This window comes from Butyricimonas sp. RTP31003st1_G1_RTP31003_210430 (genome assembly GCF_040920905.1).
Classification (GTDB): Bacteria; Bacteroidota; Bacteroidia; order Bacteroidales; family Marinifilaceae; genus Butyricimonas; species Butyricimonas paravirosa.
In genome coordinates, this window is the sequence record NZ_JBCOSQ010000026.1 from 10,253 (window position 1) to 67,923 (window position 57,671).

Consider the following 57,671-nt stretch of genomic DNA (forward strand, 5'->3'; position numbering starts at 1 on the left):
GTGTTATCTCTGACAATACGGTATATTTCCGGATTCGCCCTAGTTCTTATCTTTTCATGGGTGAAGGCAGTAAGTTGTACTTCTATGATGTGAACACGAAGAGCGTAAAGCTATTCACGGATTATACAAGCGGTAATATCGTGGAAATATTGCAGGATGCAAATGCCGGAGAAATCGGTGTGGCACTGGATGATGGAAATTTCTATATCTATAAATTGAGCACGGAAGTGTTGGCGGATGCGAATCCGGGTGAGAAAGGGCTGTTATTCCATGTTTCCGGTTTGGGACGGATTGTAGATATTGAATGGAAATGGGGAGGCTCTTATAATTGGGCGTTCAAGCGTTACGAGTAAAAGTTTTCTTAGGCTTGAGTGTTATGTTTTCTTGAAAAGAGGCTGGCTGAAAAGTCCTTTTTTAAACTCCCTCCCCCCTTCGGGGTACTCCCTCTATAAACAGAGGGAGAGCTAAGTTACTCACCATCTTTGGGAAGAGTTACAGCTCCTCCTCTGTTTATAGAGGAGGTGGCCGAAGGCCGGAGGAGTTTTTAAACAACAAGTAGGATTTTGAGGATGTCCTCTTGGGAAAACCATGTCAAAAGTGAAGGGTGTGTAGCTATTATATGTAAATTAAAATGAGAAGATTATGAGAAGATTATCAGTGAGTTTTTTCTTCATCGTGCTGTTCCTATTTACCTGTGGCGTGCAGGACGGGTTCGCTCGGAAAAAGAAAAAAGGCGTGAAAGAGGTGGAAAAAGAGACACCTTATCAGAAATTATTCAAAGGCAAGACCTGCGAAACGGTAAAAGGATTACTGACTATTCATAAGATGGATGGGAAAGTATATTTTGAGATTCCCCGGAATCTGTTGGAGAAAGATATGTTATTAGGATCAACGATTTCCGAAACAACCAATAATTTGTTCGGGAGCGTGGGAGAGAAACCGACCGATCCCTTGTGCGTGCAGTTTACACAGACGGATTCGATCATTAGTCTGCGGCAAGTGAATCATGGTTACACGACGGAGTTGGCAAACGTGGCACAACGGATTCGGGAGAGTATGAAACCTGCCGTGATGTACAATAGCGGAATATTGGCCTATAACCCGGATAGCACGGCAGTAGTTGTTGAGATGACTGAATTCTTCTTGCGGGATGACGAGCAGTTGACTCCTTTTTCTGCATACGCTCCGGCAACTTGGGGCGGGAGATGGATCGTGAAAGAGTTTAAAAAGGATAATTCCCAGTTGGGTAGGATAAAAGCGTTTGAGGATAACGTGAGTGTACAGACGTCTTTGAGTTACGAGGTCAATCTGCGGGACGGGAGGTATTATTACATCTATAAACTTCCGTTCACCTCTTTGATGACACGCAGTTTTATCCTCTTGCCGGAGGAACCGATGCGTCCCCGGATGGCGGACCCCCGTATCGGGATATTTTATCAGGGAGTGGCGGATTTTCGGAATGGGGATTCCGGATTGAAGAATATATATTATGCTCAACGCTGGCGGTTGGAGCCGTCGGATGAAACGGCTTTTCGGATGGGGCGGCTTGTGGAACCCAAGAAACCGATTGTTTTTTACGTGGATAATGCTTTTCCGGAAAGCTGGAAAAAGTATATCAAGGCCGGGGTAGAGGAGTGGAAGGATGCGTTCGAGAAGATCGGTTTTAAGAAGGCAATCGTGGCACGGGATTTCCCGGTGGATGATCCGGAATTTGACCCGGATAACATGAAGTATTCTTGCGTGCGTTATTCTCCTTCACAGGTGGCGAATGCCATGGGGCCTTCGTGGACGGACCCGAGGACCGGGGAGATTCTGAATGCCTCTGTTTATTTGTATCACAATTTGATCCAGTTGGTGCATGATTGGCGCTTCCTGCAGACTTCTCCGGCAGACCCGGAGGCCCGTAAGGTAATTCTGGATGAGGACGTGTTGGGGGATTGTATCCGTTACGTGGTGTCCCATGAGGTGGGGCATTGTTTGGCGTTGATGCATAATATGTCCGGTTCCGCGGCGATCCCGACAGACTCGTTGCGTTCGCCTTCGTTTACTCAAAAATACGGGACGACGTATTCGATCATGGATTATGCCCGGAATAATTATGTCGCTCAACCGGGGGACAAGGAACGAGGAGTGAAACTGACCCCGCCTAAATTGGGTTTGTACGATTATTTCACGATTCAATGGCTATATACCCCTCTGTTAGATGCCAAAAGTTCGAAAGAGGAAGTTCCTACATTAAGTCGTTGGATTACGGAAAAGTCGGGAGATCCGGTTTATCGTTACGGGAAACAACAGATCTCGTCAAGACTGGACCCCAGTTCGGTAGAGGAAGATTTGGGTGACGATGCGGTTAAATCGGCTACTTACGGGGTGAAGAATTTAAAGTACGTGTTGGCGAATATGGGCGACTGGGTGGCACGGGATGATCCGGACTACACGTTCCAGCAGAATATGTACAATGAAATCGTGTTCCAGTACGTGCGTTACGTGAATCACGTGTTGCTGAATATCGGGGGAATATATTTGAACGAGCGGTATGATGGGGATGAATTGCCGAGTTACGCGGTAGTTCCGAAAGAGAGGCAGAGACAAGCAGTCGATTTCCTGTTGGGACAAATGAAAGACTTGGAATGGTTGAATGCTCCCGATATGCAGCAAAAATTGCCCCTGATGAGTAATATCTCGACCGAGTTGGAAGAGAAAATATTCGGGGCGTTATTATCCCGGAGATGGGCGGTAGCTTTGAGTGCGGTGAAGGATGATAATAAGGATACCTATTCCACGAGAGAGTTTTTGACACACGTGCAGGACTTCGCTTTTGCTCCTACCCGTCAGGGAAAGACGCTGACCACGCAAGATAAAAAGATGCAGATGGAGATTTTAAGGCAGATGCTACTCTTCACGGACTTGGGGAAAAAGGGGATGTCCGGGGATCCGTTGTCGCTGGCTGACGGGTGCAAGATGATCGAGGTGCCGGAGCAAGTGAAGTTGATGAGCCGGGAGCGGTATGGCGAGTTGCCGTTGGAAGTGCTGGGAGGTTTTTCGAACGTGGAGGCGGTACAGCCTTGCGCTGAGGCCCCCGTGACAAAGTTGCCATTGAATATGTCGGAAAGACAAGGTTTCGGCTATTGGGTGAACGTGAATTCCAATATGGTGGTCGAACCGTTGGATCATCTGTATTTCGATATGTTGAAACGGATTCAGGTGTTACTAAAGAGCAAGGCAAATACGGGATCAGAGGATACCCGCCAGCACTATCGGTTGTTGTTGTACAAGATAGAACAAGCATTGAAATAGGTTTGATTTTCTAATACGCGAAAGGATATGAGAAATATATTATATATCTGTTTTCTTTCTTTTTTCCTGTTCGGTTGGGGTGTACAAGGACAAGCGAAGAAAAAGGATAAGGAGAAGAAAGAGACATTGACAGCTTACCAGAAATTATTCAAGGGCAAGCAGGTGAAAACGGCTCATGGACTGATGACGGTTCACAAGATCGGGGATAAAGTGCTGGTTGAGTTCCCGATAAAGTTGTTGGGCAAAGATATGATGCTGACCTCTTCCATCGAGAATATCAGTGATAATGGGGAAGGAGTGGTCGGACAGTTTGCCGGATATGGCTTGCCGTTCTGTTTTACCCGTTTGGATTCGACCTTGCAGGCCCGGATATTCTTAATCGATAAACCTCTGAATAATAGTTTGGAGACAAATTGGAACGAGGCTATCGAGCGATCGAATGCCGGGGGAGTGTATGGCACGTTTAAAATAAAGGCTTATACCCCGGATAGCACGGCAGTTGTGGTGGATATGACTCCTTTATTCATGGAGTATTCCCCGTACACGACCCCGTTTACGGCTATCGGGGGAAATTCTTTCTTTGGACTGATTTCCCGGGAGCATGAATATAAAAAGGAGTGTTCAATGTTGAAAGACGTTGACGCTTTCGATAACAATATCATGGTGACGTGTGAGCTGGGATTTATCGAAAACCAGTATCTGTTCGGGGCTTTTAAGGTGATTCCCGGGGACGTGAAAGTTTCCGTGACGACGAATAAGATGTTGATGCTGTTACCGGAAGAACCCATGCGTCCCCGCTTGGCCGATCCCCGTTTGGGAGTCTCTTTCATGGAGGTTTCGCAGGTCGAGAATGACCGGAAGGGGTTGAAATCTACATTTTACACGAAACGTTGGCGGGTGGAACCGGTAGATGAGGCCGCTCATCGCCGGGGAGAAATGGTCGAGGTGAAGAAACCGATTGTGTTTTACATGGACACGCTGATGCCCAAGGAGTGGCAGCCTTACATTAAAGAGGGGATCGAGGCGTGGAATGAGGCTTTCGAGAAGATAGGTTTTAAGGATGTGGTACGGGTGATGGATTTCCCGAAAGATGATCCGGATTTTAATGCCAACAATATAAAGTATTCCACGATCAGGTATGCCCCGTTGTGGCTTGATATGCAGAATTCGATGCACGTGGACCCTCGTACGGGGGAGATCCTGAATGCCTCTCTTTATATTTATGACGGGTTGGTGTCCGGCTTGAAGACAAATCGGATGTTGACGACGATGGCGACTGATCCGAGTGTCCGGACAACTCGTTTCTCCGAGGAGATGATCGGGGAGCTGATCCGTGTGGAGATTATGCGGGAGGCGGGAATTAATCTGGGTCTGGTGTATAATGCGGGAGCGTCAGCCGTGTATCCGGTTGATTCGTTACGTTCTCCGTCTTTTACCCGGGAGCATGGTTTGAGTCCTTCCGTGATGGATTACGTACCGTGTAATTATATTGCCCAGCCGGGGGACGTGGAAAAGGGTGTAAGAATGGTTCCCGGGGGATTGGGAGAATACGATTATTACGTGATCAGATGGTTGTATGAACCGATTCCGACAGTCATTACGGCGAAGGATGAATTTGCGACCTTGGATCGTTGGATTCGGGAGGGACGGACAAATCCGAAGTATCGTTTCGGGAAAGTGCCTTATTACTACTATGATCCCCGTTGTTTTACCGGAGACTTGGGAGATGATCATTTGAAGGCTTTGGCGTATGCCGTGAATAATTTGAAGATAGCGGTTCGGAATTTCTATGACTGGTATGCCGAGGGGGATGAAGACCTGAGCTTGAGAAGTCAGTTGTATAACTCGTTACGTGGTCAGTTGCAAAAGCGGATCAACGATGTGTCGGTGAATCTGGGTGGTTTTTACCAGATGGAGGCTTTCTCCACGGAGGAGGAGCCGAGTTACGTGGTTGTACCCGGGGCGATACAGAAAGCGGCCGTGAAATGTATGATCGATATGGCGAAAGACCTTGCTTGGTTGGAAAACAAGGCGATTGAGAAGAAGTTGGAGATTCGAAACTCCAATGTGGACCAAATTCGGAGTTTTATCCTGGGGACTTTAACGTTCCGGTTGAAGTACGTGGCTCTTGGGGCTGAGAAGGGCGGGGATTATTCGTTAGTCGAGTATGTCGAGGATATTTACAGGAACGTGTGGGACGGGACGTTGAAAAATCGTCCTTTGGAGAAGTACGAGATGGATTTGCAGAAGGAGTTCTTGGGTAGCGTGGTGGCATCCTCCACGATCGCGACAACGGCGGGTAATTTTACTCCGAGAAGGGGGATTGCTATGGCTGGTCATGAAGGGGCGATTGTACCGGAGACGATTGATCGCAAGCAGTTAGATTTGATACGAGAACAACTTGCTGTTTTGCCGGAGAAAGGGATGAGTCCGGAAGAACGGAGTGGGTTTTATCCCACGATGCAGGTGGTGATGCCGGGTGATTATATCCCGGTGAATTACTATTTCGATATGTTGTTCAAGATTCAGGACTTGTTGAAAGGAGCAGTGACGAAGAGTTCCGGGGAAACAAAATTGCATTACGAGTATTTGCTGTATAAGATTAATAAGATGTTAGCTAACAAGTAAAAGAAGAGGGGGCTGAAAAGTTGTTTTTTAACTCCCTCCCCCCTTCGGGGTGCTCCCTCTATAAACAGAGGGAGAGCTAAAATACTCTCTATCTTCGGGAAGAGTCACCAGCTCCTCCTCTGTTTATAGAGGAGGTGGCCGAAGGCCGGAGGAGTTTTTTGAAATTAAATGACTTTCGGGCAGCCCCGTGGTTTGTGTGTATTGTATGAATTTAAAATAAATGTATGGAAGAATCTATTGTAAAAGTGGAGCATTTATCTCATCGTTACAGTATTCAATGGGCGATTCGGGATATTAATATTGAAATTACGCGAAATGGCATTTACGGGTTACTAGGCTCCAACGGGGCAGGAAAGTCAACCACGATGAACATTATTTGTGGCGTGTTGAAACAGACGGAGGGGGAGGTGTATATTAAGGGAATTAATTTACGGGAGAATCCGGTAGAGGCCAAAAAGCATTTGGGCTTTTTACCGCAGAAACCGCCCCTGCATATGGATTTGACGGTGGAGGAGTATTTGGTGCATTGTGCCAATATGCGGCTAATTCCCGCTCATGAGGTTCAAGGGGCCGTGAAAGACGTGATGGGGCGTTGTGGAATTTCCCATTTCAGTCGGCGATTGATCCGGAACTTGTCGGGAGGGTACCAGCAGCGATTGGGTATAGCGCAGGCCATCATTCATAATCCGGATTTCGTGGTGTTGGATGAGCCGACAAACGGGCTTGACCCGAATCAGATCGTGGAGATCCGGGAACTGATCCGGGAGATCGCGGTGGACCGAACCGTGATTCTATCCACGCATATCCTTTCTGAAGTGCAGGCGACTTGTGATTATATCCGGATGATCGAGGAAGGGCAAGTGGTCTTTGCCGGTACGGTGGATGAGTTTGATAATTATATTGTTCCCAATACGTTATTTGTGTCGTTAATAGCCGCACCACCGGTAGAGATGATCCGGGAAATTCCGGGTGTGGTTGCCGTGGAAGAACTGGGCGGATCGAAGTTCCGGATTCAGTTTTCGGATGCGCTGGAAGCAACGGAACGTTTGGTCGAGGCCAGCGTGACGAAAGGGTGGCGGTTAGTCGAAATCCGTCAGGAAAAGAGCTCCTTGGATGAGATTTTTGCTGAATTATCAAAGAAATAATGACTAAAAACAGATAACGAGATGAAGACAATATATAAAATAGCCCGCACGGAGTTACAAACCTTGTTTTACTCTCCGATTGCGTGGTTGATTCTGGTGATATTTACCTTTCAAGCGAGTATGGCGTTCACGAACGGCTTGGCGGGTAACGTGAGAAGTCAGGAATTGGGGTACGGGCTTTACAACGTGACGATGGGCGTCTTTGCCGGATGGCGGGGGATGTTTATTGCGATGCAGCAATACTTGTATCTTTATATTCCGTTGTTGACCATGGGGTTGATGAGCCGGGAATTGAGTAGCGGATCGATCAAGTTGCTGTACTCTTCCCCGGTTACCAATACGCAGATTATTTTGGGAAAATATCTTTCTATGATGATATACAACTTGGTGTTGATGTGTATTCTGGCCGTGTACCTTGTATTTGCCGCTATTACTATAAAATCGGCAGACGTTCCCTTGATTCTTTCCGGTATGCTCGGGCTTTACTTGCTCGTGTGCGCGTACGCCGCGATCGGGTTATTCATGTCGAGCATTACTTCCTATCAGGTCGTGGCAGCCATGGGAACCTTGGCGGTGTTGGCGGTGCTGAACTTCGTGGGGGATATGTGGCAGGATATTGATTTCGTGCGTGATATAACGTATTGGCTGGCGATTAACGGTAGGGCGCAGGAGTTTATTAACGGTTTGATTTGTAGCGAGGATGTACTCTACTTTGTGATCGTGGTGGCGTTGTTTCTTTTCCTTTCAATTATCCGCTTGCAGTCCCGGAGGCAGAAGACGACGTGGATGACGACCGTCGGGAAATACGGGAGTGTTATCGTGATTGCGATGTTGTTGGGATATATGACTTCCCGGCCGAAGCTGATGTGTTTTTATGACACGACAGCCACGAAACAACGGACGCTGACTCCTAATAGTCAGAGTATCGTGGCCCGGATGGATGGGGGATTGACGATGACAACTTTCGTGAATATATTGGAGGAGAACTATTGGGCCGGATTGCCCCGTAGCGTGAACGATGATCTGCGACGTTTCAAGATGTACACCCGGTTTAAGCCGGAAATCAAAATGAAATACGTCTATTATTACGATAAGGCGAAGAATCCGGAACTGGATAAGGCTTATCCCAATTTGTCCGACCGGGAGAGAATGTTGAAACGGGCTGAAATCTGGAATTTGGATTCCAATATGTTTATGCGCCCGGAAGAGGTGAGAAAGATCGCTGACCTCGGGCCGGAAGGGAATCGTTTCGTGCGGTTGCTGGAACGGGATAACGGGGAGAAGACATTTTTGCGAATATTCGATGATATTCAGCGTTTTCCCTTTGAGACGGAAATCTCTGCCGCCTTCAAGCGGTTGGTGATGGAATTGCCTCTTGTCGGTTTCGTGAAAGGGCACGGGGAAAGGGATTGTATTCGGGAAGGAGACCGGGACTACAATCGTTTCGCTCAAGATAAACCGTTCCGCTATTCTTTGGTTAATCAAGGTTTTGACTTTACAGAAGTGACATTGGATAAGCCGATCCCGGAACAGGTGGATATTATCGTGATCGCGGACATGAGAACCCCGATGACTGCGGATGAACAAGCAAATCTGGATGCTTATATCGCCCGCGGGGGGAATCTGTTGATCGCCGGGGAACCTCGTCGTCAGGAGTTTATGAACCCGTTGGTGGAATCTTTCGGTGTGCGGTTTATGCCGGGGCGCTTGGTGAAGAAGAGCGAGCATTTCCAGCCCGATTTTATTATCGCCACGCCGACCAAGGAGGCCGGAGAGTTTTCCTATATTTTCAACCAGATGATTCGCCGGGAATACGTGGTGACCATGCCGGGTACGACAGGATTGGAGTGCTTTGAGGATAAAGGATTTGCTATCACGCCTTTGTTCGTGAGTGACACGATCGACAGTTGGAATGAATTGGAAACGGTTGACTTTTTAGATGATACGGTTTCTCTTAATCCTTCGATTGGAGAAGTTGAGCGTTCGTATGTCACGGCTTTGGCGATGTCCCGTCCGATGGGAGGGAAAGAACAACGCATTATTATCTTGGGTGATGCGGATTGCCTGAGTAACGGGGAAATCAGTATCGGGCGTAAGGATGTTGCCGCGGCAAACTACTCTTTAATATCCGGTTCTTTCTTCTGGTTATCCAATGAAGAGGTGCCGATTGACGTGCGCCGTCCTACCCCGCCTGATAATAAAGTGTACGTGAGCATGGATTGGATGTATTTCTGGAAAGTGGTACTCATGGGTGTTTGGCCCGGCCTGTTAGCTTTCTGGGCGATCTTTATATGGATTAGGAGACGAGGGCGATAAATAGAAGTGAAAATTTAGTGGGGATGTCCAAAAAGTCATTTTTTAACTCCCTCCCCCCTTCGGGGTATTGAGCCTGCAAGCAGTCTCGAATCGGCTCTCGCTCGACAGACAACGAGTAAACTCTCTGTCTGTTCTCGCTTACTCGCCGATTTCCCTCTATAAACAGAGGGAGAGCTGAAATGCTCTCTGTATTCGAGGATAGTCACCAGCTCCTCCTCTGTTTATAGAGGAGGTGGCACGAAGTGACGGAGGAGTTTTTTGAAATAAAATGACTTTTTGGGCAACCCCGTGAGTTTTCCTGTTGTGTTGGGATATCCCGGTTCTTTCCGGGGTATCCCTTAATTTTTTACTATTAATTTTATGTCATAAATTGAGTCGGATCGTGAATAATTTGTAGGTTAATGGGCTTTAAAAACATCAATAAATGCTATATTTACGACCTCTATTTTGTGTAAAGTGTTTAAATTGTAAAAGTGTTTATTATGTTATTACGCGGATGTTTAGTTATTTTGTTGTTAGGCGTGCAATTCGCTTTTGGACAACAGAAACCCAATCCGGATTGGGTGAATCAGAAGTTTTCCATGTTTATTCACTGGGGATTGTATTCGGAGTTGGGGGGAGTTTGGAAGGGACAACCGGTTCGTGCCGGGTATAGCGAGCAGATACAGTCTTTTGCCAAGATCCCGAAGGCGGAGTACGAGGCGGTGGCGAAAGAATTTGATCCGGAGAAATGGAATGCCGATTCCGTGGTGGCTTTGGCAAAGGCGGCGGGGATGAAGTCCATCGTGTTCACGTCAAAGCATCATGACGGTTTTTGTATGTATCATTCCAAGTATACGAAGTATAATATCGTGGATGCAACTCCTTTCAAGCGGGACGTGATGAAAGAATTGTCGGATGCTTGCCGTCGGCAGGGGGTGAAGTTTGCGGTTTATTATTCATTGATTGATTGGAATTTCCCCGGAAATGGCATTACCCCTCATAATGCGGATGCTATCTCGAAGGAACACCATGCGTTCAGTATGCATCAAGTGGAAGAGATCATGACGAATTACGGTCCGATTTCTGAAATTTGGTTTGACATGGGGTCTTTGAGCGGGCAGCAGAGTAAAGAGTTGTATGACCTTGTGAGTCGTCTACAACCGCAGTGTATGGTGAGTGGGCGTTTGGGAAATGACCGGGGAGACTTTGCCGTGATGGCGGATAATGCTTACCCGGATTATAAAATTGGAGTGCCTTGGCAGACACCGGCCTCGTTTTTCGACGAGACATGGAGTTATCGCTCTTGGCAGGAACGGGGAAGTTTGGATAAAAAGATTGATGAGAAGTTACGTAGTTTAGTGAAAGTGGTAAGCCGTGGCGGTAATTTTTTATTGAACATTGGTCCGAGGGGGGATGGTTCCGTGGTAGAATTCGAACGGGATGCTTTATTAGCAATGGGGAAATGGATGAAACGTTACGGGGAAGGAATTTATAATACGACAGCTAATCCTTTTGATCATGCTGTTGAATGGGGGGATATTACTTGTAAGGGGAGTAATCTCTACTTGTTTGTTGAGAAGATCCCGGCTAACCGGGAGATTATTTTGAACGGGTTGATCGGGAAAGCGAAAAAAGCAAGTTTGTTAGTTGACGGGAAGGCCTTGAACTTGAAACAGGATGGGCAATCCGTGTCGGTAAATATTCCCGGGGATGTGAAACCGGATCGGGGCATGATCGTGGTGAAACTGGAATTTGCCGGAGCCTTCCGGGTTGTTCCCGACCAGATACTTGAAACGAGTGAATTGTCGGCTGTGAATGCAATTCCCGTGTATGCTTATTCCAGTATGGATTATTATTCCAGTTTCCGGAGTACGGTTGGGTTTAGCTGGCATTTCAGAAAATCCGGAAAGACCATTACCCCGATAATTGTTTACACGGCTGGAGAGCAGGGAAAAGAACTCCGTTTGGTCATTGACGGGAAAGAGCAGGATGTGACTTTGGTTGGCGGGGAGGTACAAAAGTTGAATAACCACCCGGAGGGGATCACGTGGGGTAAGGTGTATATGTTCGATCCTCAAGAGGAACGCTTTAATGGTACGATTCTTGATCCGAAAGTGAATGCGGCAGCTTGGCGTTTGTGGGATGATTTTAAACCGGGAAAAGCCTTAAATATCCCAATGCAGGAGAAACAGTCGGTGCATATATTACACGAATTAACGAGTGATCGGGAGCAGGATGTACTGGTTGAATTAGGGGTTGCCGACGGGGTGCAGGTAGCCTTGAATGGTAAGGATGTGTTGTTGCGTACGTATGTTGGCGGAGTACCCCGGACAAATGAGGTGATAAAACTACATTTGAAGAAGGGAAATAATCAGTTGGTCGTAAAGTTACACAATCGTTACGGGACAGAAGTAACCTATTTGATGAATCCGAACGTGAAACAAGAAGAGTATAAACTTCGTTTGAAATCAATGAAGCTTTACTCCGGGGAAATTCATGATTGCAGTCTTGGAATGGCTCATCCTGCCAACAAGAATAGCGATATGGGATTACGGGATATACGAGTAGAATTGGAATAATAAAATATAGATATGAAAAAGAGATTACGTAAGAAATTACATAGAGGAGAGTTCCGGGAACTGGGATTTTCTTTTGATGCCAAATTCAAGGCAGATACGGAAATGCAAGTGGTTGAAGCATGGTTGCAGGAGTTGGCAAGTTTGTTGAATTCTCATTCTTTGGAAATGGGGGGAGGTTGGAATTCCAATGTTTGTGGGGGATTCATTACCCGTGAACGGGGTAGTGTTACTCCGGAAGAACAGGACATCGTGCGGAAATGGTTTGATGAACACGGGCAGAATTTGGAATCCATTACTGTCGGAGAATTGAAAGATGCCTGGTACGGGTGGTAAAAAAACACCGATCAGTTTTCATTTCATTATAAAATATTATATTTTTGTCTGCGCTTGGGGCTGTAAATACAGCCCCAAGTTTGTAAGGTTCTCGTGGGTTGTTTATGCTCAACTTCTTTTCAGGGTTAACATGAATCGTGTATGTGATTTTATTGGTTGAAAGAACTTTACGGGTATTTTCCGTTATGGCGAGATGACTAGAAAACTGATTATATGAGAACAAAATTTTATTTACCTTTTATTGCTTTAGCATTGATAGCTACAAGTTGCAATAGTAAAAAAGAGGCGACCCAGGAAAGTGGAATCCGCCTTGCGAATCTGGATCAGACGATTAATCCGAGAAATGATTTTTACCAGTATGCCTGTGGAGGCTGGATGAAAGCTAACTCGCTCACGGATGAGTATTCAAGTTTCGGTTCATTCGATCAATTGGCCGAAAATAATCGTACCCAGATCAAAGGATTGATCGAGGAACTGGCTAAACAACAATCTCAGCCGGGCAGTATCACCCAGAAAATCGGGGATTTGTATAATATCGCCATGGATAGTGCTAAATTGAATGCGGACGGGGTTGCCCCGATTAAAGAATACTTGGATAAATTGGCGGCAATCAAAGATAGAAATGGTTTATCTCAGGAGATAGCAACTATGCACCGGGATGGTTTCGGACCTTTCTTCGGTTTGTACGTGGGGGCTGACGACATGAACAGTTCTATGAACATTGCCCAGTTGTATCAAGGAGGTTTAAGCTTGGGGGAACGTGAATATTATTTGGATGGTGATGACCATACGAAGGAAATTCGCACGAAGTTTGAAGAACACGTGGGCAAGATGTTCCAATTGGCCGGGTTTACCGCGGAAGAAGCCCAAAAAGCCGCAAAGAATGTGATGACAGTCGAGACTCGTTTGGCTGAAGCTTCTAAGTCTGCCGTGGAATTGCGTGACCCGTACGCGAATTACAATAAAATTACAGTGGCACAATTGAAGAAAGAAGTTCCGTCAATAGATTGGGATGCTTATTTCACGACGATCGGGTTGAAAGATTTGCAGGATGTGAACGTGGGACAAATGGATGAGATCAAAACGGTTGCCGACTTATTGAAAAAAGAAGATTTGGATGTATTGAAGGCTTATTTACAGTGGAATGTGATTAATACGGCATCTTCTTATTTGAGTGATAACTTTGTTGCACAGAACTTTGATTTTTATGGAAGAACTCTTTCCGGAACGAAAGAAATGCAACCTCGATGGAAACGTGCTGTTAGCGCTGTGAATGGTGTGCTGGGAGAGGCTGTCGGACAAATGTATACCGAAAAATATTTCCCTGCCGCGGCTAAAGAGCGTATGATTAAGTTGGTTGGAAACTTGCAGAAAGCTTTAGGAGAACGGATTCAAGGATTGGAATGGATGAGTGAAGAGACGAAAGCGAAAGCTTTGGAAAAATTGGCCGCATTTCATGTAAAAGTGGGTTATCCTGATAAATGGAGAGATTATTCCAATCTGGAAATAAAGAATGATTCTTACTGGGCGAATATTATTCGTTCCAATCATTTCGATCATGATAAAATGATTGCCAAGGCAGGTAAACCGGTTGATAAGGACGAATGGTTGATGACCCCGCAAACTGTAAATGCTTATTACAATCCGACGACGAACGAAATTTGTTTCCCGGCAGCTATTCTTCAATACCCGTTCTTTGACATGAATGCGGATGATGCTTGTAATTATGGTGCTATTGGAGTTGTTATCGGTCATGAAATGACTCATGGTTTTGATGATCAAGGGCGTCAATATGATAAGGATGGAAACTTGAAAGACTGGTGGACTCCGGAGGATGCCAAGAACTTCAAGGAAAGAGCCCAAGTGTTAGTAGACTATTTTGGAAATATAGAGGTGTTACCGGGCTTGAAAGCGAATGGAGAACTGACGTTAGGTGAGAATATCGCTGACCATGGTGGTTTACAAGTGTCATTCCTAGCATTACAGAAAGCGATGGCTGAAAAACCGCTTGGAAAAGACGAGCATGGTTTCACCCCGGAACAACGTTTCTTCTTGTCATACGCCAATGTTTGGGCAGAAAACACCCGTGATGAACAAATCCGTTTGCAAACGAAATCCGATCCTCACTCTTTGGGACGGTGGCGTGTGAATGCGGCGCTTCCTCACATCAGTATGTGGTATGATGCGTTTGGCGTGAAAGAGGGAGATGCATTGTATTTGCCGGTTGAGAAAAGAGCTTCTATTTGGTAATAGGTTAGTTTTTATGATATTGATTCCCCGGGTTGGCCATGCTGATCCGGGGAATGTTTTATAGGGGTATCTCGCCTGTATTACAGTATACTTGCGTCGGTGTCTCGTTAGTAGGTTAACGATAGGTTAACGAAAGGTCAACGATAGGTTAACGGTGTGGACTATCAATTTATGGGCGATATTTTCTTCATACATCATGTATATATACAGGAGACATCAAGGAGAGTACGGCGAGATTACTAAGCGTGTCTAAAGAAGGTATAAATCGGGAAGGGGCTAGGAACTAGGATTGTTACCTGCATAGATTTGTTTTTAACCAAAAAATAATTTATATTTGCTTGATACTAAAATTAAAAGGGTTATGGACATAGTTAAGCGAGATCAGTTTATTGCTCTTTGGAAGAAATATTTCAATGATGCGGAACTTCCTGTTGCATTTTATTATTCAAAGGAAAATAATAACGCCACGATCGTGAAGAAGGCGATGGGGCATACTTGTATCATAGCCCAGCTTGGGCGGGTTCGTAAAGGTGAATCGCTTTGTTTCTTACCGGATTCAGTGGGATGTGGCGGGGGAAAGTTTTACCTGGGATTCAGTAAAAGTATGAGGGAGGGATTCGAATATTTCCTGTCTCACGGGGAAAACACGCCTCACTGCGAGCGCTATAAACGAACCCCGGAACAGGTGAATGCTTTTTTGAAAACAGTCCATGAACTTCCGAGAAAAGGCGATTGCCTAGTGTTTAAACGTTGGGATCACTTGACGGAGCAAGACGAGCCGGAGGCTGTGTTTTTCTTTGCCCCGGCGGATGTTATCTCGGGGCTTTTCACGTTAGCCGGTTTTGACAGTTCGAAACAGGAGGCGGTAATCTCTCCTTTCGGGGCCGGCTGTACCTCTATTATTTACTATCCTTACCGGGAACAAATAGAGGGTACGAAAAGAGCGGTGCTTGGGATGTTCGACCCGTCGGCAAGGTTATGTACGGGTAGTAATCTATTGTCTTTTGCCGTGCCGATCTCGAAATTCATGGAGATGATTGACCAGATGGAGGAGAGTTTCCTGATCACGAATACGTGGAAGATGATGCAAAAACGGATGTGATGGACGTGAAACGGGGAGCCCGGTTATGCGTCTCGTTTTACGAGATGTTCGCGGCTTCCGCTCTTGCCGTGTCCTTTGCCTGCGGGCTGATTATGTTCATTTACCGGATGAAATCACCGGCCGTGGTGGCGGTGATCGTTGTGGCTACCTTTTGGTTCAAGGTAGCCACGATGGTATTCATCCGGTTTACTACAAAACGGAAATCAGGACGTTTTTTCTATTATTACAAGAACGTGGGGATGTCGATCCGGTGGCTTTGGGGTATGACTTTGGGGTTTGATTTCCTGACGTACGTGGTCTGTATGTTAATCGCTTATCAATTGTAATCATGCATACGCTTGATGTAAGTAATCTCCACCTGGAATACGGGTTTAAGCGTGTCCTGTGGGATACTTGCCTGCACTGTGAAACGGGGCAGGTCGTCGGTATCCTTGGCCGGAACGGGGGTGGAAAAAGTTGTCTGATGCAAGTTATTTACGGGGAGTTGAGGTTGAAGGATCAATATGTGGCTATCGACGGAAGGGCCTTGTTGACAAGAGAAAGGCGCCCGGAGGATATGCGTTATCTTTTGCAACAGAGTTTCGTGCTACCGGGGTTGTCTGTAAAACAGGTGTTTGATGATTTCGGGGTGGCGTTCGAGAGTTTCGTGGAGGACTTTCCCGATTTTGTAGGGACAGCCCGAAAGCGGATGAAGACTTTTTCCACGGGGGAGCGAAGGATGATTGAGGTGTACGCGGTTCTGGCCTCGGATTCGAAATTTTGTTTGTTGGATGAGCCGTTCTCTTTTATGATGCCCCTGCACGTGCAGAAAATGAAAGAGGTGATCCGGCGGGAAAAGAAACGGAAAGGGATTGTAATTACCGATCACTATTTCGATGACGTGATAGATATTAGTGACGAGTTATTTATATTGAGAAGTGGTAAGACCTGGCGGGTCAATGGACGTGAGGATCTCGAATTGTTAGGATATATAAGGAATACAGATGGAATTCAAGATAGATGAACAGACGTTGAACGATCTGGAGTTGTTCAATCAGGCTTTGGACGGGAAAAGTATTTTCTCTTGTTTCAATACCGCTTGCTCTGACGGGGGTAAGGCTTGTATAAGAAAGATGTTAGAAAGGCCGTTGACAGATGTCAATAAAATTCGGGGTCGAGTAGAGGCGATTCGCTATCTGGGGCAATTGCCGTTCTTTTTGGATATTCGTCGGGAAGAATTGAGTTTTATCGAGGTTTACCTGCAACAGGAGGATGTGCCTCAACGCAATATGTATCATTTAACGAGTCGGGCGGTGAAAGGATGGTTGAAACCGGATAACGATTGTTATCTGCGCCAACGTGCAGTCCCGTATCTTGGGCGGCTTATCCGTGAGTTGGGGACTTTTATGGACGAGTTGCCAGCGGGGAGAGTGCCGGAGATGGTAAGGGATATGCAACAGAGGGTGAAAGAAACGCTTGCCCGTGAAGGGATGCAATACTTGGTGAACCAGAAAAAAGATTCTTTTTGGACACGAGAAAGCTTGGATCTTTATTTTCGGGGGAAAGAACTTGATGGGGTTCGTGTTGTGCTGGATACCTTGTATATGCTGGATGCTTTACGATCGTTGGGGATTATGACTAAAGGGGAGGAGTTGACGTTTCCGATTTTCACGGAAAGTGGGAGAGCGGTGAGGATCGAGGGATTGTATCACTTGTTTTTGAAAAATCCGGTGAAGAATGATGTTTTGCTTGACGAATGGCAGCATCTATGTTTCCTGACAGGGCCGAACATGGCGGGAAAATCAACTTGCATGAAGGCTTTCGGGGTGGCGGTTTATCTGGCTCATTGCGGCTTTCCCGTACCGGCAGGTCGGATGGAATTGTCCGTGTTTAAAGGGTTATTTACCACGATTAATTTGTCGGATAATCTGTCATTGGGATACAGTCATTATTATAATGAGGTTGCCCGGGTAAAATATATCGTGGAACAGGTGCGGGATTTACAGGAAGTGGTGGTGGTTTTTGATGAACTATTCCGGGGAACTAACGTGAAGGATGCGTATGATGCCTCTTGTGCGGTAATTGGTGGATTGGCCCGGTTGGAATATGGGGTGTTTATGATTTCCACGCATATTGTCGAGGTGGCGGAATTTTTGAAACCGTTTCCTTCGGTATGTTTCCGTTTCTTTGAAATAGACATGACAACGGAAGAACCCCGTTACACCTATCGTTTGCGGGAAGGAGTTTCCGACGAACGGATCGGGATGTATATTTTGAAGAAAGCGGGGGTGGTGGATTTGATAGAATCATTATGAACAAGTGAATACAGAAAAAAATCATGAATTATTCTTTACTTGTTTGTTATCATTAGAATTATTTCTATTTTTGCGTTTGTAAAATGTTTCTTCGGGGCAGGGTGCAACTCCCTACCGGCGGTTATAGTCCGCGACTCCCTTTCGAGGGACTGATTCAGTGAAATTCTGAAACCGACGGTTAAAGTCCGGATGATAGAGGAGATATTTAGTTGTAATTGATATTATATTAATACAATATAAATCTATGCCCCGAATGTGTATGCATTCGGGGCATTTTTGTTTAAAGGAGGTTTTGAACATGGTGAGACAGGAAGACATTGAATATATGCGACGGGCGATAGAGCTTGCCGAACGGGGAGTAGGATTCACGAATCCGAATCCGATGGTGGGAGCCGTGATCGTGAAGGGAGGAAAGGTGATCGGGGAAGGATGGCACGAGAGATGCGGAGAATGGCACGCGGAGAGGAACGCTTTCAAGAATTGTACGTTTCCCGCGGAGGGTGCCACGATGTACGTGACGTTGGAACCTTGTTGCCATTATGGAAAGACCCCGCCTTGCACGGAGGCCATTATTGAACATGGGATTGCCCGGGTGGTGGTCGGGATGGAAGATCCGAACCCGTTGGTGGCTGGGAAAGGTATTGCCTTGTTAAGAGAGGCTGGGATAGAGGTGGTTTGCGGGGTCGAGGAAGAGGCTTTGCGGGAACAGAATCGAGTATTTTTGAAATATATATCGACAAAGTTGCCTTGGGTGGCAATGAAGACTGCGATGACGTTGGACGGGAAGATCGCGACCCGGACGGGAGATTCGAAATGGATCACGGGAGCGGAAGCGCGAGCTTACGTGCATGAATTGCGGCATCGTTTTATGGCTATATTAGTGGGAATCGGGACGGCCGTGGCGGACGATCCTTTATTGAATTGCCGGATTGAGGGGCGTGGTGTCAGACAGCCGATACGAGTGGTGGTAGATAGTAATGCCCGTTTGTCTTTGGATAGCCAGCTCGTGAAAACGGCCGGAGAGTATCGTACCATCGTGGCTCATACCCGTTTTGCTCCGGAAGAGAGAGTGAAAGCTTTGCGAGAGACGGGTGTGGAGATGTTACTTTGCAAGGAGAAGGAAGGACTTGTGGATGTCAGGAACTTGTTGGAATTGTTGGGGCAGTCCGGAATTGATTCCATTTTGTTAGAAGGAGGAGGAAGTTTGAATTACACGTTTTTGTCGGAGGGGCTTGCGGATGAATTGTATGCTTTTATTGCCCCGAAGATCGTGGGGGGAATGAATGCCAAGACTCCGGTAGAAGGTGCAGGGATGGAGAAAATGGCTGACGCTATTAACCTTGAATTGGAAAACGTACTGAACATCGGTCATGATGTCCTTTTAAAACTAAAAGTTAAAAACTAAAAGATAATAGATTTCGTGATTAAAAAAGTGAGGGCATTGAGCGAGGAAATCTAAAATCATAAATTGTAAATCTAAAATTAAGATGTTTACAGGTATAATCGAAGAAATAGGAACCATACGGGGTATCAAGCGGGGAAACCGGAGCGTGGTGCTGGAAGTGCAGGCAAAGAAGGTGTTGGAGGATTTGCACGTGGGGGATAGTATTGCCACGAACGGGGTTTGCCTGACCGTGATCTCTTTTGCTAACGGGAGTTTCTGTGCGGATGTGATGCCGGAGACGATGCAGCGTAGCAATTTAGGAGAGCTGCACGTTGGGGACCGGGTGAATCTGGAGAGGGCGTTGACGTTGAACGGGCGCTTGGGTGGACATATCGTGTCGGGTCATGTTGACGGGCTGGGGAAGATTGTTGGGAGAGAGAAAGACGAGAATGCCATTTGGATCATGATTTCAGCCCCGGCAGAGCTGTTGCGTTATATCGTGGATAAAGGTTCTATCACGATTGACGGGATAAGCCTAACGGTCGTGGCCGTGACGGATACGGGGTTTACGGTTTCTATTATTCCGCACACGCAGGATGAAACGACGTTAGTGAAGAAAAAGATTGGTGACGTGGTGAACCTTGAAAATGACGTGATTGCCAAATACGTGGAGAAGTTAATGCGTCCGACAGCCCCGGCAGAGCCGAAAGGCGGGTTGACGTTGGATTTTTTGCTGGCGAATGGATTTTAGAAAGTTAAAAGATAAAAACTAAAAGATAAAAGTTTAAGGAGATAAATTTAGGAGTATTGAGATATGGAAGAATTTAAATTTAGTACGATTGAAGAGGCTGTTGCAGATTTGAGAGCCGGAAAGATGATTATCGCCGTGGATGACCCGGATCGGGAGAACGAGGGAGATTTGATTTGTGCGGCCGAGTTTGCCACGTTGGAGAACGTGAACTTCATGGCTTCTTATGCTAAAGGATTGATTTGTATGCCGATGAGCAAGGCTTTGACCACGAAGTTAGGGTTGGAACAGATGGTTGCCACGAACACGGATAACCATTGCACGGCGTTTACGGTGTCAATCGATCACGTGGACACGACCACGGGTATTTCCGCGTTGGAGCGTTCCGTGACCGCGATGAAAGCGGTAGAGGATAATGCGAAACCGGAAGATTTCCGTCGTCCGGGACATATGTTCCCGTTGGAGGCAAAGAAGGGGGGCGTGCTGGAGCGTATGGGACACACGGAGGCCACGGTGGACTTGATGCGAATTGCCGGGTTGAAAGAGTGTGGCTTGTGTTGCGAGATTATGCGGGAGGATGGAACGATGATGCGTACACCGGAGTTGAAGGAGTTTGCTAAAGCGCATGGAATGAAAATGATCACGGTGGCCGATTTGATCACCTATCGTCGGAAAACAGAGATATTGATCGAACGGGTAACCGAGGCTGATATGCCAACAAAATACGGGGACTTCAAAGCCTACGGGTATGTGAACAAGATTAACGGGGAACATCATATCGCTTTAGTGAAAGGTGACGTGACAGACGGGGAACCTGTATTGTGCCGGGTACATTCGGAGTGTTTGACGGGAGACGTGTTCGGTTCTTTGCGTTGTGATTGTGGAGACCAGCTGGCCGAAGCCATGCGTCGGATCGGAGAGAGAGGTCGGGGAGTGTTGTTGTATATGCGTCAGGAAGGCCGGGGTATCGGTTTGATTAATAAATTGAAGGCTTATCACCTGCAAGACGAGGGAATGGATACCGTGGAGGCGAATATCGCTCTTGGGTTTAAGGCCGACTTGCGTGAATACGGTACTGGGGCAGAGATTTTGGCAGATCTGGGTGTGAAGAAAATGATATTGATGACGAATAACCCGTTAAAAATTAATGGTTTGACCGGATACGGTATTGAAATCGTGGGACGTGAGCCGATTGAAATGACTTGTAACGAGAAGAACGAGTTTTATATGTACACGAAGTACAAGAAGATGGGACACATGATCCACGTGCGTCAACGGGAAGAGATCGAGAAATTGAAAGAAGGATTAGAAAACAAATAAATATAAAGACTATGAATTTACTGGAAGGGAAATTATTGGCAGAAGGCCAACGAATTGGTATCGTTGCGGGACGTTTTAACGAGTTTATCACGAGTAAATTGTTGGGTGGAGCGTTGGATGCTTTCAAACGTCATGGCGGAGATGAGGCAAATATTGACTTGGCTTGGGTTCCGGGTGCTTTTGAAATTCCGTTAGTGGCTAAGAAGATGGCCGAGACGAAAAAGTATGATGCCGTTGTTTGCTTGGGTGCCGTGATTCGTGGGGCAACTCCTCATTTCGATATGGTGGCTAACGAGGCAACCAAAGGGATTGCTAATGTCGGGCTGCAAACGGGAACCCCGATTATCTTCGGTGTCCTGACTACCGACACGATCGAACAAGCTGTTGAAAGAGCCGGAACAAAAGCCGGAAATAAAGGTTTCGAGGCGGTAACTACGGCTATCGAAATGATTAATTTGTTGAAACAGATTTGATTTTTATAAATTGGAAAGATGTTACCGTCTCGGATTTAATCCGAGACGGTTTTTAGTTTATTTCAATGATGATCTATCAAACTTCTAATATATATAGATGTTTTGTGAGAATGATAATGAGTTTATATACATGCAAAAATAGAATATATTACTTAATATAGATTTGGTGATATGAGAATGTTTTTTTAGTTTTGTATCAATAGAAGCTGATCATGAGTGGTGAAAAAGATCGTAGATATAGATGATTTGTTAAAAAAAATTAATAGACGAGATGTCGTTGCATTCGGGGAAGTATACTTGATATTTTACGATGATTTGTTTTATTATGCATTGAAATTATATGAGAATACTTCGGTTGAACCGCAGGATGCAGTACATGATGCGTTCTTGAAATTATGGCAAATGCCTAATGCTAAATTTGATAGTTTAGTCGATTTGAAAGCTTATCTTTTTGTGGTCATTCGTAATGATTTTAATCAGTTTGTTCGGCATTCTCATTATGTGGAAGAGCATAGAAAGTATGAATTAGAGAATACGAGAACGTTTGAGTTTGACATTTTGGAAAGTGAGTTAAGGGGAAGTTGTGAACATATTTTAGAACTACTGCCTCAAGAATGTGCTGAAATTTTTCGACTTTTTTTTGAGGGACTAAATACAGATGAGATTGCTTTGAAATTAGGCAAGACAAAGCAAACAATCTATAACAAGAAGCATGAGGCTATTGCTATTCTTAAAAAGAAAATATCCAGAGAAGATATTTTTTTCCTAATACTATTTCTTGGCTAAAATCGGATAATATATTTCGTTTATTTTATTTTTTTAGAAAAAAACTTGAAAAAGGAAGTAGAAATTTCAAGTTTGTGCATTTTATTGTCAAAGCGTATAGTATAAAATGGAAGAATTAAATAAAAATCGTTACAAGTGCGCACATGAAATCGTGGAAGAGATTCTTCAAGCAATAAAGAATCAGCGGGATATTAGTACTTGTAAAAAACTACTTGATTTTTTGCAGGATGATGTGCCGGATAACGAATTTTTGGATCGAATAGTTTCGGAAGAATTATTCCTTCAATATTATGGCAAACTTCGAAAACGAGATAAGGAGTCTGACGCAAGGAGGCTTGTCGATGAGTTAAATGTCAGAAAAATGAAGAAATTGCGTTTGCGTAAGTTGCGTATCACAATTTCGTCAATAGCGGCTTCTGTAGTTATGATTGTTTGCTGTATGTGGCAATTTGTTACTGTTAATACGGAAAAAATTCCAGAAGGTCGTTTGCCTGAGCAAGAATTTTCTTGTGATAAGCCGACTTTGATTTTGAGTAATGGTTTAAAGTTAGAACTTCAAGGGGAGGCTAATCAATTACCTGACGGCTTGGATGGGATTAGAAACATAGATCAAAATAGAGTTACTTATGAGGGGAGAGATAGTGTTCAGGAATTGATATATAATACATTAATCGTTCCGGCTGGGTATACTTATAACGTAGAGCTTATAGATGGGTCTGAAGTCATTTTAAATGCAGGAAGTCGCTTAAGGTATCCGGTGGCCGGAAATGGAGAGATAAGAGAGGTTGAATTGAACGGAGAAGCCTATTTTAAGGTCACAAAATCGTCCCTGCCTTTTATTGTAAAAATGAGTGATTCTTTTGTTAAAGTTTACGGAACGGAATTTAATGCTAATAATGATGGGGAAGGTGATATTGAGGTTGTATTAGTGAAAGGACGTGTCGGATTTAAGCCTGGATGCGGGGATGAGGTTATGTTAAAGCCGAATCAAAAATGTGATTATAATTCAGAAAATAGAGAGGCAAGTGTGAGTGATGTGGATATTCGAGAATATGTTGCGTGGATAAATGATGAATTTGACTATGAACAGGTTCCGTTGGATTATTTTTTGAAGAAGGTATCTGCTTGGTATGGAGTACATTTTAGTTATGACAAGTCAAAGATTGAAATGATAAAATTTTACGTGTCTACGAAACGAGATATTGCATTGTCTGATTTACTTTTGTTAATAGAGAAAAGTACAAACTTGGAATTTGTACGAGAATCGGAGTTTAAATATACAATTAAATGATAATAAGTTATGAAGTGGATATAGGGAATATAAAAAAGTAAGAAGTATCCAAGGGATACTCCTTACATCTGTATCAATGTGTATTAGGATTGGCGTCGCAATACACGGATACTTTTAGACAATAGTTGTTAGATACAACTAGTATATAAATTAAATTACTAAATTATGAATAAAAATTTGCAACACAAAGGATGTGCATTAAAAAAAGGAGTCGGTTTCGTGTTTTTGCTGATTTCCGTTCTTTTAACGGTTCCCTTGGTAGCTAATAATCATGACGGATTACTACAACAGGTTAATGAAAAAAGAGTTACTATTAATAAAGATAATGTCTTGGTTAAGGAGATATTGGAAGAGATCCAACGCCAGACTGGTTTTGATTTTGTAGTGAATGCTAATATTATCACAGAGCTTGGAAAAAGGTCACTGAAAGTAAATAATGTGACAGTAAACCAAGCTCTTAATCAACTTCTTCAAAATTCAAGATATGAATACGAAGTGATAGGTACTCGTATTACTTTTGTTTTGAAAAATGTGTCAAAACAAGAAGAGAGGAAAAAAGTTGGCATGATTACGGTGAAAGGTAAAGTGGCGGATGCTGAGTCAAAAGAGCCTATTCCGGGGGCAACTATTTTGATTGCTGGTACAACGAAAGGAGCGGCGACGGATAATAATGGAATTTTTACGATTCTTGTGAATGAGGGAGACGAGTTAGAGTTTTCATTTATAGGGATGAAAACTGAAAAACGGAAAATAGCTAAGAATACCACAGAATTGACAATCTATTTACAGCCGGACATAACAGAGATAGAAGAGGTTGTGGTTACAGGTATCGTGGATCGGAAAGCGGAAAGTTTTACCGGATCTGCATTGACGATTAAAGGAGAGGAATTGAAACGAGTGGGAAACCAGAATATTTTTCAAAGTTTAAAGAATTTGGATCCTACGATTTATGTTATGGATAATTTAGAAATGGGATCAGATCCGAATACGTTGCCCGATATGATGATGAGAGGACGGACAGGGGTGGAACAGACGGCAACCGTGTCCAATCTAAAGGGAAATTATGACAATAAGCCTAATCAACCTTTGTTTATTTTGGATGGTTTTGAGGCTAGTGCCGAACGTATTTTCGATTTGGATATGAATACGGTGGAGTCTTTAACGATATTAAAGGATGCTTCGGCTAAAGCTCTTTATGGTTCTAAGGCAGCTAATGGAGTGGTGGTTATTGAAACTAAAAAACTAAATAGTACTAAACCTCGTGTGACATATACTGGAAGTTTGGATTTAAATATGCCTGATTTGTCAAGTTATGATTTGTGTAATGCTTTGGAGAAACTGGAGTTGGAGTATAATTCGGGCGTTTTTGATGATACAAATTATGATGATATCGAGCGATATTCGCAGTTGAGAAAAGAGATCGCTGAAGGATTGGATACTTATTGGTTATCCAAGCCTGTACGTTTTGGGTATGGACATAAACATTCGCTGAACGTGGAGTTGGGAAAAGACGAGCTTCGTACATCACTTAATTTTGCCTATAATGAGACAAAAGGCGTGATGAAGGGATCTGATCGAAAAAATATATCCGGTCAAATCAATGTTGCTTATAATTTAAAGAGTAAATTCCGTTTCCAGAATAATTTTAGCTTAAACAGTAACCGGGCTTCTGATTCGCCTTATGGGACTTTTTCTCAATATGCCAAGTTAAATCCCTATGAGAATCCTTATGAGAAAGATGGTACCTTAAAGAAAAAGCTGAGTGATGGGACGTTTAATCCATTAAATGACGGAGAATCGAAGACTAAATTGTTGTCAAATTATATTTCGTTTACGAACAATTTTAACATGGAATGGATGGTTTTGGATGGTTTACGGATACGGGGACGTTTTGGATTAACCCACAAGACGAATGAGGCTGATCGGTATTATCCTACCACTCACTCGAAATTTGCTGATGTCGAAGATATTACAAAAAGAGGATCATATGAGGTGAATAATGGTAAAGAGACCGTGTTGTCGGGAGATATCAACTTGAATTATGCGCATTCCTTTAACGAAAAGCATAATATCTTTTTTAATGCAGGATACACGATTTCTGAGACAAAATCGCGGGAAGTGATACATTACATGACAGGTTTTCCTTCGGATAAGATGGAGGATATAATGTTTGCTCTTGGATATACGGAGATGTCAAAACCACAAGGGCAGACAAGAACAACTCGTGATCTCGGAATTTTAGGTATGTTCTCGTATACTTATTCGGATCGTTATTTGTTTGATGCGACTTATCGGGCAAATGCTGCTTCTATGTTTGGAAAAGATAATCGTTGGGGATCCTTTTGGAGTTTAGGTTTTGGGTGGAATGTGCATAAAGAAGCTTTTGCTCAAGAGCTTTCTTGGTTGAAGTCATTTAAAATTAGAGGGTCTTTAGGCTTAACTGGCAACCAGAATTTCAGAAATAATAATTCTATTGCTATATATCAATATAATTTGAATCATTTCTATAATAATTTGGTTGGTAGTGAACTGAAAAACATGGAGAACCCGAATTTGAAGTGGGAGAAAAAGATGGATTACAACTTGGGGCTTGATGCAGAGGTCTTTGGCCTTTCTGTACGTTTGGATTGGTATAATTCCCTTTCGGAAAATAGGGTCTCCTCTATGCAAATATCACCTTCCACGGGATTTTCTTCTGTTTTTACGAATTTAGGTAGTGTACGGAATACAGGTGTCGAGTTGTATTTGGCTTATACTTTATGGAATTCAAAAGACGGTTATTTCCGGGTGAATGGTTCTGTCGTGCATAATAAGAATAAGTTGGAAACTTTATCGGAAGATATGAAAGGGTTGGATTCCGACTATGTGGAAGGTGAGGATATGAGTGCGATTAAAGCAGTATATTCTTATGGGATTGATCCGGCAACAGGACTTGAAATGTTCAGGAAATTGGATGGAAGAAGAACTTTGGTTTGGGATAGTGATGATAAGATTGTTGTGGGTGTTGAAGATCCAAAATATCGGGGGGTATTCGGGTTTTCCGGTGAATATAAAGGTTTTGGTTTGAGTATGAGTTGTCGTTTCTTGGGAGGCGGACAAATGATTAATCAGACACTGATAGATAAAGTGGATGCAGCTCCGATTAAATATAACGTGGACCGACGGGTTTTGTCTGAAAGCTGGATGGTGGCAGGTGATCACGTGCATTTCGTCAGAAGAATTCCGGGAACGCCTTATCATACATCATCTTCGGAGTATATTCCGGTTGGAGGAGGAGCCGCTCCTAGTTCTACACCGGCAACATCTCGTTTCGTGCAAGACCGCAAGGAGTTAGATATATCATCTATTTCAGTTTATTATGATGTAAACCAAGGATGGATTAAGAGAGTTGGAATGGAAAGAATGCGCTTTACAGTATATATGAATGATGTGTATAAATGGTCCTCGATGGGGGTGGAACGAGGAACGGATTATCCATTTGCTCGTGCCTTGTCCTTCCTGTTATCACTCACTTTTTAATGAATAATTCTAAGAAAAAAGATATGAGATCAAAAATATTAATCATCGTTTCCTTCTGTTGGTTTATACTAGTATCCTGTGAGGATTGGCTTACGGTTGCCTCGGATACGGAAATTGCAAACGAACAGCAATTCCAGGATCAACAAGGTTTTCAAGATGCTGTCATTGGGGTATATCTCCAGCTTACGGGAGCATCTCTTTATGGACAAGATTTGACTTGGGGATATTTGGAGTTGCTGGCACAGAATTATGAATTGGTGGCTTCTTCTTCTTATAAGGCTTATTTCGAGTATGATTATGAAGAGGCTTCTGTGGCTGGGACAATTAATTCCATTTGGGCTGCAGCGTATAATACGATCGCTAATATAAATAATATTTTGAAATGGGAAACTATTAATGGAGGATGTATGAACCCGGCGATAGATTCGTTGGTAAAAGGAGAAATGTTGGCTGTACGAGCATTATTACATTTTGATTTGGTACGGATGCATGGAAAAGGTAATTTGGAAAAGCATCCAGAATATTTGGATGAATTAAGTATTCCGTATTCCACGGAGTTTAAAAAGGAGACTCCTCCTCGCTATTCTTACGGGAAAACATTGGAATTGATCATTGCGGATTTGTATCAAGCTATTGCTTATTTGGAAATGGATCCTGTATGTGGTCAAAGAGAAGAGAGTTTCTATGACAAACTTTATTTTGGCGGTTTTGTGAGTAAGGAGGCTAAAGGGCGAGATGATCGAATGAACTATTATGCGACAAAGGCTTTGTTAGCTCGGGTTTTGATGTGGCGAGGAAGAGAAGAGGATAAGCAGGAAGCTTATGCGTTAGCAAAGGATATTTGTAAAGAAAAAGATAATGGATTGGCCTTTTTGATGTACGATAATTATGTTGGTGATCCTCTGTGGTATAAGCGAGATGTTGATATGTATATGGAGTGGTTGTTTGCTCCCCGGGTGGATGGCTTGCGCTCTCTGATAGGTAACACTTTCTCTGCCGAAAAGATCATTAGTACGACGTTTTATTGGTCTAAGGCATCTGTATGGGAACGATTTGAGTTACCGGATTTGGATGTTGATTACCGGTTCCGTAGTTGTCTTTTGGCAGAAGGTCCTGCTCTGAATAACTATTCTATTTTGAAAAACAGGAAAGCCACGGAAGAAGAGATGCCGACAGTTCGGGAAAGAACTTCTGTGATTCGGTTACCAGAATTGTATTATATCATGGCAGAATGTTGTATGACCTCCTCTGAATTGTATAATAGAGAAGAGGCTGTTGAATTATTGAATGAAATTCGGACTGCGAGAAGTATTCCGGCATCTAAGATGTTAGATGCAAACTCCTTATCGGATGCGGAAATTATAAATGAAATTTCTAAAGAGTACAGGAAAGAGTTTGTGGGAGAAGGAGTTCAATTTTATTATTATAAACGATTGGGTATAGAGAATATATCTGGTTATGGAGAGTTAATGACTAATTTGCAATATGTTATTCCTTTACCCAAATCAGAGGATAACTATTTGAAATAAACGAATGTTGAATTTAAATGATTTATATATATGTTTACTAGAAAATATACGATTAGGGGGCTTTTGATACTTGCAACCCTTACCTTGTTTTCCTGTCAAAAGGAAGGTCTTGTGGAATATCATGGGGGAGATTGTATTAGTTTCCAAAAACATTCTTCGTTTTTGTCTTTTCTGGGATATACCTCAGAGGTGGTATTGAAGGATACTTTGGCTGTAGATCTGGCCGTTGCGGGAGATAAAGCGGATTATGATCGCTATGTTTCAGCTATTGCGATTGAAGATGAGGCTGGTACAAAAGATAGTGACCGGAAAACAACAGCGAAACCTGATGAGTATCGTATTTTAGGAGGAGTTGTGAAAGCGGGTGAGATTTATGGTAAATTCGAGATAGAATTTTTAAATAGTGAGCGTTTGGCAACTGAAGATTTAAAATTGCGAATTGCGTTGCAACCTTCCGAAGATTTTGAATTAGGTTTAGCAGAAAATACGGAAATAGATTTGAGCTGGACTCGTAAATTATTACAACCGAAGACTTGGTATACTATGGCAAAATATTTTTGCTCAACGTACAGTACACGAGTTTACCAGACGATTATTACGGTTACGGGGTTGGATGAAATTCCGGATGATATGTCTCGAGAGGAGTTGCGGGTGTGGGGACGAAAATTCGGTGACTACGTGAGAAAATATGAAGAGGATAATGGGAAACCGATGCTACATGATGATGGTGTTGGAGCAGGAACAATTATTATTCCTTTATTATAGGTCTAAAATGAATGTAAGTTATGAAGAAAATTAATTGTATATATAGTTGGGCTATCTTTATGCTCGGGATTATATTTTCCTGTTCATATGATGATAAAAGTATTTCAATAGGAGAAGAGTTACCGCAAATTATTATTGATACCACCGGGGTGTCAGATGGGGGAGAAAGATTGTATGTAGTACGTGATTCAATTCTATCTATACACCCGAAGATTGTGTATGAAGGGGCTACGGATGATGATTTCGAGTATGAATGGCGTTTAGGTGTAGAATTGAGTAGTGGAAATGGAACAGGAGATTATATTGTACTTTCAACAGAAAAAGATTTAGATTGGAAAGTCGATATTTACGCAACACCAGCTTATCAGTATTATCAATTGTGGTTTCGGGTGAAGCATAAGGAAACGGGGGTTATTGCTGGGGTGCATTGGAGTCTTGGGGTGAGTGTAAACGTGTTGAAAGGGTTCCTTGTGATAGATACGGATGATGATCGGACGTGTGATTTTACGGTTATTCAGGATAGTATGTTTAATGCTATGTTGTGTCATTGGTTTACAGCAGATGGGGTAGGTGTACCTACTAAATATGACCGGAATGTTTATTCTAAAAATCATGGGTATAAATTTGATGGGATTATTAAGAATATATTTCACCAAAAGCTGTATAAAGGAACAACTCTCGTTGACTATATGCATGGTTATTCGGATAATAACCGGATTTTCAGGATGGAAACGAGTAACTTTAATATTGTTGCCGAGGGGAAAGATTTATTTTATGATCCAAGTGTGGAGTTAAATATTGATAATTATTTGGATTTTGGCCCATGGAGTAACGTGAAGGGTATTTTGATCAACGATGGGAAATTGTATCGTAGGGAAAATGAAGAGAGTGGGGCTATTGACATTCGCAGATTTGGAAATTCACAGAAACAGATTTGCCGTATTCCGGCGCAGGTATGTGGAAATGACGATATGGTCTTTTTTAGTGAGGAGGATGGAAAATTTTATTGGACGAGTGTTGTGGATTTTAATGATGAACAAGCTCCGCGGCCTTGTTATACCGTATCTGGAGCTTTATTTGATCCGAATGATATGAAGGGATATAAAAATGTGCTTGCACGGGAGTATTTCCTTTCAGAATTCCGTTTTATCCTGGAAAAGAATGGCAAGTATGTCTTTTGCACCATTAATCAATGGCAAGAACCGGGTCTGTTTTTTGACCTGTCTGATGCACCGGATATCGATAAAGCTATTTCTTTTGAGATTGCCACGTATAATAAAATTATATTTTATGCTACACCAGATAAAGTTTATGCGATTACCTATGCTAGTGATTTGCAGTATCATGAATTCTATGATCCAGTAGAACCTATTCAAGCGATCTATTTGAATCGAGGTTCGTATGATTCGTCAATGGCGAACAGGCATTATTCTTTGTTTGTTAACACGTATGATGGATCAGAAGGGAAATTGCATTTTATGCGATTTACACCATCTGGTGAAATAGATTATACCTATTATTATGCTGCTGGAATTCGTGTGTACGATGGATTCAAGAAAATTGTATGTATCGGTGGGCTCTTTTAATGAATGGTACGATATATGATGAAAGGGATTATATTTATAATATTTATAGTATTACCATACATCCTTTGTGGGCAGGGTATTCATTTTCAAGAGCTGGCCTTTAATGAAGCGATCGTAAAAGCTCGTCAAGAAAATAAATTTGTTTTATTGGATTGTTACACGAGTTGGTGTGGTCCGTGTAAGAAAATGGCCACAGAAGTCTTTACACTTAAAAAGGCGGGAGATTATTTTAATGATCGTTTCGTGTCAATTAAAGTCGACATGGAAAAAGGGGAAGGACCGGAGATTGCAAAAAGGTTTCAAGTAGGAACTTATCCAACATTTATTATTTTTAAAAGTGATGGTTCTATTGTCTCTCGTTTTTCCGGTTCGTGTGATATTGATGGTTTTATTGCTTTTGCAGAAGCTGGAATTAATAGTAAAGTTTCATATGATGAGCTGGCCAAAAAGTACGAGAGTGGTAAAATGAAGGACAACGAGATATTTACTTATATCAGAGCGTTGAGTGCTGGAGGAGAGTATAAATTAGCTGTTGAGATTGCTAATCGGCTACTTGTTTCGGCTAAAGAAAGAAGGAAGATAAGTAAAGACTACTGGTTTTTGTATGAGGACAGGGTGATTACACCTATGGAATCGGAGCATTTTGATTTTATTATACAGAATAAGAGTAAGTTTGATAAATTGATTGGGAAAGAACGGGTAGAACAGAAAATTTTTACCATTTATCGTAATTATTTGTATAACATTTCTGCTGGAAATGTTATTGGAACGAAAGTTTATGACGAGAAAGTTGTTCAGAAAATAGAAAAGGATGCTTTGCTGTTGGAAAAGAGTGTACAAACATCTCTTTTGGCTTGGTGTTCTTTTGCTCGTGCCCGGAAGAATCAAGATCCGGACCGGATGTTGGATGAGTTGGCAAAGTTTGTAGATGAGCTGCGGGCGGAAGACCTGTGGGGAATAACTTCGGCTTTTAGGGGAGGATTACATTCTGTACAAAATAAGGAAAAATTGAGAGAAGTAGGAAAAAAGGTTTTAGTTAAGGCTGCAGAAAAAGATAAACAAACTTATATTAGTAGCTATGAACTTGCCGAGGGGAATTTATAGTATGTTGTATTAAAGTAAGGGAACGGTTCAAGCGGAAAATTTCTGGTTGGACCGTTTTTTCATTCTCTACTTGTGGTCTCAGATGTTAAAATTGAGATTTGTACTTTTAAACTTTGCCGGGGCGCTCGTGTCTATTGGTCGATAAATACGACTTTTTTAAATTTTCTTTTCTGTATTTATCCCTTTTCTATGGGCATTCTAACGGATGAATATCCCAGTTCTCTGTTGGTTGGCAGACTGTTAGGCGACAGTTAGGCGCTATCGCCCGATTGTCGCCCGATTATCGCCCGCATATAGCCGCCATTTTAACAGGATATAAGTAAAAATAACATTGTCGGGACTCGGATAATGGAAAGCAATCGGGTGGCAACAGGGGAGCAACGATAAATTTTCGTGGCTACGTTGCCATAGGAATTTCCATAGATTAGGGTATATAGTTACATTTTTGATGAATTTATTCTCATGTTGCTGTTTGCTTTGTTTAAAAATGTTGTATATTTGTGACGCATATCATATTCGAGGGAGCAGTAAACCTGCTTCAATTTCAGTGGCAGGCATTTTTTTGTCTGCTGCTGTTGCCGATATTCGGTTCCGTACCCCCGTGGGGAGCATTAATGTGTCCCCAGCTTCCTCGAAGTGATATGCAACGGGTCAGGCGGGACCGTTCTTTTTGGAATACCCGTCTAAATTAATACATATTATTATGGAAGAAGATGTAAACCGTGTGTCTGCGGTAGACATGGAAGCACCCGGGCGGGTAGCCAATCAGTTATCAATTGAGGAGAAACAAAAATTGATGGAGTATTATTCGAAACAACTCGAAATGATGTATCCGATTGCGTCACCGGGAATGACGGATAAAGCGGGGCTTGTGACTCTCCAGAAAAGAAACACGAGATTGATTGAAATGTTGACATTATTCGATCGTTCGTGGGCAGATGAAATTTCGGTGATTCAAAAAGCTGTTCTGCAATATTTGGCTACCGAGGGTATTTCTAAAAAGGAGCGGTTACGGATTGTAGAAGTATGGGGCGATTGGACTACTTTTTTGTTAGATAATTCTCGCTTTCGGGTGTTGCTTGGTCGATTTTTACAATATCATCAGCGTCAAGCGTGTGAATTGAATGAGTTATTGAAAACGGAGAATATGGCGTTGAACGTGGACGGACAATCAATTAATAATCAGGATTATGGAGAATAGTGATTTTATCCCAGCATCGAATGTGTCGGAAAAATTTACAGGTGATGAATGTCTTTCCGATTCCTTAACCGAGAATCGTTTTTACCGACAAATGGTCGAGGATCTTAAAAAATGTAACGTGGATTTGGTTTCTGAAGATCCGTTGGAAACGATCTATAATTGTATTTGTCATCTCAATAATTTTTTCCGGGTACTTCGTCGTCCATGGAGTTTCGAGTGTGGAAAAATACAAAAAGCTTGTGCCTATTATGTCGCTAACGCTAAACAGTCAAAGCAAGAGAATGAGGCTGTTATTGATGCGTCAAATGGCTTTATATCTTCGATCTGTTATTTCACGGAATGGTATGATTTTATCTGTCAGATGCAACAATTCCTTTGTCATCAGGAAAAAGAACTGAAGTGGATGTTTAAGCAACAGAAGCAAAAAGTTGTCAGTAATGATAAACCTGTCATGGAAGCCACGACTTATTGTATGACCGTGGGGAATAGTGAAATCTATGGTGTGACGTACGAGCAACTCGAAGAACTTTACAAGACGGTCGGTTTATTCATCAAGCGAGAAAAAGCTCCTTTTGATTGTAATATTAAAGGGTATAACAGATATCCGATTAGTATTGATAAGAGTATAAATTTTGATGCACGTAAGGAAGTGTTTTTTGTTGAATATGGTCTTGACACGTTTGAATCCAGTTTGAATTGTATGTCGGCAGATCAATTGAAAAGGGTGGCGGATATTATTTATGAATTCTTGAAAATGTATGGAGAAAATGGAGATCGGAAGGTTTGTTGGGATGTTGCGGATTATTCTCCTGTCGTGTCTGGTCGGGAAATTTATTTTAGAGTGAATGAAGATTCCCGAGCTTCACATTTCATGACACCGCCTTATGTTCGAAAGCGTATTGATAAGGTGGAAGATCGGGGAGTAGAGATCAGTTACGATATTAATGTGAACGAATTGGAATCTGTAAATTTGTCTTTTGAAGAATTCATATCGTTTTATCGACAATTGGGGAGTTTTTTGAATTAGTGGGTTATAAAACGAGGGAGTCCAAAAAGTCATTTTTCAAACTCCCTCCCGGCTTCGCCGTACTCCCTCTATAAACAGAGGGAGAGTTGAAATACTCTCTTTTTTCGGGAAGAGTCACCAGCTCCTCCTCTGTTTATAGAGGAGGTGGCACGAAGTGACGGAGGAGTTTTTTGAATTAGTGAGTTATAAAACGAGGGAGTGATTATATTTAATCACTCCCCCGTTAATGTTATTTGTAGTACCTTATTTCTTTTTCGGCATTTGTTTCATCCGTTGTTCCTGCATCCGTTGCATATCTTCCAATTTCTGTTGGAATTTGGATTTCTTCACGGGTTTTGTTTTGGCGAGTTCTATTTGTTTCAATAATTTCTCGTCGTTTACGAATTTCCGGATAGCCCAAGTCTGAACAATCGTGATCAACGTGGCGATGAAGTAGTAGTAACTCAAACCGGATGAATAACTGTTGAAGATGAACAGGAACATGATCGGCATGATGTACATCATCGTTTGCATTCCTTTCATCTGGTCATTCTGCGGTTGGTTCTTACTATTGTACCACATGTACAAGATGTTCGTGATTGTCATTAACAAACAGAACAAGCTGACATGGTTTCCGTAGAACGGGATGGTGAAGGGCAGCGTGGCGATGGAATCGTATGATGCCAAGTCGGTGGCCCACAGGAAACTCTTCTGGCGCAGTTCGATGGCTCCGGGGAAGAAGTAGAAGAGGGCGATCAAGATCGGCATCTGCAAAAGCATCGGTAAACATCCTCCCATGGGGTTCACTCCTGCCTTTTTGTACAATTTCATGACAGCTTGCTGGCGTTCCATGGCCTTATCGGCAGGGATTTTCTTGTTGATCTCGTCAATTTGCGGTTTCAAAACTCGCATCTTGGCCTGTGACATATACGATTTGTAAGTCAGCGGGAAAAGAACAAGTTTAATGATCAGGGTTAATAGTAAAATGATAAGACCGTAGTTCAAGGTCACGTGCGATTCCAAGAAGTTGAAGATTGGAATTACGACGTAACGGTTAAACCAAGCGATCCATTTCCAACCCAAGTTAATCAACTGGGGAAGTTCAATATCTTTGCCGTATTCTCTCAAGACCGGATAGGAGTTCGGACCGAAAAAGAAACGCATATCGTATTTTTCAATGGCTTTCCCGGAGTAAGGTAGTGAAATTTCAGCATCTGCCGTTTTCAAAAAGCCCGGGTTCGTGTTGTTGGCCGTGGAGACCAACACGTTCGGGAATGACTCTTTTGCGATAAGTACGGAGGAAAAGAACTGTTGTTTGTAAGCCACCCATTTCACGCTCGTAGGCAAGTCTACTTTCTCGTCTCCAGTCAGGGAAAGATGTTCTACATCATTGTTTGAGAAGTTGTAGTACACCCCGGTATAGCGGCTTTCAAAGTCTCTACTTTTTTCAAGTTGAGGCATATCCACTCCCCAGTATAGCGTGAGAAAGTTCGTGTTCGAGGCAATAACGTCATTCAGATTGTACGTGTTGATGTTGAAATCAACCATGTAAGAATCCGGGGCTAATTTGTACTCGAATTCTAGGTATTTATTTTCGTCCACGTAAGCACGCATCGTAAGCACTTGTTCGGCCGCCTCGGCATTCAGTTCTTTTTGACTCGTGTTTGGAACGAAAACCAGATCTGCCGTGTTGATTTGCTTGTTCCGGGCGTAGAAGTTCAGGCCCATGGAACTTTTGTGGTCTTTCCACAGAATCAGCGGGAGAGAGTCGTGTGTGCGGTATCCTTTTAGATCAACATAGTCAATGCATCCCCCTTTGGTGTTGATGTGTAATTTAATTTTATTATTTTCCAGGGTGTATTGTTCTACCGGCAGAGAATCTTGTTTGAAAATGGCCTCTGTTCCGGCTTGCAGTGCTTCTGTATTTTGTTGTTGTGCTGCAAAATCTGCCTGACGTTCTTTCTCCAATGCAGCGGCCCGTTGGGCTTCAACCCGTGCAATGGAGTCCCGGACATGCATGGCTTTCAGTTCCTCTTTGGAAGGACTCATGAAATAAGAGTAGCCGATTAGTATGAGCGCAATGACTACTAAACCGGTTATTGTATTTCTATCCATATTTTAGTTTTAGGTTTTTAATTTTTAACTGTTATCTTTTAGTTTTTATCTTTTAACTTTTATGATAGACAGGCTTTCACAAACGCCACGAATAGAGGGTGCGGGTTTGTTACCGTACTCTTGTATTCGGGGTGGAACTGTGTACCCACGAACCATTTATGGGTCGGGATTTCCACGATCTCAGTTAATCCCGTGTCCGGATTAACTCCTGTCGTGATCATACCGGCTTGTTCGAATTGTTCGGTGTATTTGCCGTTGAATTCATAACGATGGCGGTGTCTTTCCTCAATATCTTTTGTCCCGTAGGCCTCAATAGCTTTAGACCCTTCTTTCAACACACATTTGTATGCTCCCAGACGCATGGTTCCCCCTTTGTCTGTAACTTCTTTCTGAGACTCCATCAAGTCGATGACCGGGTATTTGGTTTTCGGGGCCATTTCCGTGGAATCGGCTCCGTCCAAGTGCAGCACGTTACGAGCATATTCGATAACGGCCATTTGCATTCCTAGGCATATTCCCAGGAAAGGGATATTGTTGGTACGGGCATATTCGATAGCAAGAAGTTTTCCTTCAATTCCTCGTTGTCCGAATCCGGGAGCCACGAGAATACCGTCAACATCTTTGAATATGTCACACACGTTTTCCACGTTGATGTCGTGCGCACTGTGTACCCATTTAATATTTACCTTACAATCGTTAGCCGCTCCGGCGTGGATAAATGATTCCACGATAGATTTATAGGCATCGTGTAACTCTACGTATTTCCCGACGAGGGCGATGGTGACTTTGCGATTATAGTTTTTGAATTTGTACAGGAAACGTTCCCATGATTCCAAGTCCGGTTCGTGTTTTAAAGGTAATCCAAGCTGGGAAAGAACGATTTCATCCAGTTTTTCTTCCCGCATTTTGATCGGTACCTTGTAAATCGTGTCAACGTCTATGGATTGGATAACGGCTTTCGGGTCAACATTACAGAAAAGAGCAACTTTTCTTCTCAGATCAGAACCCAGTTCATGTTCGGTGCGCAACACGATGATGTCCGGCTGTACCCCGTTTTCGAGAAGGGCTTTAACCGAGTGCTGCGTGGGTTTGGTTTTCAACTCGCCTGAGGCACTCAGGTAGGGAACCAAAGTCAAATGGATGAACACGGATTTTTCGCCCAGCTCCCAGCGTAACTGGCGAACGGCCTCGATGAACGGTAAGGATTCAATGTCTCCTACCGTACCCCCGATTTCCGTGATTACCACGTCGTAATCCCCTTTTGCCCCGAGGAGTTTTATATTTCGTTTGATTTCATCCGTGATATGCGGGATGATTTGTACTGTTTTGCCTAGATAATCACCGCGACGTTCTTTCGTGATCACGTTTTGATAGATACGCCCTGTCGTGATGTTGTTCGCCTGGGACGTCGGGATATTCGTGAACCTTTCATAGTGTCCCAAGTCCAGATCGGTTTCTGCCCCGTCATTGGTCACGTAACATTCGCCGTGTTCATAAGGATTCAAGGTTCCGGGATCGACATTGATATACGGGTCCAATTTCTGGTTTGCAACTTTATAACCTCTTGATTGAAGCAGTTTTGCTAATGAGGAAGCAATAATTCCTTTTCCTAAAGAAGAAGCAACTCCACCCGTAACGAAAACATATTTTGTTGACACGATATAAATATTTTATAGTTATTTCTATATTATACATCCAACGGTTTGAAAATACTTGAACTTTTTGTTATTCAATGAATAACAATCAAATGGAACAAGTATGTTGAAACTTAACGACAAAAGTAAGAAAAAATATCATACAAACATAAAAAGAGGCACTTTTGAAATGCCTCTTTTTGTGTTTGATGGTCTCAACTTAAATCATGCCATCGATGAGTCTCAGTTTTTCTTGCATCAATGCCAGTTTGTGGCGAGCGCTCTCGATCTTGTTGGAAAATTCTTTGACCAGACTCTCGGAATTACTTGATTTGGAGAAGAATCCAATATTGTTTTCCCAAGCGTGAAGGTCTGTTTCCAGTTGCTTGATCTTGTTGACTAATTTTTCTCTTTCTTGAATGATCTTGCTGTCCTTGTCATCACTGTTGTCGAACGTGTTGATTTTGGACTTGAATCGTTCGATGTTTTTCTCGAATTCGTCGATGTCAAGCTGATCAAAGTGATCGTTGATTAGTTTACGGAATTCGTTTTGAACGGTTTCTTTTTCTTTGATCGGAACAAATCCGATTTCAGCCCAGCGGGTTTGGAAGGCTTTCAATGCTTCGATGTCATCATCGTTATTACCGGTCAATTTGAAATTGCGTACTTCTTCGATCAGTTCTCGTTTCAGTTCAAGATTCTTTTCCTGATCGGAAGAGACATGTTTGAATTGAGCTGATTTTCGATCAAAGAAATGGTCACAGGCAGACCGGAAACGGTTCCATATCTTGTTGGATACTTTTTTGGATACGGGGCCGATTGTTTTCCATTCTTTTTGGTACTCGATGATTTTCTTCGTGGTCGTAGCCCAATCCGTACTATCCTTTAACGCTTCGACTTTCTCGCAAAGTTCTATTTTCTTGGTCAGGTTTTTATTCTGCAAGGTCTGTATTTCCTGGAAGTATTGACGTTTTCTCTCGAAGAAAGCATCGCAAGCAGCCCGGTAACGTTTATACAGGCGATTACGCTCCTTGATCGGAATTGTCCCGGCATGTTTCCATTCGGTTTGCAGGGCAAGAACGGTATCCGTGGCCACGTTCCATTCGGAGAGTTTTTCGAAGGAAACAGATGCGTAATTTTCCAGTTTCACGCAAATCTCTTCTTTGATTTTCAAGTTGTTGTCCTGTTCTTCCCGGAGGTTATCGAAGAAACGGTGGTAAGCGCTGTTGATCTTGTCCGTCACTTCTTTGAATCGGTTCCAGGTTTCTTCTTGAACTTCTTTGGCAACCGGTCCGATCTCTTTCCATTGCGAATGGAGTGATTGCAGTTGTCGAAAGGCATTCCCGATGTTATTGTCTTCGAGTAAAGCGTTGGCTTGTTCAATCAAGGCATTCTTGGCATCTAGGTTTTTTTTCAGATCAAGATCCCGCAACTCCTTGTTAATTTTGATATAATTGAAGAAGTTCTCCACGTGATGGTGATATGTTTCCAGCAAATCACTTGCTTGAGCTTGCGGAACCATACCCGTGTTTCTCCATCTGTCTTGCAAATTTCTGAAATCTTGGTATGTTTTGTTCAGTGATTCCTCGTGTTGAATCAGATCTTTTAACTCCTCGATAATCTGGAGTTTTTCTTTCAAGTTCTGTTCTTTCTCGCCTTCCAGCTTTTTGTAATATTCCGATTTTTTCTCCCGGTAGGTTCTATACACGCTATAAAAGCGTTCCTTGGAATTGTCCTGATAGTCGAATGTCTCGGCCGGACTCCCGTCTTTGGTAAAATCGGCTAATGCTTTATCGTATTCTTTTTGGTACTGGGCCTCGAAAACTTGGGGTAGGGAATCCAGCACCTTCAGGCGTTGCACGGGGAAATCGTCGATTAAAGACTTCATGTGAGAAATAATCTCGTCCGTGTTAAAACTGGAGAAATCCCATGCCGGAACTTCCTTTTCGGGGGCTTTCTCTATCGGTGTAGGTTGACCCTGAACTGAAACCTCTTCTTGTGTTTCATCATTTAAAGTATCCGGAGAAATTGGCTCGTTGTTATTCAACTCTTCGGCTTGTTGTAAGTTTTCTTGCTCCATAACTGTTCGTATTTTTACGCATTCAACTCACGAAATTAATGATTAATTCTGATAATGCCAATTTATAATGAGTAAAAAAAGCGAGAGGAAGTTCTTTTTGGATTTCAATTGTAAAGCACGTATCTTTGACATTTATAATTGATGCTTATGTTTTCGTATATTCTGTATGGTTTTGTATGGTTGATTAGTTTTCTTCCGTTCCGGGTCCTCTATCTGGTGGCGGATTTGAACTATTTGTTGCTTTACTACGTGATTCATTATCGGCGTAAGGTTGTGAGGACGAATTTATGTAATTCTTTCCCGGAGAAAAGCTTGCGGGAGATCAAGGCGATTGAACGGAAATATTACAAGCATTTGGCTGATTTGTCTATCGAATTATATAAACTGTGGCATATGTCCGAGGGTTCGATCCGGAAACGTTGTGTGTTTAAAAACACGGAGTTACCGCAGTCGTATTTTGACGAGGGAAAGAGCGTGATCGGGGTGTTAGGGCATTATGGTAACTGGGAGTGGATGTCTTCATACAGTTTGTGGGAAACAGGTGCGGATTTTCTGGCCTTGTATAAACCGATTCGTGATAAAGTGACGGATCGCATGATGAAACAAATCCGTTCAAGGTTCGGGGCGGTACTCGTGGCAAAGGATGACACGTTAAGGGTTATCGCTCGTTACCGTTCGGAGAGTCGTTTGTTTCTGGCTGGTTTTATCGGTGATCAGACTCCTAACGGGCGTAATTTGAATTTCTGGACGCGCTTTTTAAATCAAGATACCCCGGTTCTACTCGGTACGGAACGGATAGCCCGGAAGTATAATATTCCGGTGGTTTCGGTGCGTATGCGTAAGGTGAAACGTGGGTATTACGAGGTCGAGTTCGTGGATGTGTGTGCCAACCCGTCCGAGTTACCCCAAGGGAAGTTGACGGAAATGCATACTCGATTGTTGGAATCTTTTATACAAGAAGAGCCGGAGTTTTGGTTGTGGTCGCATAAAAGATGGAAACATAAGAGAGTTGAAAACTAAAAGCTAAAAGTTAAAAACTAAAGGAAATTTAAAGTAGGGAATCAAAAAGCGTTGTCCTTGTGCGATGGAAATCTAAAATCATAAATCTAAAATTAGAATGGCGAAACGGGTAGCTGTTATTATATTGAATTGGAACGGGGAGAAGTTATTACGGGAGTTTTTACCTTCGGTCGTGAAGAACACGAATACAGATTTGGGGCGTGTCGTCGTGGTGGATAACCATTCGACGGATGGTTCCTGGATATGTCTGGAACAAGAGTTTCCGGACGTGGAACGGGTGCTGTTCGAGGATAATTTCGGATTCGCCGGGGGATATAACCGGGCAATCGAGATGATCGAGGCGGAATACGTGGTTCTTTTAAATAGTGACGTGGAGGTCGCTCCCGGTTGGTTGGAACCGTTGGTCGCCGTGTTGGACCGGGACGAGAGGGTGGCGGCCGTGCAGCCGAAGATATTAGCGTACCGGGATAAAAAGAAGTTCGAGTACGCCGGAGCAGCCGGGGGATATATTGATTATTTAGGATTCCCGTTTTGCCGCGGGCGTGTGATGGATACCACGGAGCAGGATGATGGGCAGTATGATGATGAGGTCGATGTTTTTTGGGCAACGGGGGCCTCTCTATGTATTCGGCGGGACGTGTACCGTGCGACCGGAGGGTTGGACGAGGCTTTTTTCGCGCACATGGAAGAGATTGATCTTTGCTGGCGATTGAAAAATGGAGGGTATACTTTAAAGGTGGTTCCTTCTTCTGTCGTCTACCATTTGGGGGGAGGCTCGTTGCCGATGAATCATCCGAAAAAATTGTTTTTGAATTACCGGAATAATTTATTGATGTTGCATAAGAATCTGTGTGCTAAACAGCGTAAGAAAATCTTTTTTGCACGAGTTTTGCTGGACACGATGGCGGGAGGGCTTTTCCTGCTGAAAGGTCAATGGTCCAACACCCGTTCGGTAATCCGGGCATACAAGGCTTTCCGGGAGATGAGAAAAGCCTATCCGGTTCCTGAAAGTTCCATGAGTCTTTCGGGAATATATCCCCGGAGTATCGTGTTGGATTATTTCTTGCGGGGTAAAAAGAAGTTCTCGGATTTAAATTTTAAATGATGGTAAATAAACCTTTGACATAAAATGTTGTCATAGGGGTGTAGGCTTTAACGATATGATTAGAAAGCATGAACGAGATAAGTGATGAAGATATTGTAAGAATGTTTCATTCCGGAAATGGAGAGGAAAAAGCTTTTCGGTTACTTGTAGGAAAGTATAGCGAGAGGCTTTACTGGCATATCCGTAAAATCGTGATAGGGCATGAAGATAGCGACGATGTGTTGCAGAATACCTTTATCAAGATTTGGAAGGGGTTGAGGGAGTTTCGTTACGAGGCGAAATTGTTTACATGGATGTACCGGGTGGCGACGAATGAGGCGATTAATTTTTTGAGCGAAAAACGTCGGAAGACTTATGGAAACTCGCAGGAGATTACTCCCATGCTGGAAAATCAGTTGGAAAGTGATCGTTTTTTCTGTGGGGATTCGATCCAGCGGGAATTGCAGAAAGCCGTGTTGAAATTGCCGGAGCGTCAACGTCTGGTATTTAATATGAAGTATTTTGATGACATGAAATATGAGGATATTGCCGAGGTACTGGATGTCGCCGTGGGAACGCTGAAGGCAACTTATCACAATGCGGTAAAGAAAATAGAGGAAAGTTTGAAGATTTCGGATACTTTACCCTCGTTCGAATAGTTATTGGATAATAGAAAATGGAAGGTTATGGATAATTTGGATGAGAAATATAAATCAAAGAACCCGTTCTCGGTGCCTGATCGTTATTTTGACACGTTGGGCGACCGGGTGATGGACCGGATAAAGGATGAGGAAGGGAAGACACGGGAAACGAGTTCGTTTCAGACGTTAAAACCTTATCTCGGTTTAGCGGGATTATTCGCTTTCGCAATGATCGTCATACAGTTGCTGGTCCCTAATCTGGTGGATGAAAATCGGATGTTGTCAAAAAATGGAGAGCAGGCGAACATGACGGCACAAGCAGAGGATGAGAATATTTTCGATGCGGATTTTAACCCATCTCGTGAAGAGATCATCGAGTATCTGTCACAAGAGACTGATCCGATTGAGTTTTTATACGCGGAGCGTAGGTAGAATTGAATGTACAAGCAAGATATATGAAAAAGATAAGTTTGATTATATTGATGGTCGGGTTTGGTTTTTCTTTATTTGCCCAAAGCGGGAAATTGAGTGAAGACAAACGGAAAGAGTTCGAGGCTCAAAAAGTAGCCTTTTTTACTCAAGAGATGGATTTGACCCCGGAAGAGGCCACTAAGTTCTGGCCTTTATATAACGAGATGCAGCAGAAAATTCGTGTCGAGAATGATAAAATACGAGATTTGACCTGTCGGAAAGATAAAAAAGAGGTCCCGGAAGTGACGGAACAACAAGCTTTGAAGAATTTGGAGATCATGTTATCTGCCGAACAGGCTGTACGAGATATTAAGAAAGAATATATCGAGAAGTTGACTAAGGCTCTGTCCGCCAAGAAAGTGTGGATGATGATTGAGGCCGAGCAGAAATTCCATCATCAATTGTGGAAGAAGATGGGGAAATATCCTGCACCCGCGCAGAAATAGTCGATCAAGTGGGGAAATTCGTGGCTGAACGTGAAAAAAAAGAAAAAAATCACGCCAAAAGCTTGCAAGAACAATAAAAAGCACTACTTTTGTCAGCGCAATTGGAGAGATGGGTGAGTGGCTGAAACCAACAGTTTGCTAAACTGTCGTACGGGATACTGTACCGGGGGTTCGAATCCCCCTCTCTCCGCCACCAATTTTGAAGCTCATTTTCGGGGCGTAGCGCAGTCCGGTAGCGCATCTGCTTTGGGAGCAGAGGGTCGCAGGTTCGAATCCTGTCACCCCGACAGATAGACAGCCACGAGAGTGACTGTTTTTTTATGTCTTTAATTCTTGTTTTCCTGTATTTTCCTTAGTTCTATTATGTCGTACAAGTCTTTTGGACGTCCAGCCTTGATCTTGCTATTAATTAAATCATTAAATGCGATTACCTCGTAAGAGAAGGTTTGACCGTTTATCGTGTTTGTTGCCGTGAGTCTTTGCTCGTAACATTCGGAGAAACTTCTGCCAGGATTAAAGGATGTGATCAATTCAATGTCGATGACTGGACTGATCTTGATAGATATGTTCTGTTGGCCTCGTTTCACGTCCTCTGGGAAATCATCAAATTCGTAACCAAGTTCATTCAAGGCCTCTCGTAAGGCCACGAGGTTTGAAGGTGTCGTGTCTATCCAAAAATCCACATCAGCCGAATGGCGTTGATAACCGTAAAAGTTTACAGCACCCCCACCGACCATTAACATCTCCACGTTGTGCTTTTGGGCTAGGGATATGAACATCCATACATCTTCATCGAAATCGAGACTCATACCTTGCGTTCTAGGATAAAGTTATTACTATGCTTTTCTCGCTTGGTTTGAAACTTGTTAATCTCCACCATTAAACGCAAGAAGAACAGGAACCTCTCGTTAGGGGTTCTCTCCCTAGCTTCTTTGTCTCGTCTAGCTTGGCTTTCAGCCTTTGTTTCAAACCGTATTTCCATGCTTCTCGTGTTGATTGATATACAAAGTTACAAAATATTCTGGTTCGTGGTGATCATCATGTTTGAAAATGTACCTTATTTCTATAAACACACACTCTACTTTCTATTCTCTGTCAATAGACAGCCACGAGAGTGACTGTTTTTTTATTTGAATAAAATACCTATCTTTGTCCTTATAAATTTAATACTTACACGAATGAAGATGTCTAAATAAACAAGTCGGTTGTAAAACCGGTAAAGTCTCCAAAGTCTACGTGATAGGAGCAGCGGGTTTTATTAATTGTTTTATGTGCAGCATACAATTGTCTTGAAGTTGTAGTGTGCCGACTTTTAATTTAGGAATCATGTGTACCATCCAAAGTATTCATTTGTTATTCCGAACAGGTTACGTGAAAACAAGTTTTTAAAAGAACTTGTGAGAGATTCGTGTACATGTTTCCGCCCGAAATAAGTCAATCCGGTATTCATTTTTTTTATTTGAAGTTTTATGAGTGAGATTATAGTGAAACAGGTTATGTATAGCCATGCAGATAAGGAACTTTTGTTTCAGAATATTAGTTTTCGGGTTCCGGACGGGAGTAAGGTTGCATTGATCGGGAATAATGGTTCGGGGAAGTCAACGCTGTTGCGGATGATTGCGGGTGATTTGCAACCCGTATCGGGAGAGATCATTGTCTCGGAGAAGCCTTATTATATCCCGCAGCACATGGGACAATTCGATTCGTGGACCGTGGCTGAGGCATTGCAGGTGGAGCGGAAAATAGAAGCATTGCACGCGATACTTGGCGGGAGTGTTGATGTAGAGTCTTTCACGATTCTAGGAGATGACTGGGATATAGAGGAGCGGAGTCGTTCGGCGTTGGAGTATTGGGGATTACTGAACGTGAAACTTGATCAAAAGATGTCTTCGCTGAGTGGGGGAGAGAAAACGAAGGTTTTTCTGGCAGGGATTCAAGTACATTCACCGGGGGTGATTTTGTTGGACGAACCGACGAATCATTTGGATAGAGGGAGTCGAGAGAAATTGTATGATTTGATTTGTCGGGGAAGTGCAACCGTACTCGTGGTGAGTCATGACCGGATATTGTTGAATTTACTGTCGACGATGTTGGAGTTGGAACGTAAAGGGATAGTGCTTTATGGTGGAAATTATGATTTTTATAAAGAGCAGAAAGAGATACATTTGAATGCACTGCGTGAGCAGGTCGAGGAGAAACAGAAAGAGCTACGGCTGGCTAAAAAGATTGCCAAGGATGCGGCAGAACGACAGCAGAAACGGGAAGTTCGGGGAGAAAAGCAAAGTTTGAAGAAAGGAATTCCCCGGATTATGATGAATACGTTAAAGAATAAGGCGGAAAAGAGTACTTCCCATTTGAGAGATGTGCATGAGGGAAAAATAGATGCGATTTCCATGACTCTTTCGGAAAGCCGGGCGGCCTTGCCGGGTGTGGAACAAATGAAAGTAGATTTCAACCCGTCGCGATTACACGAGGGAAAAACCTTGGTCACGGCTCGTGGCGTTAATTTCAGCTATGGCATGGAATTATTGTGGGAACAGGCGCTTTGTTTCGAGATCAAGAGCGGAGAACGTGTCGGTCTGGATGGAAAAAACGGTTCGGGAAAGACGACGTTATTAAAATTACTACTCGGACAATTGGAGCCGACGGAAGGCGTGTTGAACCGGGTGGATTTTAAATATGTGTACGTGGACCAGGAGTGTTCTTTGTTGCGGGACAATTTGACGGTCTATGAGCAGGCAGAATGTTTTAACGAGCAGAATATCCCGGAGCATGAGTTGAAGATGCGATTGAATCGTTTCTTGTTTCCCCGGGAGGTCTGGGATAAACCTTGTTGTAAATTAAGTGGAGGAGAGCGGATGCGTCTCGTGTTGTGCTGTCTGATGATCGGTAATAACACGCCTGACGTATTTGTGTTGGATGAACCTACGAATAATCTGGATATATTGAATATTGAAATTATAACTTCGACCATTAAGGATTATCGGGGAACAGTGATTGCTGTCTCGCATGACCGGAGTTTTATGAATGAAATTGGAGTGAGTAGGTATATAGAAGTATAAATTTCCAATTGTATCGGGGGAAATATTGACTAGGTTCTCGTATTTTGTTTTATTGTCATAAACCTCTTTTGAACTTTATCAATATTCGCCCCGATTATTCCTTTTTGTATTTTTCAAATGTCCTATTGATTGATCTCTTTCAGTAGCTCCCGGACGGCTTGTTCCAATTGTTGGTCTATTCCTTGCAGGAGTTTGTTCGGGTCATTTTCAACACGGGTGTCAGGTTCCAGTTGCTGGTGTTCTAGGTATTGGCCGTTGTTTGCCTTGATACCCATTTGTGGGATGCCGAACACCAACGTCGGGTCTTGCTGTGTTTCCCACCACACGAGTGTCATCGTGCCGGGGATGGGCATTCCGATGATTTTTCCTAGGCCTAGAGTCCTGTACCCGTATGGAAATCCATGACCATCGCTATAATTCCCCTCGTTGACTAATAAGATAGAAGGTTTGCTCCATTTGTTGAACGGTTCTACACAAACGTGTTGTCCGCGGGGAGAGATGTCCATGTATTTTTTGCCGCTGAATAGCGTGAGCAGGTCTTCATGTAGCCAACCGCCCGTGTTAAAACGGGTGTCTACGATGATTGCCTCTTTATTCCGGTTCATCCCGAGCGCTTCGGAAAAGACTCTGCGGAAACTGGGGGTGTTCATGGCTTCGACATGCACATAACCGATGCGTCCGTTCGAGAGGCTGTCGACGATGGAACGGCGTTGTGCAATCCAACGGTTGTAACGTAAGGCATGGTCGGAGGCGATCGGTTTGACGAACACGTTCCATTCATTGCGGGTGGAAGGATCGTAAAGAGTTAGTAGGGTACGTTCCCCGACAGTTCGGTTTAACAGATGTTGCCAATCTTGTCCTTTTCGTATGGGTTTATTATTTATCCTTAGGATGATAACGCCCGGTTTTACCCCTTTTTGCGGGAGATCCAAAGGACCTTGGTGTAATATTTCGGTTATTTTCACGCCATCTTCTTGAAACTTCTCGTCAAAGAAAGCCCCCAGTTTTCCTGTGATATTGTTTTCTTGTCGGGTATATCGGGTTCCGGTGTGCGATACGTTTAGTTCTCCCAACATTTCGCTCAACATTTCACTGAAATCGTAATTATTATTGATATGAGGCAAGAAACGTTGGTAGGTGTCATGATAATATTGCCAATCCGTGTTGTTCATATTCGGGTCGTAGAGTTTATCTGCCATCTGTTTCCAGATGTGTTCGAATATGTAATGCCGTTCTTCTCCGGGGCGCCAGTTGAAGTCTGCATTATAAGTAACGGGTCTGTTTTGCCCGGAATTGAGATCCAGAACTTGGATGCGCCCTCGTGACAGAATGAATAGTTTATGACTTGCCTCGTGAGGAATAAGTTGCCCACCTCCGTTTTTGAGGCAGAGGCGAGTACTCTGTTCTTGTAGGTCTTGAACCCAAAGGTCATATCCTTCCTCCGACCGGGCCGAGTAGTACAGTTTTTTACCATCAGGAGTAAGATAGAAATCTCCTACTGATGATGCACTCCACGTCAGGCGAAGAAGGCGGTCGGATAGATGCTCCAGCTCGAAGGGTGCGTTTTTGTCTTTTAGGGTATCTTGTCCGTAAAATTCCCGTTCTTCCTTCGTTTTCTTCCAGTTATTCCATTCCGTGGAGTTTAGGAAAAGGATGTAAAGATCGCTATTTGTTCCCCAACTTCCGTGATTCCGGTACCCGTTATAATCCGAACGATAGATAATTGCGTTTCCTTTCATCGCCCATTTGGGGGTATTGTCGTTGTATGCACTCCGGGTTAGATTGATCGGAGGTCGGGTTTCAGAGATGGGAAGTAAGGCCAAGTCGGAATTGTTCCACCCCCCGTTTTCAAAAAAACTGGCAAGAATGTGTTTGCTATCGGGGGACCAGCAATAATATTGGTCTCCGTCAACGTAAGAATAGTTGTACTTCCCGTCGAGTATGGTAATGGATTTGTTTGTTTGCAAGTTCAGTACTTTCAGTGTGGTACGGTTCTCGATGTAAGCGATGTATTTCCCATCCGGAGAATACTGGGGTTGGAAACAGGGAGCCTCTTTTGAATGGGTGAGTTGTTTCTCTTCCCAGCTCGTGGCATACGTGAATGCGTTGTCCTTGGGATTGGTTAGCGTGGAACAGAAAATATTCCAAATGCCATCTCTCTCGGCGGCATAGACAATGGAACGTCCGTCCGGGCTGAAATCTATTTGCCTCTCTTGGGAGGGCGTGTTCGTTATACAACGGGTGGTTGAATAATCAACAGAGGTAACAAATAGGTCTCCTCGTTGTATGAATGCAATCTCTTTCCCTTTGGGCGAAACTGCAATTTCTTGCGCTCCTGTCGTGAAATTTTTTAATATCTCCCGTGATTCTACTTGATCCGTCAGGATGGAGATATTTATTTTGCGAGCTTTTTCGCCTTCCCGGATGGTGTATATTTCTCCGTCAAAGGAGTAACAAAGCGTGCCGTCTACAGCGATAGAGAGCGATCGGACAGGATTTTTCGCGTGGAAGGTGATCTGGATAGTTGTGTCCGGATGTTGTAACGACATTTTCCAAATGTTGAAATCACCGGATTGTTCTGAAAGATAATAAACATCTTGTTCGTCAGGAGAAAATACGGGTTCTCGGTTTTCTCCTTTAAAGGAAGATAGCTTGCGTGTCTTCCGTTCTTTCTTGTTGTAGATCCAGATGTCTCTGGCGATAGATGAGGTGTGATGTTTTCTCCATGCATCTTCGTAACCTTTATAATCATGATAGAGAAACAAATTGTCGGTTTGGTTGACTGAAACGTTGTTCACGGGAAGAGAGATAATACGTTCTATCCGGCCGCCTTTTGCCGGGACACGATATAGTTGTTGCATGTTCGGGAACGGAAATTGTCCGTATTCTTTGTCAAAGCCGTTGGATGCCGTGAAATAGACTGATTCCCCGTCCGGGCTAAAACAACAGGGAATTTCCGAGCCAGATTGAAAAGTAAGTTGGGAAGGGGTTCCCCCAAGTGCGGGCATGATATAAATGTCTTGACTTCCTTCCCGGTCAGATTGAAAAGCGATCTGTTTGCCGTCTGGGGACCATATCGGATGCGAGTCATATCCGGGGTGGGTGGTTAATTGTTTGGCCAGCCCTCCTGAGATGCTGACCGTGTAAATGTCACCTTTGTACGAGAATGCGATGGTCTGACCGTTTGGAGAAATGGCCGGGTAGCGTATCCATAAAGGATGTTGCGATGTTCCGAGAGTAGGGAGAATACAAGATAGCAAAGCTACCAGTAAAAGGAATAATGGTTTTATCATATCGGAAATGTTTTATTCTGAGAATATAATAATTGCATTTGTGTTGTGTTTAGACGTGGCGATGGATAGCTCTCCTGCCCGATAGTACCGGTTGTTGCCTTTGTAGGAACCGTCTGCGTATTTCAGGTTCATTCCCCAAGGATCGTTAACCTCCATCCATACCGTGCCATCCACGATTTTGTAGCCTTTAACGACAAGAAAATGCCCGATAGTTCCGTTATAGAATTTATGGATATGGTATTCTGAGTTTCCATTCTTATCGAATGTCACGTATTGCATATCAAGACAAATAATGATAATATGCCCGTTCTTTAGCTCGTTCGTGATTTGCGTGACGAATTTATCTTCTATTGTCTCCAAGGTTATCATGGAGGTCGTGATGCCGTGGTGGTTCAAATAGGCTTGCACGTCTTGAGGGTACCAGGGAATGGAGCCGTCGATGGTACTTTTCGGGAATTCGTTTCTTGCTTCTTCAACCGAGTAGGGGAAAGAAGGATCGGTCCATAAAGCGGCCATAACCGCACATGTCGGTCCGCAGTTGTCGTTGGAATATGGTCCCGTGTCGTGTTGTTGGAGGTAATAGCCGTTCGAGGAATTACCGTTATTGGAATGCTCCTCCGCTATAAAATAGCCGAGTCCCCAGGGGATAGAATGGTCGTTGTTGGTAATCGTCACCTTCCATTGGGACTGGTCGGTTTTGTTGCCGGCTGTTATGGTGTAGGTAACGGTAGATTTGAAGTCCTGTTTACTGTTTCCGCTGATTTGTTCTTGATTGTTAACCGTGGCCGTTGCTCCTTCGGAAAGGGTGAATCGGGGGCAGAGATTGGTACCGCTTTTGATTGAAACCGGGACCTGCAAATAGATCGTTTTGTTGTCGGTGTCGATAATCCCTTCTCCCGAATAACCGTTGACGGAGAAGGTGAGCATATCGGTTCCTGATAAATCTTGAGTCTCGTTATCATCTTTATCTTGACAGGCAGAAAAGAGAAATGCTGCCGTGATGAAACATAGGAAATATAAAGTATTCTTTTTCATGGGATGATTTGTTAGATCAAGTCGTTACGGATGTGTCAAGAATTCCCGGGAAGTGATTTTGTACTTCCCGGGAACCTGTAATTGATGCTTTGTTTATACCGTCATCTTTGATGCCGATAACCACAATTTCGAGTGAAAGTTTATTCTCTGGAATATCCCGGATTCTGTTGCATATCCGGATTCATTTGGAATTGTTCTTTGGGGATAGGCAATATACACTTTGTGTAATCCCAGTTGATTTCTTCCGGGATCCCGTCTAAATGCCAACCACCTTTACGGATAATTGTCTGATTGTTACGTAGAGCATCGAAATAACGATGTCCTTCTCCAACCAGTTCTTTCCTGCGTTCTTTCAGGACTCTGTCCAGTGTAAATTCAGCATCGCTGACAGATTTATCCGGGTTGGCACGTGAAACGATGTCGTTTAGATAGCTTAATGCCGGACTTCTGTATTCGCCTCCCGCTTTCAGTCCGGCTTCTGCTGCAATCAAATATACTTCAGAGAGCCGGAATACCATGTAATTGTTTTCAACGGAAGGAACGCCGTAAGAGGTGCCGGGATATTTCATTAGCCAGTAACGGATATTTTGTTCTATCTCTTGCCCGTTATAAACTTGATCGAGTAATTGGCAGCGTATGTCATCCGGGTCTTCGGCCATGAGATCCACGAAATCTTTCGTTGCAACGATGTCCGCGTATCCCCACCAGTGCATACTGTATGCGAGTCCATCACGGCCCGGGTTATCCGAGGCGGAAAAAGCGATTTCGAACAGTGATTCGCTACCGAATTTGTTGTTTAATGCGAATTGAGCGGCATAGTTGTTCCGGGGGGCCAAATAGTATTGTCGATTTTTTTCTAGTTCCGTGATCAAGTCTTGCGCCGTTTCGAAGGCCTCCTTGTTTTGTTCGCGATATAAATATACCCGGGCTAACAGGGCTTGTGCCGCGTAGGCATTGATCTGTCCATTGTTTTTCTCGGAAGAAAGCAAGGGAATCGCTTGCTTCAATTGTTTGATAATAAAATCATAACATTCGACGACAGTATTACGGATGGGTTGTTCCGTTAAGGAAATTGCGTGATCCAGAATAGGAACTCCCCAAGAAGCTCCTTGATCTTTTGCATACGGGTAGCCGTGGGTGCGTAATAGGTCGAAATGTGCTAGGGCGCGAATCGCTATAGCCTGCCCTTTGTAATCGTTCAATTGGTCCGGGTCGCTTTGGGCATCGGTAATTTTGTTATTATCGATAGCTTGGATGATATTGCTGGCATTACGAATCGTGTACCACGGACGTCCCCAGAGCCCTCCGTTCCCTGTCGATTGGGTTGATTGGTCGAAAGTATACATGGTGTAGGGCGTTCTTCCTGAAATGTACAGGCATTGCATATCGTCTCCCTTTACTTCTCCGTAAAAATAGAGCGAGGCTGCATAATAGTATTGAGAAGCCATGAGTGCGTAGAGACCGTTAACAGCCGTTTGAGTTTCAGCAATTGTCGTGATTGCATTTTCAGTGACGACGGCATCGTCTGGAAATTTTGTTAAGAAATCATCCCCGCAGGATATAAAAAGGAGGGTGATCCAAGATATAATGAATAGTCGTTTCATAATTTTCACGTTTAAAGTTTAGTTTTATAATCCGATCTCTATACCGAAAGCATACGTCTTTAACGGGGGAACATTGAACTCTACTGTTCCGGTTAATTCAGGATCGTATTGGTCATAAGAAGCCCACGTCAACAAGTTGGTCCCGGAGAAATAAACACGTGCCATCGAAAGACCAAGAACATCGGTCCAACGTTTGGGTGCGGAGATTCCTAGGGTGAAATTTTTCAATCTCAGGTGATCCGTGCTGTGTATCCCTCTGGAAGAATGCCACCAGCCACCGTACTCTTGTCCTGCCACGTATCGGGGTATGTCGGTCTTGTCTCCCGGTTTCTGCCAGCGTCTCCGTAACTCGACGCTTTTATTTGTGTTTGCCGCGTGTCCGTCATCCTGTAATGCCCACATGGCAGCGTCGTATGAATGTCCGCCGAGCGAGAATGAGAAGTTGAAAGACAGGTCTGCGAAATAATACCGGAATGTATTTGTGAAACCTCCTGTTAGTTTCGGGTAGATATCTACCAGCGGGATGGATGCTGCGTCGTTCGGGTCATACACTTTTTCTCGTGAACGTACTCCGTCCTTCCCCTCTTGATTGGAATAATACATCGGTTTCCCGTTGTCCGGATCGACCCCGGCATATTCTCTCAAGCAAATTGTGCCATAGGAATAACCTTCTTTGCGGATGTAATAGTTGGCAGCGTAAAATTCGGATAAGTCTGCCAGTTTGATGATTTTATTTTTATTGGATGCCATGTTCAAGGCTGAGGACCACGAGAAGTTTGCCTTTTGAATATTGACGGATTTTATATCCAGCTCGAAACCTTTGTTTTCCATTTCTCCGACATTATCGAGGATCGTACCGAAGCCCGTGATTGAGTTTACTTGGCGATCTAGTAATAAATCTTTTGTCGTTCTCTTGTAGTAGTCGAATGAAATATTCACTCGATCGAATAAACTCAAATCGATGCCGAAATTCAGGGAATAGTTCTTCTCCCAACTCAGGTTATCATTGGCGATGACCGATTCTACCATGGCCGGTTTCTCGTTATATGACCAGCTCGTGGAGTAAGAACCGTAGAATCCGTACAGGGAAACGGGAATATTTCCGTTAACACCGTAAGATAATCTGATCTTGGCATCCGTTAACCACGAGGAGAGGCTCATCATGAAGTTTTCCTGCGAGATACGCCACGAGCCGGAGAGAGCCCAGAAATTGTCCCAACGATTATCTTTTTGTAAACGAGAGGAACCATCCCTACGGAAGCTGAAACTCAAATAGTATCTTTGATTGTAGTCATAGTTTACGCTTGCAACGTAGGACAGCATGGCATCTCCCTTCTTGGTTTGGCCCACGGATACCGGTGTCGAGGCGTTCGATAGGGTATTGTTTTTCGTGTTTGCGTAATTTTTAGCCTCTCCGAAAAGGTCATCGTGATCCCAGTGTTGTACCTCGTAGGCGATGGTCGCATCGACGTTGTGTAAACCGAACGAGTTGGAGTATGCTAACCGGGTATTCGAGTTGTACCGGATATTTTCAACCATCCACATATCTCCTTGTCCATTCATGGCAAGTCCGTCGGAACTGAGCGGGGAGAAGTAACGGAAATCTTTCGTGTAGGTGTAATCCACGTTGAATGATGTGGACAATTTGAGGCCCTTGATAATTGTGTACCCGGCTTCGAGTGATGCGAATGTTCGGGCAACCTGCGTGTAGTAATCGTTGATCGTGTTCTCGTAAAGAGGGTTTAGATTGCCGTTTAACGGGATATTCGTGTTATACGTCCCGTCCTCGTTGTAGATCGGGACAGAAGGTGTTAAGCTGTACTTGGACGTGTACATGGCACTGGAATACCACTGTCCCTCGGGTGTCGCTTTGGATTTGGTGACAGATAACAGGGCGTTCATGGCCAGATCGAAACGTTTATACGTGTTGGAAAAATTGAAATGTCCTCCCAGACGTTCGAATCCCGAATTAATGGACACGCCTTCCTGTTTGGTATAACTGATACTTCCGGCGAATTGAGTATTCGAATTACCGCCCATCGCGGAGAAATCATAGCTCTGCTGGTGGCCCTTGCGGAATAGCTCGTCAAACCAGTCGGAATAACCGTTTGCCGGTTTTGACGCGTAAATGTCAGCTTGTTGGTCTGCGTATTCTGCCGCGGCTTCCGGGGTAGCCCCTTCATCCAGCTGAGCATTGAGATAACCTTCCCGGATTAATTCCCGGCGTTCGTCTCCTCCCATGGTTTCCCGGAAAGTGTAAGCGAGATCGGAAATACCGTAGCTGGCTTTCAGGCTGTATGTTGTCTTCCCCTGTGATCCTTTCCTCGTGGTAATCAGAACGACCCCGTTGGCTCCCCTTGCCCCGTAAAGCGAGGCGGAAGCGGCATCTTTCAGAACCGTGATGTTTTCGATGTCGGCCGGGTTTAACGTGGAGATAAAGCCAAGTCCGCCCGTGTTCATGTCATTACTACTCATGTTGCCCGATGTGATCGGAACACCGTCCAGCACGTACAAGGGTTCATTGGATGCGTTGAACGAGCCGATACCGCGGATTCTCATGCTCACGTTCGAACCGGGTTGTCCGGAGTTTGAATAGAGAGATACTCCCGGGAGATTGGCTTCCAGCATTTGGGTAACGGACACTACCGGGAGACTTTTCATTTTATCCATGTTTACCACGGAAGCCGATCCCGTGTAGGATGATTTTTTGAAATCCCCGTATCCGGTCACGACAACTTCTTCAATGACCCGCGAGTCGTCTTCCATGATAACATTAAGTTGGTGATTTGCGGGTATCGGTAGATCTTTATCCTTCATTCCTAAGAATCTGAATTGTAAGATGTTGTCCGGGGCCGCTTTGATGGAGAAGTTCCCGTTGATGTCTGTCACCACGCCGGACGTGGTTCCTTTGATCACGATAGCAACGCCGATGATTGTTTCTCCTTTCGTGTCTTTCACGTTTCCCGTGACGGTAATCAATTCTTTCTTTTCTGTTTTCTTTTCTAAAACAACGATCTGTTCCCCGGTGATTTCATACGTGAAATTTGTTCCGTTGAAAATTTCGTCCAGAACGTTTTTGATCGGGGCGTTTCTGACTTGTATGGAGATGTTCTTCAATTGTTTGATCTGCTCTGTTTTGTAGAAGAACTTGTAAGAACTCTGTTGCTCTATTTTGAGGAATATGAGTGTCGCCTCGGCATTTTTCATGTTCAACGTGATGCCTTTGTCTTGCCCCATGGACGGGTAGGGGATAATGTAGAGCATACATGTCATCCAGGAAATAAAGAATATCCTGAAAATCCTTGAGGAACGATGTCCTTGTGCTTGATTTTTTTTCATAGGCTTGTCATTTTGTTAGTTTGTATTTGTGGATTTTATTTCGGATGAATAAAAATGGTATCTTGTTTTATGGTATAAGTGATATTGGCGCTTAATGAGATGATGTGCATGGCCTCTTGAATGTCTTCCCGATGGAATTTACCATTGAAACGATCGGAGGAATCGATCGAGGCGTTGTTGACAAATGTGATGCCATACCACCGAGATAGTTTGTCCAGCATTTCGTTAAAATTTTGATTGTCCAAGCGGAGAATGCCGTCTTTCCATTGGGTCATTAACTTGGCATCAATGTCCGTGATCGACATTTTTTGTTGTGGGGTATCTAGCGTGAGTTGCTGGTCCGCATGGAGAATGGCTTTTCTATGATAAGCGGTTGCTTGAATACATCCCTCGACAAGGATTATACTGGTTTCTGCCATATCTGGGTAAGAGCATATATCGAAAGAGGTTCCGAGAACTCGTGTTTCCAAGTTACGACTCTTGACGATAAACGGATGAAGTGAGTCTTTTTGCACCTCGAAATAGGCTTGTCCCGTGAGTTGCACGACTCGCTCTTTGCCCACGAAGTTCACGGGGAATATCAAGGAACTTTCGGAGTTTAACCATACTTTGGTTCCATCCGCTAACGTGATATTGAATCGCTCCCCGCGAGGAATATTTAACGTGTTGTAAATTTCTTGAGTGGCAACGCTATTATTTTTCTGGTATCTTATCTGGCGATCTCCGGATCGGTGTAATTGTGTTCCATCTTTTTCTTGAAGAGTCGTATCTGTGGTAATCAAATTAATTATCGAACCATCTGCACGTATAAGTGTAGGAGATTGGGAATGTTGTATTTGTGCGGAAGGTAATGGCTGTACGGGCGATTCCTGTTGAGTGGCAAGATAATACCCGATAGATAGAGAAAAAATGATGATCGCTGCATATTTGGGAATTTGGCGAAGATAGTTGTGGCGTTTCCCGCGTGGCGTCGATAAAATGTATTTTTGATATTGCCGGAATGCCTTTGCTTTTTCCTGTGCGGAAATAGATGCGTGGGTGGTTGCGTTCCAAAGCTGTTTGAACTGTTGGAAATATTTCTCGTGTGAATCATCCTTGATCCATTCTTTAAATGTCGAAAATTCTTCGGGGGATGCCGTGTCATTCAGTATATTAAATAGCATATCCTCGATGGAGTTTTGCGTCCCAAAGTCGTTCGTTGGGGAAGGC

At 43.5% G+C, this 57,671-nt stretch carries 41 protein-coding genes, 2 tRNA genes and 1 riboswitch (1 of these 44 cut by a window edge); of the genes, 33 read left to right on the plus strand and 10 right to left on the minus strand.

What is annotated here, in order from left to right:
• From AB5542_RS09760 to AB5542_RS09880, 25 genes are all read left to right on the plus strand, one after another.
• On the plus strand, nucleotides 1-353 hold a 353-nt coding region (locus tag AB5542_RS09760; protein ID WP_368243048.1), incomplete at its 5' end, for a hypothetical protein.
• Nucleotides 354-642: 289 nt separating this feature from the next.
• Nucleotides 643-3,297 carry a zinc-dependent metalloprotease gene (locus AB5542_RS09765; protein ID WP_288215289.1) on the plus strand — a complete coding sequence of 885 codons (2,655 nt, stop codon included), beginning with the start codon at nucleotides 643-645 and terminating at the stop codon, nucleotides 3,295-3,297.
• Between the two features lie 27 nt (nucleotides 3,298-3,324).
• Nucleotides 3,325-5,925, plus strand: a complete 2,601-nt coding sequence (locus AB5542_RS09770; RefSeq protein WP_279039817.1) for a zinc-dependent metalloprotease — start codon at nucleotides 3,325-3,327, stop codon at nucleotides 5,923-5,925.
• A gap of 224 nt (nucleotides 5,926-6,149) precedes the next feature.
• The gene (locus tag AB5542_RS09775) at nucleotides 6,150-7,070 is read left to right on the plus strand and encodes an ABC transporter ATP-binding protein (protein WP_279039816.1); all 921 of its coding nucleotides are present in this window, start codon (nucleotides 6,150-6,152) and stop codon (nucleotides 7,068-7,070) included.
• A gap of 21 nt (nucleotides 7,071-7,091) precedes the next feature.
• The gene (locus AB5542_RS09780; RefSeq protein WP_279039814.1) at nucleotides 7,092-9,386 is read left to right on the plus strand and encodes a Gldg family protein; all 2,295 of its coding nucleotides are present in this window, start codon (nucleotides 7,092-7,094) and stop codon (nucleotides 9,384-9,386) included.
• A 482-nt stretch (nucleotides 9,387-9,868) separates the two neighbouring features.
• Nucleotides 9,869-11,947, plus strand: coding sequence for an alpha-L-fucosidase (locus tag AB5542_RS09785; RefSeq protein WP_279039812.1), 2,079 nt, complete (start codon nucleotides 9,869-9,871; stop codon nucleotides 11,945-11,947).
• Nucleotides 11,948-11,959: 12 nt separating this feature from the next.
• Complete coding sequence (locus AB5542_RS09790) at nucleotides 11,960-12,280, plus strand: 50S ribosome-binding protein YggL (RefSeq protein WP_118305505.1); 321 nt, start codon at nucleotides 11,960-11,962, stop codon at nucleotides 12,278-12,280.
• A gap of 213 nt (nucleotides 12,281-12,493) precedes the next feature.
• The gene (locus AB5542_RS09795; RefSeq protein WP_279039810.1) at nucleotides 12,494-14,530 is read left to right on the plus strand and encodes a M13 family metallopeptidase; all 2,037 of its coding nucleotides are present in this window, start codon (nucleotides 12,494-12,496) and stop codon (nucleotides 14,528-14,530) included.
• A 361-nt stretch (nucleotides 14,531-14,891) separates the two neighbouring features.
• Nucleotides 14,892-15,632: a DUF169 domain-containing protein gene (locus AB5542_RS09800; protein WP_118305507.1), complete on the plus strand. Its 741-nt coding sequence runs from the start codon at nucleotides 14,892-14,894 to the stop codon at nucleotides 15,630-15,632.
• A complete protein-coding gene (locus tag AB5542_RS09805; protein WP_279039794.1) occupies nucleotides 15,632-15,958 on the plus strand; it encodes a hypothetical protein in 327 nt (108 codons plus the stop codon). The genes AB5542_RS09800 and AB5542_RS09805 overlap by 1 nt, the downstream gene beginning before the upstream one ends.
• Nucleotides 15,959-15,960: 2 nt before the next feature.
• On the plus strand, nucleotides 15,961-16,635 hold the full coding sequence (locus tag AB5542_RS09810) for an ATP-binding cassette domain-containing protein (protein WP_279039793.1): 675 nt from the start codon (nucleotides 15,961-15,963) through the stop codon (nucleotides 16,633-16,635).
• Entirely contained in the window at nucleotides 16,616-17,926 is a 1,311-nt protein-coding gene (locus AB5542_RS09815) for a MutS-related protein (protein WP_279039792.1), read from the plus strand. Before AB5542_RS09810 ends, AB5542_RS09815 begins: the two co-directional genes overlap by 20 nt.
• A gap of 83 nt (nucleotides 17,927-18,009) precedes the next feature.
• Nucleotides 18,010-18,131, plus strand: a riboswitch (FMN riboswitch).
• Between the two features lie 93 nt (nucleotides 18,132-18,224).
• Nucleotides 18,225-19,331, plus strand: a complete 1,107-nt coding sequence (gene ribD / locus AB5542_RS09820) for a bifunctional diaminohydroxyphosphoribosylaminopyrimidine deaminase/5-amino-6-(5-phosphoribosylamino)uracil reductase RibD (protein ID WP_279039791.1) — start codon at nucleotides 18,225-18,227, stop codon at nucleotides 19,329-19,331.
• An 82-nt stretch (nucleotides 19,332-19,413) separates the two neighbouring features.
• On the plus strand, nucleotides 19,414-20,061 hold the full coding sequence (locus AB5542_RS09825) for a riboflavin synthase (RefSeq protein WP_087420755.1): 648 nt from the start codon (nucleotides 19,414-19,416) through the stop codon (nucleotides 20,059-20,061).
• A 63-nt stretch (nucleotides 20,062-20,124) separates the two neighbouring features.
• A complete protein-coding gene (locus AB5542_RS09830; RefSeq protein ID WP_270543841.1) occupies nucleotides 20,125-21,378 on the plus strand; it encodes a bifunctional 3,4-dihydroxy-2-butanone-4-phosphate synthase/GTP cyclohydrolase II in 1,254 nt (417 codons plus the stop codon).
• A gap of 11 nt (nucleotides 21,379-21,389) precedes the next feature.
• Nucleotides 21,390-21,851: a 6,7-dimethyl-8-ribityllumazine synthase gene (ribE, locus tag AB5542_RS09835; protein ID WP_027202226.1), complete on the plus strand. Its 462-nt coding sequence runs from the start codon at nucleotides 21,390-21,392 to the stop codon at nucleotides 21,849-21,851.
• A 219-nt stretch (nucleotides 21,852-22,070) separates the two neighbouring features.
• Nucleotides 22,071-22,637, plus strand: a complete 567-nt coding sequence (locus AB5542_RS09840; RefSeq protein WP_279039790.1) for an RNA polymerase sigma factor — start codon at nucleotides 22,071-22,073, stop codon at nucleotides 22,635-22,637.
• 106 nt (nucleotides 22,638-22,743) lie between these two features.
• Nucleotides 22,744-23,928 carry a FecR family protein gene (locus AB5542_RS09845; RefSeq protein WP_279039786.1) on the plus strand — a complete coding sequence of 395 codons (1,185 nt, stop codon included), beginning with the start codon at nucleotides 22,744-22,746 and terminating at the stop codon, nucleotides 23,926-23,928.
• A gap of 165 nt (nucleotides 23,929-24,093) precedes the next feature.
• Nucleotides 24,094-27,447, plus strand: a complete 3,354-nt coding sequence (locus AB5542_RS09850) for a SusC/RagA family TonB-linked outer membrane protein (protein ID WP_340279549.1) — start codon at nucleotides 24,094-24,096, stop codon at nucleotides 27,445-27,447.
• Between the two features lie 23 nt (nucleotides 27,448-27,470).
• Nucleotides 27,471-28,976, plus strand: a complete 1,506-nt coding sequence (locus tag AB5542_RS09855) for a RagB/SusD family nutrient uptake outer membrane protein (RefSeq protein ID WP_270543836.1) — start codon at nucleotides 27,471-27,473, stop codon at nucleotides 28,974-28,976.
• Between the two features lie 30 nt (nucleotides 28,977-29,006).
• Nucleotides 29,007-29,741 carry a DUF4843 domain-containing protein gene (locus AB5542_RS09860; RefSeq protein WP_279039784.1) on the plus strand — a complete coding sequence of 245 codons (735 nt, stop codon included), beginning with the start codon at nucleotides 29,007-29,009 and terminating at the stop codon, nucleotides 29,739-29,741.
• 20 nt (nucleotides 29,742-29,761) lie between these two features.
• Nucleotides 29,762-31,327, plus strand: coding sequence for a PKD-like family lipoprotein (locus AB5542_RS09865; protein WP_279039782.1), 1,566 nt, complete (start codon nucleotides 29,762-29,764; stop codon nucleotides 31,325-31,327).
• A gap of 15 nt (nucleotides 31,328-31,342) precedes the next feature.
• Entirely contained in the window at nucleotides 31,343-32,431 is a 1,089-nt protein-coding gene (locus AB5542_RS09870; protein ID WP_279039781.1) for a thioredoxin family protein, read from the plus strand.
• Between the two features lie 703 nt (nucleotides 32,432-33,134).
• Complete coding sequence (locus AB5542_RS09875) at nucleotides 33,135-33,632, plus strand: hypothetical protein (protein WP_279039780.1); 498 nt, start codon at nucleotides 33,135-33,137, stop codon at nucleotides 33,630-33,632.
• Nucleotides 33,622-34,659: a hypothetical protein gene (locus tag AB5542_RS09880; protein ID WP_279039779.1), complete on the plus strand. Its 1,038-nt coding sequence runs from the start codon at nucleotides 33,622-33,624 to the stop codon at nucleotides 34,657-34,659. The genes AB5542_RS09875 and AB5542_RS09880 overlap by 11 nt, the downstream gene beginning before the upstream one ends.
• A gap of 243 nt (nucleotides 34,660-34,902) precedes the next feature.
• On the opposite strand, the gene yidC is transcribed toward AB5542_RS09880, so the two are convergent.
• The 3 genes from yidC to AB5542_RS09895 all read right to left on the minus strand — a co-directional run bounded on the left by yidC (nucleotide 34,903) and on the right by AB5542_RS09895 (nucleotide 40,467).
• Nucleotides 34,903-36,753, minus strand: a complete 1,851-nt coding sequence (gene yidC / locus AB5542_RS09885; RefSeq protein ID WP_279039778.1) for a membrane protein insertase YidC — start codon at nucleotides 36,751-36,753, stop codon at nucleotides 34,903-34,905.
• A 59-nt stretch (nucleotides 36,754-36,812) separates the two neighbouring features.
• Entirely contained in the window at nucleotides 36,813-38,420 is a 1,608-nt protein-coding gene (locus AB5542_RS09890; RefSeq protein ID WP_370818997.1) for a CTP synthase, read from the minus strand.
• Nucleotides 38,421-38,607: 187 nt separating this feature from the next.
• Nucleotides 38,608-40,467 (minus strand): DUF349 domain-containing protein, encoded by a 1,860-nt coding sequence (locus AB5542_RS09895; RefSeq protein WP_270543830.1) that lies wholly within the window; start codon nucleotides 40,465-40,467, stop codon nucleotides 38,608-38,610.
• Between the two features lie 147 nt (nucleotides 40,468-40,614).
• Between AB5542_RS09895 and AB5542_RS09900 the strand changes: the two genes are divergently transcribed.
• The 7 genes from AB5542_RS09900 to AB5542_RS09930 all read left to right on the plus strand — a co-directional run bounded on the left by AB5542_RS09900 (nucleotide 40,615) and on the right by AB5542_RS09930 (nucleotide 44,416).
• Nucleotides 40,615-41,487: a lysophospholipid acyltransferase family protein gene (locus tag AB5542_RS09900; RefSeq protein ID WP_279039777.1), complete on the plus strand. Its 873-nt coding sequence runs from the start codon at nucleotides 40,615-40,617 to the stop codon at nucleotides 41,485-41,487.
• Nucleotides 41,488-41,584: 97 nt separating this feature from the next.
• A complete protein-coding gene (locus tag AB5542_RS09905; RefSeq protein ID WP_279039776.1) occupies nucleotides 41,585-42,592 on the plus strand; it encodes a glycosyltransferase family 2 protein in 1,008 nt (335 codons plus the stop codon).
• A gap of 68 nt (nucleotides 42,593-42,660) precedes the next feature.
• Nucleotides 42,661-43,230 carry an RNA polymerase sigma factor gene (locus AB5542_RS09910; RefSeq protein WP_279039775.1) on the plus strand — a complete coding sequence of 190 codons (570 nt, stop codon included), beginning with the start codon at nucleotides 42,661-42,663 and terminating at the stop codon, nucleotides 43,228-43,230.
• Nucleotides 43,231-43,257: 27 nt separating this feature from the next.
• On the plus strand, nucleotides 43,258-43,644 hold the full coding sequence (locus tag AB5542_RS09915) for a hypothetical protein (RefSeq protein WP_279039773.1): 387 nt from the start codon (nucleotides 43,258-43,260) through the stop codon (nucleotides 43,642-43,644).
• 23 nt (nucleotides 43,645-43,667) lie between these two features.
• A complete protein-coding gene (locus AB5542_RS09920) occupies nucleotides 43,668-44,129 on the plus strand; it encodes a hypothetical protein (protein WP_046451355.1) in 462 nt (153 codons plus the stop codon).
• A gap of 103 nt (nucleotides 44,130-44,232) precedes the next feature.
• Nucleotides 44,233-44,322, plus strand: a tRNA-Ser gene (locus AB5542_RS09925).
• A 20-nt stretch (nucleotides 44,323-44,342) separates the two neighbouring features.
• Nucleotides 44,343-44,416, plus strand: a tRNA-Pro gene (locus AB5542_RS09930).
• A 39-nt stretch (nucleotides 44,417-44,455) separates the two neighbouring features.
• On the opposite strand, the gene AB5542_RS09935 is transcribed toward AB5542_RS09930, so the two are convergent.
• Both AB5542_RS09935 and AB5542_RS09940 read right to left on the minus strand, forming a co-directional pair.
• Nucleotides 44,456-44,938, minus strand: a complete 483-nt coding sequence (locus AB5542_RS09935; RefSeq protein WP_118305528.1) for a nucleotidyl transferase AbiEii/AbiGii toxin family protein — start codon at nucleotides 44,936-44,938, stop codon at nucleotides 44,456-44,458.
• A complete protein-coding gene (locus tag AB5542_RS09940) occupies nucleotides 44,935-45,111 on the minus strand; it encodes a hypothetical protein (RefSeq protein ID WP_158572066.1) in 177 nt (58 codons plus the stop codon). Before AB5542_RS09940 ends, AB5542_RS09935 begins: the two co-directional genes overlap by 4 nt.
• A gap of 487 nt (nucleotides 45,112-45,598) precedes the next feature.
• Between AB5542_RS09940 and AB5542_RS09945 the strand changes: the two genes are divergently transcribed.
• Nucleotides 45,599-47,191: an ABC-F family ATP-binding cassette domain-containing protein gene (locus AB5542_RS09945; RefSeq protein ID WP_270543824.1), complete on the plus strand. Its 1,593-nt coding sequence runs from the start codon at nucleotides 45,599-45,601 to the stop codon at nucleotides 47,189-47,191.
• 122 nt (nucleotides 47,192-47,313) lie between these two features.
• Here the strand turns inward: AB5542_RS09945 and AB5542_RS09950 are convergent, their stop codons facing one another.
• The 5 genes from AB5542_RS09950 to AB5542_RS09970 form a co-directional block, all read right to left on the minus strand.
• Nucleotides 47,314-50,484, minus strand: coding sequence for a S41 family peptidase (locus AB5542_RS09950; RefSeq protein WP_087420773.1), 3,171 nt, complete (start codon nucleotides 50,482-50,484; stop codon nucleotides 47,314-47,316).
• Between the two features lie 12 nt (nucleotides 50,485-50,496).
• Nucleotides 50,497-51,519 carry a hypothetical protein gene (locus AB5542_RS09955; RefSeq protein WP_087420774.1) on the minus strand — a complete coding sequence of 341 codons (1,023 nt, stop codon included), beginning with the start codon at nucleotides 51,517-51,519 and terminating at the stop codon, nucleotides 50,497-50,499.
• Between the two features lie 140 nt (nucleotides 51,520-51,659).
• Entirely contained in the window at nucleotides 51,660-53,123 is a 1,464-nt protein-coding gene (locus AB5542_RS09960) for a RagB/SusD family nutrient uptake outer membrane protein (protein ID WP_229128396.1), read from the minus strand.
• A 24-nt stretch (nucleotides 53,124-53,147) separates the two neighbouring features.
• Nucleotides 53,148-56,462, minus strand: coding sequence for a TonB-dependent receptor (locus AB5542_RS09965; protein ID WP_087420775.1), 3,315 nt, complete (start codon nucleotides 56,460-56,462; stop codon nucleotides 53,148-53,150).
• 35 nt (nucleotides 56,463-56,497) lie between these two features.
• Nucleotides 56,498-57,671 carry the 3' portion of a FecR family protein gene (locus AB5542_RS09970; RefSeq protein WP_279039768.1) on the minus strand. 71 nt of this gene lie beyond the right edge of the window, so only the last 1,174 of its 1,245 coding nucleotides appear in the window; its start codon lies beyond the right edge, outside the window — the gene reads right to left on this strand; it ends in the stop codon at nucleotides 56,498-56,500.

Coding starts and splice junctions, on each gene's coding strand:
- AB5542_RS09765 (WP_288215289.1), top strand. CDS start 643: ATGAGAAGATTATCAGTGAGTTTTTTCTTCATCGTGCTGTTCCTATTT.
- AB5542_RS09770 (WP_279039817.1), top strand. CDS start 3,325: ATGAGAAATATATTATATATCTGTTTTCTTTCTTTTTTCCTGTTCGGT.
- AB5542_RS09775 (WP_279039816.1), top strand. CDS start 6,150: ATGGAAGAATCTATTGTAAAAGTGGAGCATTTATCTCATCGTTACAGT.
- AB5542_RS09780 (WP_279039814.1), top strand. CDS start 7,092: ATGAAGACAATATATAAAATAGCCCGCACGGAGTTACAAACCTTGTTT.
- AB5542_RS09785 (WP_279039812.1), top strand. CDS start 9,869: ATGTTATTACGCGGATGTTTAGTTATTTTGTTGTTAGGCGTGCAATTC.
- AB5542_RS09790 (WP_118305505.1), top strand. CDS start 11,960: ATGAAAAAGAGATTACGTAAGAAATTACATAGAGGAGAGTTCCGGGAA.
- AB5542_RS09795 (WP_279039810.1), top strand. CDS start 12,494: ATGAGAACAAAATTTTATTTACCTTTTATTGCTTTAGCATTGATAGCT.
- AB5542_RS09800 (WP_118305507.1), top strand. CDS start 14,892: ATGGACATAGTTAAGCGAGATCAGTTTATTGCTCTTTGGAAGAAATAT.
- AB5542_RS09805 (WP_279039794.1), top strand. CDS start 15,632: ATGGACGTGAAACGGGGAGCCCGGTTATGCGTCTCGTTTTACGAGATG.
- AB5542_RS09810 (WP_279039793.1), top strand. CDS start 15,961: ATGCATACGCTTGATGTAAGTAATCTCCACCTGGAATACGGGTTTAAG.
- AB5542_RS09815 (WP_279039792.1), top strand. CDS start 16,616: ATGGAATTCAAGATAGATGAACAGACGTTGAACGATCTGGAGTTGTTC.
- ribD (WP_279039791.1), top strand. CDS start 18,225: ATGGTGAGACAGGAAGACATTGAATATATGCGACGGGCGATAGAGCTT.
- AB5542_RS09825 (WP_087420755.1), top strand. CDS start 19,414: ATGTTTACAGGTATAATCGAAGAAATAGGAACCATACGGGGTATCAAG.
- AB5542_RS09830 (WP_270543841.1), top strand. CDS start 20,125: ATGGAAGAATTTAAATTTAGTACGATTGAAGAGGCTGTTGCAGATTTG.
- ribE (WP_027202226.1), top strand. CDS start 21,390: ATGAATTTACTGGAAGGGAAATTATTGGCAGAAGGCCAACGAATTGGT.
- AB5542_RS09845 (WP_279039786.1), top strand. CDS start 22,744: ATGGAAGAATTAAATAAAAATCGTTACAAGTGCGCACATGAAATCGTG.
- AB5542_RS09850 (WP_340279549.1), top strand. CDS start 24,094: ATGAATAAAAATTTGCAACACAAAGGATGTGCATTAAAAAAAGGAGTC.
- AB5542_RS09855 (WP_270543836.1), top strand. CDS start 27,471: ATGAGATCAAAAATATTAATCATCGTTTCCTTCTGTTGGTTTATACTA.
- AB5542_RS09860 (WP_279039784.1), top strand. CDS start 29,007: ATGTTTACTAGAAAATATACGATTAGGGGGCTTTTGATACTTGCAACC.
- AB5542_RS09865 (WP_279039782.1), top strand. CDS start 29,762: ATGAAGAAAATTAATTGTATATATAGTTGGGCTATCTTTATGCTCGGG.
- AB5542_RS09870 (WP_279039781.1), top strand. CDS start 31,343: ATGATGAAAGGGATTATATTTATAATATTTATAGTATTACCATACATC.
- AB5542_RS09875 (WP_279039780.1), top strand. CDS start 33,135: ATGGAAGAAGATGTAAACCGTGTGTCTGCGGTAGACATGGAAGCACCC.
- AB5542_RS09880 (WP_279039779.1), top strand. CDS start 33,622: ATGGAGAATAGTGATTTTATCCCAGCATCGAATGTGTCGGAAAAATTT.
- yidC (WP_279039778.1), bottom strand. CDS start 36,753: ATGGATAGAAATACAATAACCGGTTTAGTAGTCATTGCGCTCATACTA.
- AB5542_RS09895 (WP_270543830.1), bottom strand. CDS start 40,467: ATGGAGCAAGAAAACTTACAACAAGCCGAAGAGTTGAATAACAACGAG.
- AB5542_RS09900 (WP_279039777.1), top strand. CDS start 40,615: ATGTTTTCGTATATTCTGTATGGTTTTGTATGGTTGATTAGTTTTCTT.
- AB5542_RS09905 (WP_279039776.1), top strand. CDS start 41,585: ATGGCGAAACGGGTAGCTGTTATTATATTGAATTGGAACGGGGAGAAG.
- AB5542_RS09910 (WP_279039775.1), top strand. CDS start 42,661: ATGAACGAGATAAGTGATGAAGATATTGTAAGAATGTTTCATTCCGGA.
- AB5542_RS09915 (WP_279039773.1), top strand. CDS start 43,258: ATGGATAATTTGGATGAGAAATATAAATCAAAGAACCCGTTCTCGGTG.
- AB5542_RS09920 (WP_046451355.1), top strand. CDS start 43,668: ATGAAAAAGATAAGTTTGATTATATTGATGGTCGGGTTTGGTTTTTCT.
- AB5542_RS09935 (WP_118305528.1), bottom strand. CDS start 44,938: ATGAGTCTCGATTTCGATGAAGATGTATGGATGTTCATATCCCTAGCC.
- AB5542_RS09940 (WP_158572066.1), bottom strand. CDS start 45,111: ATGGAAATACGGTTTGAAACAAAGGCTGAAAGCCAAGCTAGACGAGAC.
- AB5542_RS09945 (WP_270543824.1), top strand. CDS start 45,599: ATGAGTGAGATTATAGTGAAACAGGTTATGTATAGCCATGCAGATAAG.
- AB5542_RS09950 (WP_087420773.1), bottom strand. CDS start 50,484: ATGATAAAACCATTATTCCTTTTACTGGTAGCTTTGCTATCTTGTATT.
- AB5542_RS09955 (WP_087420774.1), bottom strand. CDS start 51,519: ATGAAAAAGAATACTTTATATTTCCTATGTTTCATCACGGCAGCATTT.
- AB5542_RS09960 (WP_229128396.1), bottom strand. CDS start 53,123: ATGAAACGACTATTCATTATATCTTGGATCACCCTCCTTTTTATATCC.
- AB5542_RS09965 (WP_087420775.1), bottom strand. CDS start 56,462: ATGAAAAAAAATCAAGCACAAGGACATCGTTCCTCAAGGATTTTCAGG.